Genomic DNA, 54,194 nt, shown 5'->3' with positions numbered 1-54,194 from the left:
TCCTCTTCGTCGTCGCCGGCACCGCGACCCCGACCCGCTTCGACGGGATCACGGTCACCGACTCGACGGTCAAGCACGTGGACCGCACCGGCATAGCCACCGCCTCCAGCTGGGGCAAGCGTCCGGAGCACCCCCTCAGCAGCGCACCCGGCTGGGCACCCAACACCGACCTCACGATCCGCAACAACAAGGTCGTCGACGTCGGCGGCGACGGCATCGTGCTCCAGCACGGCCACCACGCGCTCGTCGAGCACAACTACGTCGACGGGTTCAACATGCGCTCGGCCGGCTACAACGTCGGCATCTGGGCGTGGAACTTCGACGACGCCGTCTACCAGTACAACGAGGTCACCGGCGGCCACGGGACGCTCGACTCGCAAGCCTTCGACTTCGACGGCGGAAACAACCGGAACGTCTACCAGTACAACTACAGCCACGACAACGAGGGCGGCTTCCTCCTCGTCTGCAACGCCACCGGCATGAAGACGTCCGACAACGTCTTCCGCTACAACGTGAGCATCAACGACCGCAACACCTGGAGCCCGCCCTACGGCGTGATCTCCGTGGTCTGTCCGGCCCCCACCACCAACACCCAGGTCTACAACAACACCGTCGTGACCGACCAGACAGGCACGGCCATGGTCAGCGACAGCGGCAAGGGCGGGGTCACCTTCCGCAACAACATCTTCGTCAGCACCGCCGAAGGCGGATCCCCCATCAGCGACACGTTGAACACCTACGACCACAACCTCTACGTAGGCGTGGGCACCGTCCCGGCGAGCGACACCAGGGCCGTCACGGCGGACCCACGGCTCCTCGACGCGACCCCGGACACCCCGGGTGACCTACGGCTCCGCCCCGACTCCCCGGCCCTCGGCGCGGGCACCCCGATCGAGAACCCCGGCAGGCACGACTACTTCGGCAACCGCCTGCACGGCCCAACCGACATCGGCGCCCACCAGCGCCCGGACCTGAAGTAGCCGCCCACGGACGGGGCGAGCGGCGGACATCCAGCCTCGGTGCCCGGGCGGAGCTCGGCCGACGTCGGAGACGACCGGCCCCCCGCCCGGTGCCGCGGCTGGAGGATCCGGGTCCGGAGGCGGGCGGCCGCCCGCGGCCAGGCGCACGGGGGCACCGGGCCGCGGGCGAGCGGGTGGAACGGGCGGGCGCGGAGCGGCCCGGGCTGAGCAGGGTCCGTCGTGCTGCCAGACGGCCCACGAGATGGGGTCGCCGGGGGTGGGCACCGGTGGAGTAGAACGTGGCGGTGTACTGCTCGCCGGCGTATGTGACCGTCTCGCCGGGCTCGTACGACCGCCCCGCGTCCCAACCGGGCCCGACGGCGCAGCCGGAGTCGGCCGGCTCGACGAGCCAGGACTCCGACGGCGGCGCGGGCAGGGGAGCGACATCCACGGCCGGTTCGACCGGCGAGCGGTTCAGGAGCTGGCGATGACGGCGTCGAGGTCGCGGTCGATGCCCGCGGCGAGCGTGTGGAGGCTGGGCAGGTTGTCCAGTCTGACGGCGTCGAGCCAGTCCGGGAGTCGCTCGCCCCGGCGCTCGGTGTGCATGGTCGCGAAGGACCGGACGTGCCTGGTGAGTGCGTCGATCTCAGGGCAGTTGACCCGGACGTTCTTCAGGTGGAGGTGTTCGGTCTCGGAGAGGGTTTCCGGGCGGCGGAGGATCCATCCGGCGACGGCCCGGGGCGAGGGCGGTCGGGCTGTCACGGGCCGTGGTGAGGTGCGTTTCTGGCGGAGGTAGGCGCGAACGCGCTGGTAGCTGCCTTTGTAGCCGAGCGGGACGATCTCTTCTCACAGTTTCCAGGCGTTGGCGCAGCCCTCGTTCCAGCGGTCGTCGAGGTAGGTCTTGTACTCGTCGAGGACGGAGGTCCGGGCCTGCCACCGACCGGTGAAGAGGCCTTCCGGCTTGGCGGCGTCTGCGTACCGTTTGACGGTTCGGGTTCGTTCGGCGAACCGGTGACCGGTCGGGCGCGGCGAGCCGGACGACTCCTCCGCAGCGTCGGGCTCCGCTTCGGCCGTTTCAGGTGTCTCACGCACCAGGACGCGCAGGCACTGGCGGTGCTGGGCGATGCTTCGCTCGGCGGCCTCGCCGAGGTTGTGCCAGAGATGCCACCGGTCCGCGACCTGCACGGCCTGCGGGGCACCGGCGGTGGCGCCCTCGGCGAAGAATGGGGCGCGGTCCCGGCATACGACCGCGATTCCGGGCCGCTGGGCCAGCCACGCGGCCAGGCTCGATGACTCCCGGTCGGGCAGCAGGTCGACGGGCCGCCGGGTTTCGACGTCCACGAGGACGGTGCCGTAGTGGCGGCCCTTGCGGGTGGCGTATTCGTCGACGCCGACCACTCGCGGGGCGGGCACCTCAGGGTCGGGAAGTGCGTCGACCAGCCGAAGGAGGGTGCTGCGGCTGATCGGCACGCCGACGACGTGGGCCAGGCGGGCGCCGGCCCGGCCAGCGAGGGCGAGGCCGATCGCGGCCAGGGTCGAGCGCATCCGCTCGGTCCTCTGGCCGTTCCTTCGGGTCAGGCCGGGTATCTGCTTGACGGACGTGCGGCGTCCGCACTGGGCGTTCCGGCAGGTGAACCGGCGGACCCGCAGCTGGAGTACGACGCTTCGTCCCGCACTCGGAACATCAGCGGGAAACCGCAGGTAGGAGCCGTGGGCCCGGTTGGACCACGCTCCGCAACCCGGGCACCAGGCACCCGCGGCGGTGCACCGCGCATCAACACGCACTATCGCGATGTTCACGTCCACCGACAGCACCGCGACGTCGTCGATCGACGGGAACAGCAGCTCCTCCAGCCGGAGCATGACCTCTTTCACAGCTCCGAACTGTTGGGCCACTCACTCCTGCCACTGCTCGTTTTGAGACAACTCCCAATAAGTCAACGGGAGTTCATCGGTCACTCGCAGCGCACGGATCACAGAGCCTGAGCCAGAACCCGTTCTCGTGAACAGAGCCAGGCCCCAGCTGGCGGGGAGCGTCAATCCAGGTGCGCGATATTCGGAGCTGGGGGCCGCGCCCGGTCACCGACTGGCGGACGGCGCCGCCACAAAGCCGCAACCACCTCCGAGGCGCCTGATCGGCTGTCCGTAGGCTGGGATACCTTCGTGGCGCGGCACGTCGAGACTCTTCTCCGTGCCGCGTAAGGGAGGGAATCTATGCGCAACATTCTGCTTCAGCGCACGGCCGCGCTGGCCACGACGCTGGGGCTCACGTCGCTCGGGCTGCTCGGAGCCGGCGCGACGCCCGCGCAGGCGGCGACCAGTGACTGCCCCAAGGGCTACTTCTGTGCCTGGACAAACACCAACGGCACGGGCTCGATGTTCAAGACGAAGACGAGCGTGCCCACCCTGGGGAGCTGGGACAACAAGATCCAGCTGCGATACAACCGCACCGGCTCGAACGTCTGCATGTACGACCAGCAAAACTACGGACGCGCCGGCGGGTACTCATGGGACACCCCCGACCAAAATTATCCGACCACCGGCGGTAGCGCTGAGACCAGCTATCAAGATCGTGCCCACGCTGCGCGAGTGTGAGGCGGAGCCGTATCCCTCCTGGGAGACGGTGACGTCGCCGAAGGTCGGCGGGTTCGGCGACATGAACGGCGACCGGCGCGCGGACGCCGTGCTGCGTGACACAGCCGGGCGTCTGTGGTTCATGCCCGGCAACGGCAGCGGGCGCCTGGTCGGCTCCGGCGGCTGGAACGCCATGAACGCCCTCGTGCGCCATGGTGACTTCAGCCGCGACGGCCGCGAGGACGTGATCGCCCGCGAGAGCGCCACCGGCAAGCTCTGGCTCTACCCCGGAACCGGCAGCGGCGGCATCGGCGCGCGCAAGCTCATCGGCACCGGCGGCTGGAACGCCATGGGCCTGCTCGCCGCGTTCGGCGACCTGTCCGGCGACGGCCGCTCCGACCTTCTCGGCGTGGAGAAGGCCACAGGGAAGCTGTGGCTCTACCCAGGTACCAGCAGCGGGGGCGTCGGCGCGCGCAAGCTCATCGGCACCGGCGGCTGGAACACCATGAACGCCCTCGTCGGCGCTGGTGACATGACCGGCGACGGCCGGGACGACCTGGTTGCCCGGGAGAAGGCCACAGGGAAGCTGTGGCTCTACCCCGGCACTTCAACCCGGACCCTCGGCACCCGCAAGCTCATCGGCACCGGCGGCTGGAACTCCATGGACCACATCCTCGGCGTCGGCGACACCTCCGGCGACGGACGACCCGACCTGGAAGCGTCCGACGGCGCCTGGCTCTACCAGTACCAAGGACTCCCCGGCGGCGGCCTGCGCAGGGTCGACAACTCCAATGGATCCTGGTGGGCTCTGGAGGGCACCACCGCCTTCTGACCCACCCTTGAACGGCTTGGCCACCCCCTGCGACCTGCTTGGGACAGGCCTGGCTCTCATCGCATAAGTGCCCGGGCAGACCGCAGGTGAGGGTCTGCCCGGGCACAGCCGTCACGGTGCCGCGGTGTAGTGGACGACGGTGGTCTCGCAGGCTTCCGCGTAGACCTTCAAGGCGCAGGCCTCGGCTTGGTCGGCTGCGAGGCCCCGGCGGAGCTTCGTCGCCGTGAGACCCGGCGGCCGTACCTGCCCTCACCGACGCCGTCCAGGTCGCCGTCCGGCATCAGCAGTGGCGCACCGTGGAGCCCGTCCTGAAGGCACGCGCCTCGTTCGGCACCCGCGCCGCCTCCGCCCTCGACACCGTCCGGCCCCTCACCGAGGCGGACAACGCGGATGTCCGTACGGCCGCGGCAGCCGCCGTCTGGGAAATCGAGCACCGCCCCGAAGACGTCGTGCCGCTGTTGGAACGCCTCCTTGACCACCAGTGGAACTTCGCCGCCATCGGCCTCGCCAGCCGGATCGGACCTCCCGCCGCTCCCGTCCTGCCGCGCCTGCGACAGATACTGAACGAGCAGACGGAGATGAACGCACGGAACGAGCAAGACGATGCGGCCGTACTGAACGTGGGGAACGCGTGGACTCTCGTCCACACCGCATCAGCACTGTGGGACATAGCCGGAGACACCGAGGCCGACACCGTTGCGTCGGCGCTGCTGAATGCCTGGAAGGACAACGACTCCACCGCGCCCGATGTCCTCGCCTGCCTGAACCGCATGGGCCAGGCCGCACGCCCTGCCCTGTCCCGGATCCAGACGGAGCTCGCGCAACCACACCGAGGCAAGGACCCTTGGAGTGATGCAGTCGCTTCCGACCTGGAGCTCGAGCGCATCTGCCATTCCCTCGTGGCGCGTCTGCGAGACCTCCCGGAACCTGCGCCGGCCAGGGAGCAATAGGCACCGCCGCGTCGGTGTGCAGGGCGCGAGCCAAGCCCCGCACACCGACGAGGGCTAAGCGATGGGCGCCCCGCTCTGCCTGGCCCACGATCCGGATACGGCTCACGCTGCTGGCCTGCAACCACGCCACTCACCTACGTGCGCTCCTTCACCAAGACGCTGCGCGCCAAGTCCTACCGCTCCGGCTTCTACGGTTTCAGCAGCTCTAGCGCCAAGGCGATCGCCACCGCCAAGGACCGCAGGGACCTGCCCGGCAACCTCTGGTATGCCCTGTGGAACGGCCAGGAGACCACCACCAAGGACTGGCCCTGGGACCCGAAGCTGTACACCGACCACAGCCGCGGTCACCAATACAGGGCGAACAGCAAGGAGACCCGTGGCGGCCACACCATCACCGTCGACCGCAACGCCTGGGACGCCCCGGTCGCCATCATCGGCTGACCGACTTCCACTCCGACCAGCCGAGGTTGTAGTGAGTGCCGTCGTGTGGGCTGCTGCGGAACGTGTACGTCTTGCCGTTGGTCAGCACCCCGGCGGGTACCACGACGGGCGCGGGCTGGGCTGCACCGTGCGTCCGGCCTAAGACGTCGTTTCTCTTGGTGACCGGGTGCGGGGGCATCATGACCATCGGTAGAGGCCACGGTGCGAGAGGACGAGTACGGCAGATGTCTGGAGGTGCGACGGCGGCTTTGACAGAGTTGTGGCAGCAGCACTGGCCCAACAGAGGTTCCGCCATCCCTGCCAGCTGCTGGCTACTGGCAGAGCCTGCTGGTGGAGGACGATCCAGATCCGGAGTTCCGTACCTACTGCCACCTCTTCGCCGCCCGCCGGCCCTGGCGATACGGCTGCCTCGACGAACTGCTCCGTGACATCGCGGACGACAAGGTGGCGGGAGTCCTCATCACCGACACCCAGATGCGACGCATCTTCCACCCCTACGACGGAGGGGCCGATGTCTTCCTCGCCACGCCCGAGGAGCGGGATCAGACGCGCGATCGGCATGCCGACTGGCTTTCCAGCCACCCATCGGGACTCTGACAGGACTGGCTCACCACCCCGTCCATGTCTTGGGATTGAGGTAGTCAGCCCGACGGAAACAGATACGGAGGGCCGCCATGCCGACGAAGGCAAGGAAGTGTTCGGCCTGCGCTCGTAGCGACGGTGGAGCCGTCGGCATCCGGCCAGCCAGGACACGGTCCTCTCGACCACCCACCGGTGACGGCCGAGCCGTTGTGCAGGCTGGGCCCCCTTCAACCTCGCCGCACCAGGCGATCACGACAAGGACGGCCACGCCGACCTGATCGCACGCAACAGCACCACCGGCGAACTCCGCCTCTACAGCGGGGGCGAGGACGGCGACACCCTGGGGTCCGGCCCACACCACACCGTCATCGGCACCTCCTGGACACCCGCCAACCGCCCGCTGCTCATCGCCGTCCCCGACGCAAACAACGACGGCACACCGGACATCTGGGCCACCGGCGGCGACGACAAGCTGTACTTCTACCCGAACAGCCTCGGAGCCGGAACAGTCGTCGGAAGCGGCGGCTGGACCGCCTTCCAAGGCCTCGGCCAACCAAATCAGGTCCGCGAACTCACACGGACTGATCTACAACAGTCATGGCCACCGCGTGATCACACAGGAGCCGCACACCGGCCCCTACGAGACCACGCGGTGGCCGACCGGCCTTGGCGGCACCCCACTGACCTACATCTCGATATCGAGCCGCACCACGTCGGTGAACTCCACGCCCAGGCCGCGGGCCCGGGTGTCGTTGGCGCGGAAGTGCATCCGGACAAGGCCGTCGGCCGCAACCTGCCGGAGCGATGCCGCCCTTCGCGGTCGCCTTGATCGCGGTCTCCAGCAGCGCCATCGTCGGGTCGAACTGTTAGCGCCGCGCCATCGCGTCCAGGAACTCCTGATCCCCGATGTCGGTGGTGACCCGAGGTCGGCCATGGTCTCCACGTATGCGTCGCGCAGCCGCTTGTACCAGGCGTCAAGGTAGCGGCCGGTCTGCGTGCGCACGTGCGTCTCGATCGGCGCAACGTCGAAGCCGTGCTCCACCGCGTACTGCGCGGTGGGCGGACTCCGCCTACTCCCGCGACCTGCTGCCCAACTGGACCGCGGACCATCTGTGGTTGACTCTGCGGCCCGTCCTTCGACCCAAGGACGCCAAGGGGTTCGTCGTGCTGCCCCGGCGCTGGAAGATCGAACGATCGATCGGCTGGATCATGAACGCCCGCCGCAACTGCCGCGACCACGAGCGTCTCCCCCAGCACTCCGAAGCCCACCTGAACTGGGCATTCATCACGCTCATGACCCGGGGCCTGGCCCGGAAAGGCCCCCGCACCGACAGCTGGACGAAGCAGAACCGCCCGCCGACTGACTACTCCTCAGCCGACTCTGGCCCTCCCTCCCCGCCGAACCGCTGATGCCAGCGCAAGGCACCCAGGTTCTGCCACAGCACCCCGAGTCTGACCTGGTCGCTCATCACTCTGATGACCCGGCGCCTGACTCGAACTCTGGGAGTCCAGAAGGCTGCGGGATGGCGGTGACCTGTGCCAAGTGTGTCAACTCCTTGACACAGTTCAACCCTTGGGTAATTGTGTCAGGTAGTTAATACACCTTGTGGGAGGGAAGGGAATAGGCATGCCTGCTGCTGCAAGAACGGAAGGCACTTGGCGGACGGGGTTGAATACCCCTGTCCGATGGGCCGGCGCGGCAACCGGTCTGGCTGCCAACGCTCTGGTCACCTTCAGTCCTGAGCCTGTTGTGGACCTGCTCTACGCATTTCCCGTGTTCAGTCTGTGTGTCATGGCTGGCGTGTTTGCAGCAGACGTCATCGCACGACCCAGACCTCGCTGGCTACGAGCAGCCGAAGTGACTCCGCGCCGGATCCGGGACTACGCCCCCCGCTCCCTGACGGCTGCATTGGCCGCGCAGGCTGTCGCCTTGCTGGCCCTGCTGATCGTCGCCGCCACGACAGCCTCGGCGGACTCCGACGGTCGCCCAGGACGTGCTTTGTCCGTCACATGTCCGGCGGGCACCCACCTGCTCTCACCCTGGCCCGGCCCCTACTACGCCTGGCCGGCTCTCGGCGGTCTCGCCCTCGGTACCGTTGCCTGCGCACTGCTTCTGCGCCGTGTCACCGTACGCTCGGGGGATGACGATCAACGCCGCATCAACGCCCGGGCGGCTGTCGGTGCATGGGGAGTGCTGGTGAGCGCCCCTCTCTTCGCCGTTTCCTCGGCGATGGCCGTCGGGGTGCTGGGCGTGCCCTGCGGGGGCGCGATGAACGACGTGGCCCTCGCGGGGCTGGCGATCTCGGCCCTCATCTCTGCACCGACCGCGGGTCACTGTCTGGGCGTCCTGTTGCTGCCGCAGGCCTACCTCAAGGCTCGGCCATGACCACCAACGGCATCAGTATCAGCGTCAACCATGCGTCCCCAGTCCCTCCGTATGAGCAACTCCGCGCACAGCTGGCTGACCTCATCGCGGTCGGACGGCTCGGTCAGGGAGCCAGACTGCCGTCCGTGCGCCAGCTGGCCTCCGACCTCGGGCTGGCCAACAACACCGTGGTGCGGGCCTACCGCGAACTCGAGGCCGCAGGCCTTGTCAGGAGTCGCCGAGGCTCTGGTACTCAGGTCATTGCCCCCTCGGCCACCACCGACATCAAGGCGAAGCTGGCGGAGCACGCAAGCAACTACGCGGCTGCCGCCAGACAGCTCAATGCCACCGACGAGGAAGCCCTCGCCGCAATCCGGCACGCCCTCGCAAGTCTCGACAAGCCGTGACCCACACAGACCACCAGTCGGCGCCTCAGGTTGAGACACAGACAATGATGCGTTCATCCCGCGCTCAAGGTGATCGTTTCCCAGACGCCTGGGCCCTATTGCTCAGGAGTTGGCTGCGCCTTGCAGCTTCTTGTGCTGCTGGTTCACAACGGCGACAGGCACAGCGACGGTCTTACCTGCGTCTTGGTTCATGAGGTGGCGAAGGCCCCACCTGTGCGGATGACACTCATGACGTTTCCCTTGCCATCGGGAGCAAGGGTGTTGGTCAGTACGTAGCTGACGGAGTCGTCTCCGGCCTTCACTGAGGCAAGGGGCCGCACGCTGAACCGGTGAGTCCAGGCACGCTCGGGTGTGGCGGTGAACTCGGTGCAGTCGGACAGGGCTTGTTTGAGTTGAGCCATCCATGCTCGGGCAGCCTTGTCTTCGTGGCTGGTCAGGGTCAGGCTGCCAGGCGTCGCGTCGGCAGGCGCGTCCTGGGGCTTCAAGGTCGCCCAGACCATTCCGTTGCGCCGGTGCTGGGGACTCACGCTCATCATGTCGGCGATCGGACGGCACGCGGCCTTGTCCGCTGTGACGATGTCCTCGGCTTCCAGAAGGGCCAAGTCCTGCGGCACTGCTACGAAGCCTGGGAGTTCTCCGCCGTCAGGCAGGGCCTCCGTCAGGTCTGCCTCAGCCAATGGCCGCTGCGCGGATGCGGAGGGCTGGGTCCTGCTGGTTGGGCCGGCTGCTGGGCCGCAGGCCGTGGTGGCCGCAGAAGTAGCTGACAGGACGGCGAACGTCAGCGCGCGTCGTATGCCGTTGTGCACAGGCGCCCTTTCCTCGTCGCGAAAGCGCCTCGTTTAACGCCCGTTGCCGCATGGCCAGCAGATGATGCCAGAGCCGGGAAGCACGGGCAGGACTACTTCTTACTAATCTTTTCGTTAGTTCTGTGGGGTCGGTGGGTGGATGGTCAGGCCGGTGTGGGTGAGGAAGGACCAAGGCAGCTGCTGGCTCTGGCTCTGGTTGATGCGGTGAATGCCTTGTTCGGTGGCGTCGGCGACATCGGCGAGGTGGTTGCCGGCAAGGTTGGCGAGTTCGCGTTTCTTGAGCGATGACCGCAGCAGTTCCACCGGGTTGAGCTCGGGTGCGTAAGCGGGTTATCGCTCGAGGGTGAGCCAGTTCTGTTCGGCGACCCAGGCGCGCATGGCCCGGCTCCAGTGGGCGGACAGTCCGTCCCCGACCAGGACCACCCGCTCCCCGCGGTAGAACACCTTGAGCTGTTCCCGGACCTCGATGAGAGCGGTGGTGTCGTAGCTGCCGGGCTTGAGGTGGAAACACAGACGGGGCCCGCGGTCGGAGTCGGTGGGGTGATAGCCGAGAGCCGCTGCCATCGAGGCGCGCTTCCAGTTCAGTCGATGCCGCAGGAGCGGAGTGCGGCCCCGGGGTGCGTAGGTGCGGCGGACCTGAGGCAACAACGAGACGCCTGATTCGTCGAAAAACACGATACAGGCACGTGGGTTCACCGCCCTTTCTTGATGTGCGGCCACTCGTGGGCGATCTAGCGGGCGATCTCGGGTTCGTCCCGCTCCACCGCCCGACGTTCCGGGCGCTGCAGACTCCACCCCAGCCGACCGGTCAGCAGACGCCAGACCGATGCGCGTGACAGAACCACCCCCGTCACCCGCTCGACGACCAGGCCGACTCGCTACAGCGTCCACAGATCGGCCTCGAAGCCATGCGTCTGGGCGCCTTGCTCCAGCGCGGTCCGCACCTGCTCGACCTGGGCGTCGTCCAGCTTGGGCGGGCGATCGGTGGCCGGGCGTCGCCGCAAGGCGTGAGTGCCGTCCTTCTCCCAGAGGCGTTTCCACCGTCGCACGCTCTCGTCACCGACCCCAAGCATGGGTGCGATCTCGGCATTCGAGCGTCCCTGCCCGAACAACTCGGCCGCCCGCACACGCCGGGCCTCGGCCAACTGCGGTCGCGTCAAAGGGAGAACGACAGACCCGGAGACAACAGACGAAGGTTTGAAAGACACGACAACAGACTCCTACCAACGAGCCCGCCACACCCACAGAACTAACGAGAACCTCAGTAGGTCGGCCTCGACTTCGAACTCGGGCCCGGCTCGTTCAGGTCCTCGCCGGAGCGCTGCCCGCGAGCCGCGGAGGCCTCGGAGCCCCGCGGCGCAGCGCCGCGGCCGGGCTGCGGCCGCACAGACACGCGCCGCGGGGCAGCATCACCCAGCCCCCAACGGACATGGCAGAGGGCACATCGGCACCGAGGCAGAGCGCCGCGCCCGCCCCCGCCGGCTCTCTTCCCCGCTGGGGGCGCCGGGCCGGGCGAGGCTCCTGTCGGCCGCCGGCACAGCCGCCGAGGCTGTGGCCGGTGCCCTGGCACGGCTCGTCAGGGCGTCAGATCATCAGCAGGAGCCGCGTGTGGGGGACGAGCTTCCGGTTCACGCTGGTGCTCTGGATGAAGATGGTGAAGTCGTCGTTGTGGTCGGGCTTGACGCGTACTTCGACGTCCGGGAGGCCGAGCAGTGCTCGGGCTTCGGGCCCTGTGTACACCTTGTCTGTCTTCTTCTCCAGCACCGCGATCTGCTTGCGAGCCTGGACCTTCTCGGTCTTGCTCAGCTGATAGAACGCGCCACCGGTGCGGTACGTGTGGCCGCACTCGACGACCCAGTCGCGGATCGCCGCGTCACGTGCCACAGGGATCAGCTGGTACTGCGAGGGCTTCACCGGAGTGAGACCGGCTGCCTTGATGGTGTCCTTGTTGACGGCCTCCGCGCCGGTGGAGAACACCGCCCGTGACCCGCGGATGCCCTGGGCGCGGCCCACCATGAACTTCTCCGTGGCCTCGCGGATGACCTGCCCGGCCTCCTCCAGGCCCTGGGTGCTCGTGGCGTCCCAGATGGCGATGTTCTCCTTGGGGAAGCCGCACTGCATGGCCTCGCGCTTGCCCATCTGGTCCGGTACGAGAACGGCCAACGTCCAGTTGTCCTCCTGCGTCCCGATCATCTCGGACACGGCCTTCACCAGTTCACGCGGATCCCTGGCAGGGGCGTCCGGGCATCGGTGACTTGCGTTCTCCTGCCCGTCGGTCAGCACGAACGTCAGGAAACTGTGGTCGCCGTACAGCTGGGCCGTCTGTGCCAGCTCCCGCTGCGACTTCAACGCCGCCGCCAGCAGGGCGGTCATCCCACCGGCCCGGTACATCTGCTTGAGCGACGGCATCCGCAGCACGTCCTTGTCGTAGATGACGCACTCCACCTTGTCGGCGAAGACGTACACCGTGACGCGGGTTTCCTGCTCCAGCTCCCTCGACCGCCGCGCGAGATACGCGATCTGCTGGTCGGCGACTTCGACGACCTTGCGGCTCAGGTGCGACATGGACGAACTGGCGTCCAGCACAAGAGCGACGTGGTTGATGTAGTTCTGACTTCCCGACATGAAAGCTCCCCGTCCTGCGACTTGATGTTCCTACCGTCTCACCCACCACTGACAATCGACCTCGGCTCCCGGGACGGGGCGCCCCCGCGCCACCGCCACCCGCGCCTGGGGCGGGCACGCACGACCTGACCCGGGCTGGCCCGGCTTCCTGCCCTACGCTCGTGCGCTGCGCCCTCAGTCCCGGAGCCACGACCGTGACTGCCTGCGGTCGCCCTCACCAGCGTCCACACGGGCGGACAGCACGTCCCGCGGGGTCGCCGTCACGGACGAAGCCAAGGACCTGGCCCCCGGGCTCGGCGACGGTCGGAGGCCACCCACCCACGAGTCCTGGTGCGGGCTCGCCGAGACGGGAGGCGAGGGCAAGCCGACAAGGGCGTGCCGCCCGATCCGCCAACCCGCCGCCCGACCCACTGCCGTGCCGGCCGGCCAACCCACGCCAATGGCTGCTCATACCCGGAGGTAGGCGGTCCCTGAGCCGGATGGAGCATCGGGCAGGCAGGTCCCGACGGTGCGTCTGATGCTGGGTCGGACCCTCTCGCTCGCCGGGTGAGCGTTCTCCCGGCCCCCTGGCCGGGTGCACGTCCGCCCTGCCTCACCTCACCTGAAGGAGCCCTTGTGCCGGCACACCGTGGAGACCGTTCCCGCTCGCGCGTACGTCCGCGCCTGTCGGTCGCCGTCCTGGCCGCGTCCGCGGCAGTCGCCGCCCTGGTCCAGCCCGCGCAGGCCACGGGAACGCCGCCACCCCCGGACCGCGCCCTGCACAAGCTGCTGGACGACCTCGTCCGCACCCCCGGGGGGCCGCCGGGAGTGATCGCGCTGATGCGGCAGGGTGAGCGGACGGCGGTCTACCGGGCGGGCGTCGCCGACATCAGGACCGGCCGCCCGCCCCGTACGACCGACCACATGCGGATCGCGAGCGTCGCCAAGGCCTTCAGCGGCGCGGTCGCCCTGCGGCTGGTGGATCGCGACAAGCTGGAGCTCGACGACACGATCGGCGAGCTCCTGCCTTCACTGCCCGCTGCGTGGCATCAGGTGACGCTGCGCCAGTTGCTCAGCCACACCAGCGGGCTGCCCGACTTCTCGACGGCGCCGGCGTTCATCGAGATCCTGCAGGAGGACCCCAGGCACCACTTCGACTCCCGCCGACTGCTCGACTTCGTCGCCGGAAAGGACCTGGTGTTCCCGCCGGGATCGCGGTACGAGTACTCGAACTCCGACAACATCGCCGTCGCGCTGATGGCCGAGGCAGTCACGGGACAGCGCTACGAACACCTCCTCGAACAGCTCGTGTACCGGCCCCTCGGTCTGAGGCAGACCAGCCTTCCGCAGGGTTACCGGTTGCCCAGGCCGTACCTGCACGGCTACGACGTGACGCCGCCCGCCGAGCCGGAGGACATCAGCGAGGTTCTCAGCGCGTCGGGCGTCTGGGCCTCCGGCGGCATCGTCTCGACACCGAAGGACCTCAACGCCTTCGTCCGCGCCTGGGCCGGCGGACCGGGCTTCCTGTCGCGGGAGACCCGCAAGCAGCAGCGGACCTTCATCCCCGGCGCCGCCTCGGAGCCCGCCGGCCCCGGCGTCAACGCGGGCGGACTGGCCATCTTCCGCTACGAGACACGGTGCGGCACGGTCTACGGCCACACCGGCAACTTCCCCGGCTACACCCAGCTCGCGGTCGGCACGGCGGACGGCAAGCGGTCCCTCACCTTCTCGATCAACACTCAGACCAGCAAGAGCCTCAAGCCGGATCTACTGGCCAAGGTCCGCACCGTCCAGGAGGACTTCGTCTGCGCCCTGCTACAACACTGACAGACTCCCGCCCTGGGAGCACAGAGAAGGAAGCCGGCAAGAATATGCGCGGCTGCCGGCCGGCGTGGCGCGTGCCTGCCTTCAACCTCCGGCGTACGGTGCCCCGAGTTCGTTTCCGGGAACGAGGGTGACGCGGGCGGTCCACGACCAGAGCTCCAGGGGCGGATCCCAGTTCACTTCCACGTCGGTGCCGTGGAAGTCGCGCGCGAGCCCTGCCACCATTGCCGCCGCGCGCCGCGGCCCGCGCGTCGTGCGGGTCAGTGTCGACCGGCACGGCCAGGCGCCCGCAGAGCAGTCCGCCCTCCAGGGTGAGGACGCTGTGGCGTCAGCCGTCCGGCGTCGCCAACAGGACGATCCCCTTCGGAATGCCGAAGGGAGGCCACTTCCTCTTCTCCCTCTTACGTCTCGCCATGCCGCCATCCAACATCGCCGGTATCGCGACGACGAATTCGGGTGGCGCTCGTCGTGGCCCGTGCCTTGGCCCTCCCCGTGGACTCGGCCGGCTGGGTGTCGTCCCGCAGAATCCGATGAGGGCCTTGAACGCCTTGGCGGCGGTGGCGACGAAGTCGACTCGAGGCGCGATGGCGTTCGTCATGGTCACTAATCTGGGGAGCCCACAGACCCCCTGAGAGGTGCATTCAAGTGACCAGATCATGGGTCGATCTGGCCGAACGAGTCGGAGCCGACCTGCACCTCGAGCTGGCCGGGACGGGTTCGCGCCGGGCGGCTCTCGCCCGGGCTCTGCGTGAGGCGATCCAGGAAGGGCGGCTGGCCGCCGGGGCCCGGCTGCCGCCCTACCGGTCGCTCGCGGCCGACCTAGGCGTCACACGGAACACGGTCGCCGACGCGTACGCGGAACTGGTCGCCGAGGGCTGGCTGACCGCCCGACAGGGTTCAGGCACCCGCGTCGCCGAGCGCGCCGCACCCGCCAGGGCTGTACGCGTACCGAAGAGGCCACTGCCCGCAGGAGGCGCCGCGCCCACGCACAATCTGACGCAAGGTCAGCCGGATGCTTCGTCGTTCCCGAGGAACGCATGGTCGACCGCCACCCGCCGGGCGCTCGCCGCAGCCCCGCACGACGCCTTCGGGCCGGGCGACCCGCAGGGCCGTATCGAGCTGCGTGCCGCGCTCGCGGACTACCTCGCCCGCGTACGGGGTGTACGGACCGGCCCGGAGCGCATCGTGATCTGCTCGGGCTTCTCCGACGCGCTCAGGCTGCTGTTCGGCGGCGTTGTGCTGCGCGGAACGCTCGCTGTGGAGGCGTACGGCCTCGCCTTCCACCGGGCCCTGCTGACGGCCGACGGCGTACGGACGGTGCCGCTCGGCCTGGACGGGCACGGCACGCGGACGGAGGAACTGCACGAGCACCGGGGCGTGCGATCGGTGCTGCTCACCCCTGCCCACCAGTTTCCCGTCGGAGGGCCGCTCGATCCGGGGCGGCGCAACGCGGCGATCGACTGGGCGCGTGCGCGCGGCGGTGTGGTGATCGAGGACGACTACGACGGCGAGTTCCGCTACGACCGCGAACCGGTCGGCGCGGTCCAGGCGCTGGACCCCGATCACGTGCTGTACGTCGGTTCGGCCAGCAAGAGTGTGTCGCCCGCCCTGAGGCTGGGCTGGATGGTGCTGCCGGAGCATCTGCTCGGTCCGGTCCTGGCGGTGAAGGGGCAACGCGAGCGCTGGACCAGCGTGATGGACCAGCTCACCTTCGCGGACCTGATCACCTCCGGTGCTCACGACCGGCACATCCGCAAGATGCGCCAGCGCTACCGTGACCGCCGCAACCGTCTGGTCGCGGCGCTCGCCGAGCACGCGCCGCACGTCGAGGTCACTGGAATCGCCGCGGGGTTGCACGCGGTACTGCGGCTGCCTCCCGGCACCGAGAGGGTCACCGTGAACGCGGCGACCAAGCGCGGCCTGGCACTCGACGGCCTCGCCGGCTTCCGGCACCCCGCCTCCGAGGCCGTACCGTTCGACGGGCTGGTCGTCGGCTACGCGACCCCGCCCGACCACGCGTACGCCGCCGCCCTCGAAGCCCTCTGCCGGATCCTGCCGCCCCCACCGTGAACCCCGCCCTTCGGCGCGAGGACGACACGCCAGCCCCCTCACTCCTCCCCGGCTGGTGGGTTCAGCGCCGGGCGAGTTCCTGCTGCCAGATGGGGCTTTCGAAGTAGTGGTTGTCGAACTGCTCGGAGCTGTCGCGGATGTCCTGTACCGAGGCCTCACCCCGGTACACCCGCTCCAGCAGCCGGTAGTAGTCGAACCGGTCCATGCCCGGCGTGAAGACGACGAGCATCTCGGCCTCGCTGTCCGGAGCCGGTGCGAAGGCATGCGGGACAGTCGGAGGGACGGTGAGGAAGTCGCCCTGGCCGAGGGTGAGGACCTGGTCGTCGAGGAGGATCCGCATGGATCCGCTGAGTACGTAGAACATCTCGGTGGCCCGGGTGTGGAAGTGGGCGGGAGCACCGGGCGAGCCCTTGTGGAGCGTGGCGCGGTTGGCGGTCACCGCGCCGCCGGTGGCGTTCGCGTCGGCCAGCAGCGTGATGAGGCTGGTCGCTCCGTCCTGCAGCGTCTCGGCCTCCTCGGCGCGGACGAGGACGGGCGTCGCGGCACTGGTGAACGTCATGGTCACTCCTGGGTCTTGGTGGTTCCGCCGCCCGGCGTTCCCGGCGACACCACTGAATCTAGACCTGATAAAGACCCGGAGAAGGGTGCATTGAAGGCGCAGAATCCTGGGTCAATTCTGGCAGTGCGGGAGGGGACGGACCGCCGAGGAGCGGCTGTGCCAAGAGGAGGCCCCGAGCGGTGTCGCCCGGGGCCTGTCATCATGTTCCGTCGCGTCCGGCTGTTCCCGCCCACGTCGGTTCCCCGCGGGCCGCAGGCCACCGGACTCCGGCCGCCCCGCAACCTGAGCGCGGCGCCGTCGGGTACCGGTGCTGCCGGGCCCGTCGGGTACTGCTGGGGGAGCGGGCCCCGGGCTCGGAAGTGGGAGCCCGGGGCGCCATGGTGCGTCAGCTCATCTTGCGGGGCACTGCTTCCACGCGAGGTGGTAGATGGTGCTGATGTCGCCGTCGGTGGAGTCCATGGTCATGTAGCTGGTGGTGGCCGGGTTCGAGGTGCCGGCGTTCACCCGGAGTTCGGTGTTGATGTTGAAGTTCCGCTGCACACCGCAGGGCGCCCACACGAGCTGCGCCCAGTCGGTGTTGTCGGTGGCCTGCCAGTTGTCTTCGTACGGGCCTCGGAAGGTGTGTGTCCGCGACGCGGTGTTCGGCGATCCCTGGAAGTAGTACGAGGCCTTCTCGGTGCTGCTCGCGCCGGGCTTGAGCGAGGCGTAGCCGCGGTAGTCGGCGCTGGCGATCGCGTAGGTGAATCCCTGGGGTACGTGCACCAGGAGGTTGAGCTGACAGTTCCTGCGGGCCGCGGTGGGGGAGGAGTCGCCGCCCGCCTGCGCCAGGTACTCGCTGTAGGTGACGGTGAAGGCGGTGTTGTCCTCGGACACGGCGATGGCGGCGGTGCCCAGGGGGCAGCCGGAGCCGTTCACCGTGGCGACGTCGATGACGATCCTGTCCGGGGGCGGGTTGGTGATCGACGACGGGCCTGCCTGCGCGGGCAGGGCCGAGGCGAACAGAGCGGTGATCGCTCCGCTGACCAGCAGCGGGACTCGCATGGTTCTCCCATCCGGTGCTTCGGTGCCGGGCGAGCGCGGGCGCACGGGTGCGTCCGGCCGCGGGCTGGGGGGTGCGGCGCGCCACAGGAGCGGGCGGCCGTCACGGACCTGGTGCGGTGGATCGAGGCGCTGGCGGTACGGAATGGGGGTGGTGCGGCCGGCAACAGTTGAAGCATCATGTACATGCCGTGCACGGCCCCCGGGGCGCCCCACCGGTGTGGGCGGGGGTGGTCGAATGCTAGAAGCCCGCGCGCGGAAGGGCAGGGGAGAGCCCGGCCAACAAACACCCCCCGAACGCCCCCATCTTTGGCTCGGAACAGCGGGTCCCACCCCTGACACCCCACACGAACCGTCCGCCCCGCACGTCACACAGCCGCGCTAGAAGGCAAGAGGACGGCCGGGGTGCCGGCCGGCAGCGGTGACGGTGATCGGCGTCTCGATGACGAGTCCGCCTTCGAGACGGATACGGCCGTCCGTCGGGACCGTGATCAGTGAGCGTTTTCAGCTTCGCCGCTCCAGGGTGACGCTGTGGCCCTCGCTTGAGTCCTGGAAGCTCCTTGGCTGGGCACGCCGGGCGCAGTGGGTTGTCTGTGAAGAGTCGCGGGCGGTCACTTCGCTGAGGGGCCGGCCCTGCGCTTCGGGGCGGAAGATGATCGCGGGAAGGAACGGAACGCATGCTCGAAGTACCATCCCTGCAAGGTCCTCCGGCCTGTACTTCCCAACCTCCGCAGTGGCGTAGTCGGACGGAGACATCCCTGTAGAGAGGGCAGAGGGCGATGAGTGTGGCTGAGAGTTGGTCACGTGTGATGAGTCTTCTTCGGGAGCACGCGCCGGCCGATCACGCGGATCTGCCAGGGCCCGCTACGGAGCAGATACTCGCGGCAGCCGAGGAACGGATGGGGATCTCCCTGCATGGGGACCTGCGCACGTGGCTGTTGCAGAACAATCTGGATCTGCCGGAGGAAGACGTCGACGACGAAGTGGCATGTTGCGGCTTCGACGGGTTCCCCGACGAGGGAAGCTTCTTTCTGGGTATCCGGGCGATGGAGAGGCTCTACGCGAACCGCTCCACGTCCTGCGGATTCGACCCTCCGGACCAGCCGGACAATCCGTTCTGGCGTAACGAGTGGATCCCGTTCCTCTCGGACCAGGACGGTTGGATGGGAAAGTTCATCGATGTGAGGGACGGGCGCGTCGGCAGATGGTTCGTGGGTGACCCCACGGTCAAAGGCGAGTACGAATCGATGGCCCAGTATTTCGACTCCGTCGCGGAGACGCTGACGAGGATCGCCGATGGAAGCTCCTCGGTCTGTCGGTTCACCGAAGGTCGACTTGTCTGGTCGTGAGACGGTTCCCAACTGGATGACGGCCATTGCCAATCCCTCCTCACCCTGGAACGGCAATGATGTTCATCAGCGTTGACGTTCAGGGTGAGGAGGGCTGCGGCGATGACGGTCATCCGGTTGGGGCTGCAGCGGGCCCGACGGAAGATCTGCCAGGACTTGAGTCGCGCGATACTTCGTTCGACCGGCGCTCGTGCCGCTGACAGGGCTCGGTTGATTGCCTGCTGGGTTGTGGTGAGGTCCTGGCCGGGAAGCCGTCTGATGGGCGTGGTCACCCAGGGGCCGGCCCCGATGTAGGCGCGGTCGGCGAGCACGGGGACGCCCTGGCGTTCGCAGATCCGGATGATGCGGTGGGTGCGGGCCGCGGTCAGGTCGTGGGTGCGGCCGGGCAGCGTGGGTGAGATCCACAGCAGCTTGCCGGTGGGATCGGCCACGACCTGCACGTTCACGCCGTGACGGCGGTGCTTCTGGGAGAAGTCGGCCCGGCTGTCGCCGACCCGGGGTCGCACTCGGCGAGCGTCCCGTCGAGCAGGACGTGATCAGGATCCGTCTCGCGCAGGACACGCAGCAGACCGGGTGCCGGGCGGGACAGGTGATCGACGACGGCCGTGACGTAGGCGTGGGCGGTCCCGACGGATATGCCGAAGCCGGCGGCGAGCTGCGTGAGCGTGTCGTGCCGGCGCAGGTAGACCAAGCCGACGAGGGCACGCTGGTGGGGCGGGAGCTTGCAGCGTCGGTCACCCTCACGGGTGACCGTGAGCATCGATACCCACTCGACCAGAGCGTGAGGCAGATCGAGTGCGGCAGGACGGGGAACCAACGAGGCTCCTGCGCTGATGAGTTGAGACGTCGAGCACCTCGCTCAACGGCACGGGAGCCTCGTGAGTTGCGGGACGCTGGCCCGTCACCCCATCAGTGGCCACTCTGAAAGAGCTCAGAGATGCTGATCCGGACCTGTTAGTCGAAGGCGGCGTGTGTGACTCGAGCACCGACCAGCTCTGCGGGGGACTTTCACCACACCAACAGCGGCTCAGCGCGTCGTGAGCAGTGTGGACCGGCGGCCACGGCGGCAAGGCGCTCAGGGTTGCGAACCGAGAGCTCCATGCTCTTGGGAAAGTAATGCCGCAGCAGGCCGTTGGTGGGTTCCTTGGAACCGCGCTGCAAGGGGCTGGCCGGGTCACAGAATCCGACCGGGACGTCGGTGGCGACGGTGAACTTTACGAACTACACGCATGCGGCCCACCCGGACCGATGCCGGCGCCTCCCGATCGCGCCGCAAGGGACCACCTCCTCGGATCCACGACGAGCTCCGCGTCTTCCTCACCGGGTATAGGTGGCCGGCACGATCAGCCGCGCGAGCGGGCGGCGAGCCATGCCGCGTTCGAGGCCGGGGCGCATCCGTGCTCCTGACGAACTCCGCACGCAACGTGGGCAGGTGACCAGTTCCCAATTCACCCGTGCACAGCAAGTAGCCCCTCCACCGGCCAGCCCCGTGGCCAGCGGAGAGGGTGCCCCGCCGGGCCTCCGGCGGGGCGCCCCAGGCCGCTTCCTCCTGAACACAGCGCGGGCGTCGTCCCCGAGGCTGCTCGCGGGGCCGTCTATGAGTCGTGGTTCACCATGACGTCGAAGCCCTGAAGTCCGCCCTGCAGCAGGCCGTCCTTGTCGGACAGCTGCATCGGCTCCTGAAGCGTGTAGGTCTGGTTCACCGGAGGGAAGCTTCTGAGGTTGGTCCGCAGGTTCGCGGCGATGTCCTGCGGCAGGATTACCTCGCCTCCATCCACGCTGATGGCATCGGCGTCCATGCCTCGAGCCTCCGCGGCCTTCGCGAAGACCTCCGCGACCTCTTCGGCCGACTGGCCTCCCGCCGGGATGATGTGGATCTCGTCGCTCATGTGATTTCTCCTAGGGTGCCGGGTCCGGACGTGATCATGCTGACGCCTGGTATGGGTTCGCAGCATGTTGGCGTGCCGTGCGAGGCAAAGAATCACCTCTGGGCCATCGCACGAGTTCGCGGCATTGACGCTTCTGACCCGATGCGACGGAACGGGCGCAGCCCGACACGCCGACGTGCGTTCTCAAGACTCATCAACATGCCGGGAAGCGCTGTCGCCCGATCGTCCCCGGAGTCAACGACCAGCGTTTTCCGTTCTCAGTGCCTGATGCCGATCTCGGACCCAGTGAGAGGCGGGGCTCACCTGGTGGTGATGGTGCCAGCATGGCTGTCCCTGAGATCATCCCTATTGCCTATGAGCCGGACAATCGAACGAGCATCATCGGCCGGTTCAGTGACGGTCAGTTTCTGGCTTCAGTCACCTATGCATTCCCAGATGGGTTCGCGATGGGGGACGGCTGGGAGGAGCAGAAGCGGCTCTTCGTCGTGCTGCACAAGTTCGACCACGACGGGCACCACCAAGAGTCCGACATCTGGTGCGCAGGTACTTGGGCAGAGCAGATGAAGCGTCCGCATGACGAGCGTTCCGTGGTTGCCTGCGCGGAATCCCAGCTGGCCGACGTCCTCGCCGGCCTCGCAGAGCGTAAGTACTGCGACATCGCGATCCAGCCATTCCAACTCACCTTTGATGGTGTGGTCTTCGGCCTCATCACGGAGTGCCATGCAGAGGACGACTCCGCCGATATGGAGGGCTACTTCGAGGTCGGCGGCGGCCGGGAGGAGAACGCTCTGACCGGGGTGGTGCGAGAGCGCATGGCGATGGTCGGTCTTGGACGTCATCGCCGGGGTCGTCGGCGAAACCGCAGTAGCGTCGCTGCGAGTTCGGGTAGGCCTTGATGACGGCCTCCACCGCCCCGAGCGAAGTCTGCGCCTCCCCGTACCTCCCGGGGAGCGCTCTGGCTGCGTCGCTCGTACCGGGGCTGCCCAAGCGGGAGTCGCCAGGAACCCGTGGGACGAACCGTGGTGGATTCGGCAAGGCACTGTCATCGAACCGTGAAGGACAGGCGCGAACCTGGTGTCCACCACAGCGCAGTTCGAGCGCCACCATCGGGGGAGTACAGCCATGAGTACCGTTCGCAGAGCCGCAGTCGCCACCGCCCTCCTCGCTGTTTCCGTACTGACCCTGACCGCCTGCGGTCCCTCCGAGGACGGCGCCGCGGGCGGGACCGACGTGCCGACGACCGCGACTCCCACCTCCCAGCCGCAGCCCGCCAAGCCGTCTGGACCCGCAAAGCCGTCTGCGCCCGCCAAGCCGACGACGCCCGCCAAGCCGGTCTCGCCGACGGTCGATCCGGACTACGACGTCTTTCCCTGCAGCACCTACGACGTGACGTTCACCGCGAGCCGCGCAGAGCCCACGACCAGCAGCTACCTGTTGAAGATCACCAACAAGTCCGGCAAGCCGTGCCGGGTGCTCGGCCACCCCGTCGTGACCTTCGGTGACCTGGATGGGCAGGCGACGGAGCGCGGCACGGCCCCCGGTATCGAGGAGGCCATCCGGCTCGCACCGGGCCAGTCCGCCTACGCCGGTCTCATGGGAGGCCTGAAGGACGCCGAGAGCAAGACGGTCTCCTCGATCGCGATGACCATGAACACCGAGTCCGACCTGGAGCAGCTGCCGCTCAAGGCCTCCACGCCCGGACTGAACGTGTCCGACGACAACTCGGTCACCGCGTGGATGGACAACGCCGAGGACGCACTCAGCCTGTAGTCAGGCCTGTCAGGTCCCCTCTCAGGCGCCTCCGCCATGCGGGGGAGGCGAGCGCGGGTCGGTTCTCGCCGGCCTGCGCGGAGACGGTGCGGGTCGCTCTCGCCTGGGGATGCCGGGTCCCGGGTCCCGGCGGGCACAAGGGCACAGTGGCGGCCCGAACGGCCTGCTTCCCGCTCCTGCGGGGCGGTTTCGTCGGCCGTGGACTTCTCGCAACCTACGTCGGTGCCTCGGCGTCCCATTCCATGACGGACGGCTGCCGATCACCCGGGAGAGCCCATGGCGAAGAAAACCCAGACGCAGGACGCGGCGAGCGAGAAGGACCGCGAGAAGTGGATGGCGCGTTTCCAGGTACGGCTGGCCATGCAGCCGGGCGTGGACCGGGCAGTCGTGCTCCAGGCGGTCAAAGAGGTCACGGCGCACTGTGCGGAAACGGGAGAACACCCGCGGACCGCCTTCGGCGACCCCGACGCCCACGCTGTGCAGACCGCCGCGCGGCTGGTGCCGGCGGACCGGGCGGCGCGCGAGAGCCGGCGCAACACGGGGGTGGACACGCTCGATTCCGTGCTGAAGAGGGCCAGGGACATCGCCGGTCTGTGACCGGTCGATGCCCACCGCCGGTGCCCGACAGCGCGCTCAGGCACGGACACACCTCCTTCGGGTCTCATCGCCCAGGACGGAGGCCCGGTCGTGTTCGCCCACTACTCCGACATCACGGGCAACGGGAACCGGGAGCTGGTCGAGGGTGGGACGGTCACCTTCGACGTGACTCAGGGCCAGAAGGCCCCCCAGGTCGAGAACAGCGTCTGCGGCTGACCTGACGGGGAAATGCGTGCGACCCCGCGAGAGTCACTGTGTAGAGTGGACTTACCGACGCGGGGTGGAGCAGCTCGGTAGCTCGCTGGGCTCATAACCCAGAGGTCGCAGGTTCAAATCCTGTCCCCGCTACGAAAACAAGGGGCCCGGCACAGCCGGGCCCCTTGTCGCGTTCCCGGCACGGCTGCCGGAGCCAGGAGCTGCCTGGGAAGGGACGATCAGTAGGCGGAGTCGACGTTGTCGATGGAGCCGTACTTGTCGGCCGCGTAGTTGGCGGCCGCAGTGATGTTCGCGACCGGGTCGGTCAGGTCACGCGGGGTGCCGGCGACGTGGTAGGCGTCGAAGGTCGGCTGGATGACCTGGAGCAGGCCCTTCGACGGCGTGCCGTTCTGCGCGTTCACGTCCCAGTTGTTCTGGGCGTTCGGGTTGCCGGAGGACTCACGCATGATGTTGCGGTGCAGGCCCTCGTAGCTGCCGGGGATCCGCTCGGACTTCATGATGTCCAGCGCTTCCTTGATCCAGCCGTCGAGGTTGTCGGCGTACTGCTTCTTCTTCGCCTTCTTCGCCGCCGGAGCATCCGCCGCTGACACCTGGGACGCCGAGACATTCGCCGACACCGGGGCTGCCTGAGCGGGCGACGGGATCAGCGTGAGCGCCGCTGCTGCGGCACCCGCTGTGGCCATGCCTGCGACGGACAGCTTGCGGAATCGGGCGATGCGGCTGGTGGTGTTCTGCGTGGGGGCGGTCATACGCGAGTAACTCTCCATCTGGCGACGACGTGGGGATGCCGACCGCATGCGGTGGCGGCGGAAGCGGAGCAGTACTCCGCGAGGTGGCCGGGGCGGTCGAGCGAACCTGCTCTGCTGTCGGGCCCCGCACCGGGATCCCCGGAACGACAGCCATGGTTAGGGGCGCTCCGAGCCGAGCGCAAGGGTGTGACGTACTACCCCACCACATAGCAAATCCCTCAAAGCCCTGTCGCAATCCACCTGGGCACGGGATCGCGGGACCCCCGCGTACTACCTCCCTTAGGACGTGACGTGGCTCCTGTGCGGGGCATCACAGCCACGGCCCCTGCCCTGGCGATCTCGTCACTCACCGGTCGAACCGGCTCACGCTCCGGACGCAGCCAGGGCGTAGCGCTCGTCGAGGCCCGCTAGGGCCTGTTGCGGAAGTGGATCTTTCTTTACAGTGATCACGGTGTAGCGCGAGGGGATAGGGCAGACCGGCGATGACACAAGAGCCGAAGTCGTGGTACAGCGTCAGGACCTTCTATCGGTGGCTGACCTGGGAGAACCGCCCCTACGAGGAGCGCGTCGTCCTGTTCCGGGCGCGGTCCCTCGACGATGCCCTCGAACTGGCTGAGCGGGAGTCGGCCGAGTATGCGGGGGAGAACGACTTCGAAGTCCTCGACATGATGCAGACCTACCGGATCTCCGACGGCGACGAGGAGGTAGGCGCGGGTACGGAGGTGTTCTCCAAGCTCCATGCGCTCGACCTCCCGTCGAACGAGTTTCTCGACCGCTACGACTCAGGACCGGCACACACTGACGTGGGTGAGTGATGTCGTTCACGGCAGTTGGGCCGGCAACAGGCCGAGGTTCTCGGTCACCCTTACCTTTCACCATGAGGCCGTGTATCGAAAGCGCCGCGAGTGGGGGCTGTTCCATCCCGCCCGTGCTGGCCGCCAGGCGGTTACTTCGCGTTGATGGTGAACCGCGTCTGGATCATCGCCGCGCAGCCAGGTGCAGCTTGGTGGTGAACCCGCCGCGCGAGCGTCTCAGTCCCTGACCACCAGGCTCGGTGAACACACCGCCCGGTGGTTCCTCCGGCAGATCACCCTGCTCCGGGCCCCGGCCTCATGCTGGTGGGCACGGCACACCGTGGAGTCGGCGCTCTCCGTCGGCCAGGGCCTGGAGCCGGGTCAGGACCCGGTGTCAGGTGCCGTCCCGCTGCCATCGGCGGAACAGTCGTAGACCGGCCCCACGGCCACTAGCCGGCGTGCACGTCCCGCCACGGCACGTCGGTCCGGACCCGGAACCGTACGCCGTCGATCAGCTGCCGCCGAGGCCAGGCCGGCGGCCGCCCTCCCTCCGCGCCCTCCAGCAACAACGACTCCGGCACCGCCCACGGCTCGTCCGTGAGGTCTCCCCGCCCCATGACCAGAGATCATCCATCGCTCAAGATCCACTTTCGATACGCGGCCTAGCGGTCAGGTCTGCGGAAGAGGGCGAGCGACTTCGTGAGGGTTTTCAGCGGTGAGGTGCCCTGATCGGCCGTAGCCGGTGCGGGTGGGCGAGGTGTGTTGTTGCCGCTGGTGGCTTCGGCGAGCGCGGCGTGTGCCGACTCGGCCGCCTCACGGTAGAGGTCGCAGGATGCTGTCATGGCCTTGAGCGCTTCGGCGTACCGGGTGACCATGGCCCGTGCGTGGACGAGTTCCTCGTCGGGGGTGAGCAGGTGCCAGCCTTGGCGTAGTCGTCCCAGGGCTTGTTCGGCGTCGGCCGGCAGCGGTCGTGGCAGCGAGGCGAACTCCACGATCTTTTCCAGGAGTCCGGTCGGCTCGGTACCGTCGAGGAAGACGTTGCCTACAGTGAAGCGTTCCGCGTCGTAGCCCAGGGTCTGAGGTGCGGGGGGCAGGACGACGGCCCCGCCGCGCGGTAGCCCGACGCCCAGCTCACGCTTCATCGCGAAGTCGGCGATCAGCGCCTGCTCCGGCGTGGCCCGGTGCTCGATCACTTGGTGCTTGAGACTCGGTGGCAGGAATGCCGTGACCGGCCGCCGCCCCAGCGCGTCCGGCGTCATCGCCTCGTGCACCACGACATGGATGAACCAGCTCTGCCGGGCGCAGTCTCGCAGCAGGCGCCGCAACTCGCCATCGTCTTTGGGCAGGTAATTGGTCGTTCGTAGACGCCCGCCCGGCACCCTGTCGTGATCCCAGGCGACCTGGTCGCTGTCGGGCCAGAACACGGTGGCGGGTGAAGGCCAGCTCGCATCCCACGCCCGCTCCGCCTCGGCGGCCAGCACCCAGGCGACCTCACTCTCGTTGTCGGTGCGGCGGGACTCAGGCTCGTAGGTCGTCAGTTGAGCGCGCACCGTGACGTTGCCCGTGACGCGCCAGCGTGCTTCGAACAGGCGGCGGGCCGAGGGGCCAGGGTCGGCGGACTCGTCCCGGGGGAACAGATCGGTCGAGCGGGCCGCCTCGACGGGGTCGAGGTCGAGGAAGTCGTCGATCACTCTGGCCGCCTTGAGGGCGAGCAGATTGCGTCGGACGTCACGCTCGGCCTCGGGACCGAGGTGACGCCCACGTCCGAGCCATGTGTTACCGGGGACAGTGGTCGATGAAGAGCTGCTCTTGGCCATGGAACCGTCCAGTGGGTGATCGGGGCTCGACCAGTATGGTCCGCGGCCCGAGCGGCAGAGTCCACCAGCCCGCACCGGCCCGGCGGGGCACGCTTCCTGGTGTGAGCTCCCACGGGTGCTGGCCAGACCCCGTCATATGCCGTGTCTTGGAAGCCGTTGCCGTACCGATCATGGAGTCTGTCGATCGAACGGAAGTCTCGAACGGAAGTCTCGAACGGAAGTCTCGAACGGGAGTCTCGATCGGGTGATCGCGGGCATTGCCCGGCATGAGAGCCGGTCCTGGCGGTACGGGCAAGATCCAAAGAAGCGGAGTGCCGCGCGCTGATACGGTCGGGCGCTATGAGCTGGCTCCCCGACAACTTCGCCCATCCCGTCCTGGTACCGCTGCCGGGCAGTGGTCATCACCTGCGGCCGATCCGGGAGGCGGACACCCCGCTCGACTATCCGGCTGTGATGGGTTCGCGCGAGCGGCTGTGGACCATCTACGGCCCAGCCTGGGGCTGGCCTGCGGCCACCATGACCTACGAGGCCGACCAGGCCGACCTGTTGCGGCACGAGAAGGAGATCGCCGCACACCAGTCTTTCAACTATGCGCTGTTCGACGCGGCGGAGACAGCTCTGCTCGGCTGCGTCTACATCGACCCACCGGAGAAGGCCGGCGCGGACGGCGAGATCTCCTGGTGGGTGGTGGACGAGCTGGTGGACAGCAAGGTCGAGCAGGCCCTCGATGAGCTGGTGCCGCAGTGGATCGCCGCCGACTGGCCGTTCGAGCAGCCGCGATTCCTCGGCCGAGAGATCTCCTGGTCGGACTGGCTCACCCTGCCGGAGCACTCCGACGCGTAAGTAGCTTTTGTCGTACCGAGAGGCTCGGTTGCGGGGCGAACTTGGGTCCTCGGTTGGGTGATCGGCTCGTGGCCGTTGAATGAAAGCAGAGCCTCCCGCACAGCTCATGGGTGTTGAAGTCCTTCGAGCGTCAGGAGGCCCTGTGCCTCAGTGGCTGTTGTTGTTCCGAACTTGAGGAGTGCTGGTCGAACGGGAGTCACCTCAACTCCCGACCCGACCGCTCCTCCTCCGCCATCGTGACCTCCGCGTCCATCACACTGAGCGGCAGCATGACCGCGCGCACCGGGTGGATGTCACGTCGCCGAGGTGCCCGGCCACAAGGCGAGGGCAGAGCACCCACAGGCACGACGCCTGGCGTACCGCCACCACCAGCGTCCTCGCAGCAGTGCGCAGCTTGTCGCCCGAGCGGTGGGAGGCGAGGACGTCTGCATGGCCAACCGGCGGCGACTGTGAAAATCGCTGTCCGATCACCGGAGCACGGTGATAGACACCCGGCGTGGAAAAGAATCTTGAGTTCCCTGACCTGTTGCGACTGATCGATGAACGGTCGACCGCCTTCCGCGCCGTGGTCGCCGCCGCGCCCGGTCTCGACGCGCAGGTGCCGACCTGCCCCGGGTGGACGCTGTTCGATCTGGTGAAGCACCTGGGCGGGGGAGACCGCTTCTGGGCCGCCATCGTCGGCGCGGGGCCCGCCGACGCGCCCCCTGCCGAGGCCGTTGCCGCGCGCGCCGCGCTGGAAGTGCCGCAGGAGCGTGAGGCCCTGCTGGCCTGGCTGGACGCGTCGACGCAGCTTCTGCTGGGCGCCCTGCGCGCGGCGGGACCGGAGAGCGGTTGCTGGACGTGGTGGCCCGCGTCGCAGTCACCGCAGACCGCCGGCGGCACCGCCCGGCACCGGGTCCAGGAGACCGCGGTGCACACCTACGACGCCCAGCTCGCCGGGGGCTCCCCGCAGCCGCTGCCGGTCGAGCTGGCACTCGACGGTGTGGAGGAGTTCCTGTTCACCGTCTGCGCAACGCCGAGTGCCTGGCCGCACAAGCCCACGGCCTTCGACTTCCACGCCGCCGAGGGCCGCTCCTGGCGCCTCACCGTCGACGGCGACGGCGCACGCATCACCCGCATCCCCGCTCCCACCGCCGCGACCGGCGAGGACTCGGACGCAGCCGGCGCCTCCGTCCACGGCACGGCCAGCGAGCTGGTCCTCTACCTGTACGACCGGATCCAGGCCGACTCCTTGCACGTTGACGGCGACGCAGGGCTGCTCGACCTGCTCCGCGCCTGGGAGCCGGAGGAGAAGTAGGACGTAGCGGGGGCGGTTGGCCGCGCCTCGAGCCGGTAGGACACGACTCTTCGCCAGGTTCGTCATTCGCGGCACCGGGCTCAAACCCGCGAGGTGGCCTCGGGGCGTCACCAAGCCGACCGTCTACCTGGATGGCAGTGCGAATTTGTCCGTCCCAGCGATCACGAGAAGCGACGCGACTGCCGTCGTCCCGATCCTGGTCGGCGACTACGGCACCGACTACCTCCTCACCCATACAGGCAAGAGCTACGCCCAGCAGATCGCCAGCTGGGAAGGAGATTTCTCGGGAACTGGCCTGACATGGCACGAACTGATCCGCATCGCTGGACAGCCCTTAGCGGCCTGTTAGTTGTCACTGACGGGCCGGGACGGGTTGGTGCTGACAGCCGCGACGGACTGCCAGGTCGGTCTCGCGCCGACTCCCGCCGGCCGAGCGTGCGCTGGTAGAGGCCGAGCCGCGTACCGACGGAGGCCAAGGCCCCAGCGGCGATGCCTACGTCACGGGGCCGCAACCGTCCGGGGAAGCGCGGCTGCGGGTGTCAGCCGCGTGGCAGTTCGGGGAACCGGTCGTAGTCGGGATCACCTGGGGACCCGACGGACTCGATCCGCTCGGGCGGGATCGGGGATGGGTAGCGTGGTACTCGACGAACTTGCGAACTGTTGCCGACACCCAGGCCGGTAGGCCAGCTCAATGGGAGCGCCGGCGACGGTGATACGCGAACGTCAGGGCTAGCGGCAGGAGGCCCCACAAGGTGAACAGGCCGCTGACCGTTGTCGCCGGCACGTCCCAGCCCTCGGCGTACGGGAAGCCGTATCGTCTCGGCCTTCCTGAACACGAAGGTCACTTGGACGAGGCGGCGGCGCCGCTGATGCCGCGGCCCCCCAAGCCCGAGCACTGACCCCCGGCGGCGCCCCGAAAACCCGGGGATTCGCCGCTCACCAGCGCCCGGGCCTGCGGTAACTGCCCACGGACGGGGTGGGCGACTCTGCCTGGTCCGCCCCGTCCGGCTCCGCTCAGGCGGTGGTCGGCGTCGACAGGTACGCGACACGCAAGGGCCGCGTCCACGGCACGGCGCTGGTCGATGGCGAGCCCCGGTGGCTGGTTGACCTGCCGGCTGACCGGGAGGCGTCAAGCCTGGCCGAGCGGGCTGGCGCAATGTCCGGGGATCGAGGTGATCGGCCGAAACGTGCCGGGTCCTTGGCGGAGGGCACGCAGTCGGGGCAAGCCGGGCGGTCCAGGTCGCTGACCGGTGACATCTGTGGCACAACCTCAGCGAGGCCGCCGAACGGGCCGCTTGGCCAAGCGGGCTGGCGCAATGACCGGGTATCGAGGTGCCCGCCACCGCCAGCGGTTGCGCGTCCCGAACAGGTTGAGAAGGGATCCGACGAACGCGCACCGCCCGTGGGGACGAGCCTCGCCCTGGAAGAGCGACCGGTCCGCCCATCGCATCCGGGACAGCTACGCCACGGTCCACACCATGCTGGAGGCCGGCCACGGCCGCCATCGGCCACCAACTCCACTGGACGCACCGGACCGTCAAAGGTCACTTGGCATTGCCGGTGGACGGCCGTCGCCGGCGGCATCGTGCTGCGCACGGTCCTGGTTCGACAACCACACCCCGGACGCGGAACCGAGATCGAACGCCCGCGAGCCCGGAACCCCGCCCGGCCAGTTCCCGACCAGCAACCAGTCGCGATGCGCAGCTGAGTTGCCGAATCCTCTCGTCGGTCCGCCCTGGGCGCGTTACGATCACGACCATGTGTTCCGTCATCCACAACTGGCAGGCAACCCGTACCCGGTCGGCGCTCTGACCGTGGGGTCGGCCTTCGCCGACACCAGGTCCCACGTCCACCGTTCGCCTCAGGATGACGAGGATCTTCACCATGCGCGCAACCATGCGCCCAACGTTCGTATTCGTTCACGGCGGCTCCAGCAACGCCCGGGCCTGGGGCCCGTTGCAGAACGAACTGGCCCTGCTCGGACACCGTTCGCATGCCGTCGACCTGCCCGGTCACGGCGACGCCGCTGACGGCCCCGCCGCCTACTACCGCCTGCCGCAGGACATCACCGAGCTGGCCGCCGCCCCCTCGCCGATGCGGGGTGTCACGTTGCAGGACAACGTGCGCCACGTGCTGGGAGTCCTGCGTCGCCTGACCGTGACCGGACCCGTCGTCCTGGTCGGCAACAGTCTCGGCGGTCTGACCATCAGCGCCGTCGCCAACGCCGCGCCAGAACTCCTTCACCGCGTTGTCTACCTATCGGCGGTATGCCTCAGCGACCCGGCCATGCTCACCGAGCCGTGGGACGTGGTCGACGACAACCTGCTCGACGCCCTGGCCGCGCGGATCACCGTGCCCCACGCGGACGGCCAGGATCAGGGCGTGGTTCGGCTGAACTGGCGCAGTGCGCACGCCGACCCGCACCTGTTCGCCGAACTGAAGTACGCGGTCATGGCCGACTCCACCGACCACCAGTTCCGGGTGCTGCTGGACTCCATGGACCCGGACGAGAACTACGCGGTGCTGGAGCCAGGTGCGGTCGTCCGGGCGGACGGATGGGGACGCGTCCCGCACACCTTCGTCCGACTCACCGAGGACAGGAGCTTCCCTCCGGCCGTCCAGGACTACATGATCCGCAAAGCTGACGCCCTGACTCCGGACAACCCGTTCGACGTGTGCGCCCTGGCCACCTCGCACGTCGGCTACTTCAGCCGGCCGCAGGTCTTCGCGGAGCTGTTGGCCAGCCTCGTCTGAGGCGTTCCGGCGCCCCGGGCCTCCCCGCCGCCGGATTCGGCGACGGGGGTGCCCGGGGCGCTGCGTACGAGTGCCGCCCGGACAGGCTGTGCTCGTGCACCAGCTCAAGGAAGTGGGGCGACTTGTTCTCGTAGACCGCTGATGAGGGAGCACTGTCGCGGGACGTCACCTCGGTCTGCGGCCACCACAGAACGGTGAGGGGCCGGGGCCCGGGTGGTGAGTCGGTCAACGCCAGGCGCCCACCGGCTTCGACAGCGAGATCCGCACACGCTGCAACGTGGCCGAGCGCACGACCAACCGGCTCAAGAACTCCCGGTCCGTCGCACCCGCTACGACGGTGAGGACTGCAGTGCAGTGCCGTCTCGGTGGTCGCCCGACACCGACGCGCCTGGACCGCCGGCCAGGCACTGCTTGGCTGCGCGGTTCTGGAGTACGCCCAGGGCGGCAGCCTGGTGTAGGTCGCGTACGACGGTCCGGTCATGGCAGGTTCGTACGACGGGCCCTCCCAACCCGCCCGCTCGAACCGTCACCGGCTGCTGTGCCTGGCCTGCGCCCCCCGGGTCCGGGGTGAGACCCCAGCGACGGCTCGGCCGCCGCTGGGACCTCGTCGAGGCGAACTCGACCGGCGTGTACGTCAACGCCTCGCGGACGCGGTGCTTCGGTCGACGTCGGCCCGCGTCGTGCCCATCCTCGGGCCGTCGACCCAGGGGGCCGACTCGACGGCGAAGATGGTGGAGCCGGAGGAGCCCCAGCCCGCGGGACGTTGCCCCGGGGGTCCCACGTCCTCGCATTGCACTGTGCGGGAGGTGGCCCGTCGTCGCACGCTTCTCCCATCCAGTGCTTCAGCGCCGGGCGAGCGCGGGCGACCGGCCGCGGACCGCTGGGACCAGGCAGGGTCGCTCTGAGCGGGAAGTGCCCGTCAGGGCCGCAAGCCGGCCCGCCTGAGTGCGACCTTGCAGAGGTCGGCGATGACGAGCTGGTCCCCCCGGCGCCAGGCGTCGGCCAGTCCGCCTGGAGGGACCGGGAGCGCGGCCAGGTCGCCAGGCGGGCCGGTGAGAGCACGCAGGGCGAGCAGGTCAACGCCTCCGGGCGCGTCGACGAGTCGTCGGATGGCCGTACTGCGCCGGATCCAGCGCAGCCGCGGGGGGAGCCACAGCAGCAGTACGAAGGCCACCGGGACGACGATCAGAACCGTTGTGGTCAAGGTGGCCACCTGGCTGACAGCATGCTGCAGAGATTCACCGGCGTCGGCAAACCCGGTACTGGCGTCAGCGGCGGACTGGAGCGGTTTCGAGAGCAGGCCGCCGACGAGCGGCACGTCCGATGCCGCATCGCCGGCGTTGCCGAGTTCAGTGGCCAAGCTGTCGCCCGAGCTTTCGACCTTCCGCCCCGGCTCAGCCAGAAGCATGATCGCTTCGCGGACCGTGAGGGCGCACCACACCACCGCGGCGATCAGGAGTACGGCGATCAGATCCACGAGCACCTGACGGTTCCGACGAGCAGGTGTCTGAGCGTACAGGCGCATCGGCGGCCCCTTCGGTCAAAGGCGTCGAGGACGACCGGTCGCCGGGCGCGGCTCAGCCGAACACGTCGGATTCGACTCTTCCACCTCCTTGCGCGGACAAACCCCGTGACACGACGCGCGGCCGGGCCCCGGTGAGTGAGGATCAGGACGCCTGACGTGGTCGGCAGCCCACTCCGCCACGAACCTGAGCAGCGGCCCTACCTCGAGGGCTTCGACGACACCCCGCGCCTGCGGGGATCCCCTACGTGGTGTCGATCTCGTCCCAGAGATTCCGGGGCATGCGAGGATGGCGGCTCAGTTGAGTGCGGCCTGGCAGGCTGGGGCGAGCTTGTCCCTTCGCATGGTCGGCCCCGTCACTGCTCGATCCGGTTGACGCACAGCTCGACCGCTGCCCGTACTCGGTGCCTCGCGCCGGCGCTGGGATCTGCGGAGCTCCCCCGGGGGCTCGCAGGCCGCCCCGCTCGCCTGTCCCACGGGGCAAGAGGCCGACCTCGGCGCGCGAGGTACTCAGCCGCGGGCCCGATGAACGCATGGGTGATTGAGTAGCTGCGCCCAGGCCTTCGGGGGAGCGCGACCCCGACGATGGAGGTCGATTCCGCGACAGTCAGGAAGGCCCCGCATGCTCAGTCGTCTCGCCGCCGCGATCGTTCCCGTCCTGGGGCGGCTCGCCGTCACGGCCGACGTGCCTCGGGCGCCCGAAGGCGGCGCCGTGATCGTGGCCAACCACACCAGCCTCGCCGACCCCGTCGTCGTCCTGGCGGCCCTGCGCCGTATGAGCATCGAGCCCGTCGTCCTCTGCGCGGCCGGCCTGTGGCGAGTCCCGTTGCTCGGCGGCGCCCTGACCCGCGAGGGGTACGTGCCCGTGCGTCGCGGCACCGCCAGGGCCGCCGAGGCCCTCACCGAGGCGGAAGCCGCCCTGCGAGCCGGCCGATGTGTCCTTGTGTACGGCGAAGGCTGTATTCCGCCCCGCCGGGACGCGTCGGACGCCCCGCCGCAGACCTTCCGCAGCGGCCCGGCCCGACTGGCGATTCGCGCCGGAGTCCCGTTGCTCCCGCTCGGCCAGGCCGGCGCCCGGCGCATCACGTCCGGCAGCGTCGCCAAGCAGCTCGCCGGACTTCTCACCGCCCCGTTGCGCCGCCCCCGCCTGCACGTCCACCTCGGCGCTCCAGCACACCTGCCCGCAGACACCGCCTCCGCGACCGACCTGATTCGACAGTCCGTCACGTCCGCCTGGCGCACGGCCGCGGACCGTCGCGTGGCGACCGGCTCGCGCCCGACCAACTGAGCACCCGCTGCGCTCCGCCACCTCCTCCGGGTGGCCGACCGCGACCGGAGATCAGCGTCCGCGCCCAGGAGCCCGCGCTCCGAGGGCGTACCGAGCAGTGGACTTCCGCGGTGACGGCGCCCCGCAGTGGAAGTCCGGCGCCGGCAACGTCTACGCCGACGAGGGCAACCACTGGGACGTGACGTTCTACAACTGCGGCGGCTGTTGAGTGCCCGCTCGCCGGGTAGCAGGGGGCGGTCTGCCGGACGCCGGTTCCGGCGGACCGGCATCCAGTTCGTGTTCGTGCGGGGCCGCCCTCGTTTGGGTGGATCGCCCCGGACCATCCCGGCGGGTCCCCATTCGGTGGCGCGATCAGCCCGGTGGCGCGCTCACCGGTGATTCCTCGATGCCTGCGCCGCCTTCGGCTGTGCGGCGGTGGACGCGCCGCTGCTGACAGATGTCCTGGGACATGCCCCTCGCACGCCCGGAAGGCGCACTCGCCGCCCAAACCTACGCCCGATCCGAGGAATCCATCGCATTCTCACGTCGCCCCCGAAGCGAAGAGTGAGGACCGGGCGCGACGGATGCGTTCTCGAAGGTTCCGTGAGGGACAAGAGAGCAGGCTCGGGCGTCTGCGGGGCGGCCGCGACGCGATGCGCGAGAGCTCCGTCCGGTCATGCGCGCGGGTCCGCTGTCGGTGAAGAACCTGTAAACGCACCCGTGTTGTCGCCTGTGCGTCCGGCGGCACGCTCTTGTGTGCGACTGCGACGCATCGGAATAGTGCGGCGGGTCATCCTCCGTACCCGGACCCCCACTTCGTCCGGGCACGGCCCCCCACAGGAGGTCACTTTGAAGCACCGTCGCATCACCACGCGAAGGACTGCCGTCGCAGGCGGAGCGGCCGCCGCTCTGGTCATCGCGGGAATCACGTTCCAGAGTGCGAACGCCACCGACAGCACCGAGCAGTTCTCCGTCAAGGCGCTGACCGCGCCGGCCGCCGGCACACTGGCTCTCTCGCTCAAGACGGACCTGGGCGCGGCAGAGGCGGGCGCGTACTACGAGACCGGCACCAAGACGCTCGTTGTGAACGTGGTGTCGGAGGACGCCGCACAGACCGTACGGGCAGCGGGTGCCAAGCCGCGGGTGGTCGAGAACACACTCGCCGAACTGGGCGCCGCACGGAAGGCCCTGACCGAGAACGCGACCATACCGGGCACCTCCTGGGCCACGGACCCGGTCAGTAACAAAGTGATCGTCACGGCCGACCGCACGGTCTCGGGGGCGAAGCTCACCACACTGCAGCAGGTGGTGAGGAACCTCGGTGGCAAGGCCGAGCTCAAGCGCAGTGCGGGCGAGTTCAAGACCTTCGCCTCGGGCGGCGACGCGATCCACTCCGGCGGTGGGCGCTGCTCGCTCGGCTTCAACGTGGTGAAGGGCGGCGAGCCGCACTTCATCACCGCCGGGCACTGCGGTGATACCGGCAGCGAGTGGTCGGACTCGGCAGGCGGCGCGGCGATCGGCGCGATGGTCGAATCCCAGTTCCCGGGCAACGACTTCGCGCTGGTGAAGTACAGCGGCGACACCCCGCATCCGAGCGAGGTCAACCTCTACAACGGCAGCGCTCAGGCCATCACCAAGGCGGGCGATGCCACGGTCGGCATGCCGGTGCAGCGCAGCGGTTCGACCACCCAGGTCCACGACGGCGAGGTCACCGGGCTCGACGCGACCGTGAACTACGGCAACGGCGATGTCGTCGAAGGCCTCATCCAGACCTCTGTCTGTGCCGAGCCCGGCGACAGCGGCGGCTCGCTCTTCGCCGGTGACACGGCCATCGGTCTCACGTCGGGAGGCAGCGGCGACTGTTCGTCGGGTGGCGAGACGTTCTTCCAGCCCGTGACAGAGGCGCTCTCGACCTTCGGCGCCGAGATCGGCTGACGGCGGGATCGCCGACCACCGTGGGACCGTCCTCCCCGACCAGGGGGACGGTCCCACGTCACGTCCCAAGGTGACCCTGCCGTGCTGCGCACCTGACGCTCCATGCCCCCGACCTCCCGTACGGCGTCACGCGGGTACTCGAGCCGGTTGGTCGGCAGCGCCCAGCCCCGGGTACCGCCGACGGAGCTCGCGCGGTGAGCCGTACGCGAGCGTCGCGACGGCCTTCTCGGAACGGGCACCGGAGGCGCACTCCAGGTGAGCGCAGTCCAGCTGGCGTCCCCGAGCAGCACCTCGTCCGGGAACTCCGCGTTGTGGACGGCGAGGAGGTCGACGGACCTGCCGTTGGCATCGTTGTCATTGGTGGTGACCGGGGCGTCCTTCCACTTCTTCAGGATCTTCCCGACGCCGACGCCGACGCCGACGCCGACGCCCGCCGGCAGGTGAACGCGTTCTTCTCGGCCACCAGCCTGGACTCCTGGCCGACGCCGAGGCTGTACGCGTATCCCGACGCGGGCACCACGAGATGGTTGTCGTACGCGTGGACCTTGCCGAAGCGGACGCGCGGCGCCCGCTCGATGACGTTCTCGAAGAGGTTGTGGTGCAGGGTGACCCGCACCTTGTCGCGGTCCGCCGCGCCCGCACTGTCGCTGTTGCCGATCATCAGCGTCTTGTCGTGGGTCGGCGAAGGCGTTCCAGGAAAACGGTCACGAGGATGGCATCCAGCGTTCACGACGTCCTCAGCCCGGAACACGAGCTGATCGGCTTCGGCCCGCCTCGGCCCGCTGCTGCCGCCACGGGACTGAGGCCTGCGTTCCCGCCCACGGGCCGCGGGGCACCACGGCCTCCTCGCCACTTACTCAGGTTTTCCACCGGATGCCCCGGGCACGCGCGCTGTCGGAACCGATCAACGAGGAGGCAGGGTCATGCGCGCACTGACGTGGCAGGGGACCAGGGATGTCCGGGTGGAGTCGGTGGCCGATCCCGCGATCCAGGACCCCTCGGACGTCGTGGTCAGGGTGACCTCGACCGGTATCTGCGGCTCCGACCTGCACCTTTACAACTTGCTGGGTGCCTATCTGGAGCCCGGCGACATTCTCGGGCACGAGGCGATGGGCCTGGTCGAGGCGGTGGGACCAGAGGTGTCCATCCTGTCCACGGGCGACAGGGTCGTCGTCCCGTTCAACCTGTCCTGCGGACGGTGCTTCATGTGCGACCAGGGCCTCCACTCGCAATGCGAGACCACGCAGGTGCGCGAGTACGACAAGGGAGCCTCGCTGTTCGGCTACACGAAGTTGTACGGGCAGGTGCCGGGCGGCCAGGCCGAATACCTGCGCGTGCCCTTCGGCGACACGCTGCCCGTGAAGGTGCCGAAGGGGCCGCCCGACGAGCGGTTCGTCTACCTGTCCGACGTACTGCCGACAGCTTGGCAGGCTGTCGAGTACGCCGACGTGCCCCCGGGCGGTTCTCTCACGGTGCTCGGGCTGGGCCCCATCGGGCAGATGTCCGCCCGCATCGCCCTGCACCGAGGGGCCCGGCTCGTGGTGGGCGTCGATCTCGTCCCCGCCCGACTTGAGCGGGCGCGGGCAGCCGGCGTCCATACCCTGGACCTCACCGAGCACGGCAAGAAACTCGCCACCGCGGTGAGGGACCTGACGGACGGCCGGGGTACGGACTCGGTCATCGACGCGGTGGGGATGGAAGCCCACGGAGCGCCGCTGGCCGCGGCCGCGCAACGGATCACGGCATTGCTGCCGGACCCCCTCGCCCGCCCCCTCATGGAACGGGCCGGAGTCGACCGCCTGGCCGCTCTGCACACCGCGATCGAACTGGTCCGGCGCGGCGGAACGGTGTCCGTCTCCGGCGTCTACGGAGGAGCTGCGGATCCCATGCCTCTGCTGACCATGTTCGACAAGCAGATTCAGCTGAGGATGGGCCAGGCCAATGTCCGGGCGTGGGTGGACGAGATTCTGCCCCTGCTCGACGAAAGCGATCCCCTCGGAGTGGAGGGCTTCGCCACGCACGTCATGCCCCTCGAGGAAGGACCGCGCGCATACGCGATGTTCCAGGCGAAGGAGGACGGCATGATCAAGACGCTTCTCCGCCCTTGAACGACGCTGCCCTGCTTCTGATCGCCATCGCCCGGGATGTCCGGCGGCTGGACGGGAGGTCTGGGCCCCGCGCTGCCCAGCGCGGGGCCCAGACCAACCGTGGGCCTCAGCTCTCGGCCTCCGCCCCGGCTCCGGTGAGGGCGCGCACGATCGCCTCTGAGAAGGCGTCCACGTCGTCCGGCTTGCGGGACGTGATCAGGGGGTAGCCGCCGGAGGTGTCCACGACGACTTCCTGGTCCCGCCAGGTTCCGCCCGCGTTCGTGAGGTCGGTGCGCAGGGACGGGTACGAGGTCAGCTCGCGGTCCCGGGCCAGTCCGCTCTCCACCAGCAGCCACGGCCCGTGGCAGATGGCGGCCACCGGCTTCCCGGACGCGGCGAACCCGGACACGAGCCGTTGCGCGGCCTCGTCGGTCCGCAAGTGATCGGCGTTCACGGTGCCGCCCGGCACCACCACGGCGTCGAAACCCTCTTCCGTGGTCTCCGCGAAGCTCTGATCCGGGCGGACGGTCTCTCCCGGTCGTCGATCCGAGACGAGGGTCTGAACAGGCTCGCTCTTCTGGGCGGCGACGACGACATGGGCGCCTGCCCTTCGGAGTGCCGCGACGGGCTTCTGCAGCTCGACCTGCTCTGTCCCGTAGTTTGTCGTGAGGACGAGAACGCTCTTTCCGTCGAGGGACACGGTCCGCTCCTCTCCGCGGTGGGCAATGTGACCACCTTGCGTCTCACCGCCCAGCTGAGGCCCAAACGCGGCAGGGTCCCGGCGCGTACTGCTCGCCGTGACTCGCCCGCCCATTCGGCGGACAGTCGATATTCAGGGTCGAACCGTCGGGGAAGGCGTCATTCGTCAGTCGGCGTCAGAGACAGGGCAGGCTCAGCGCTGTGGTCGACGGGCTCGGCCGCATGCCGATCACGAGCGGGTCGGACGCGCATGGTCTCGCCCGGCCTGCACGCGGCGGTCGTCGAGCGCGGGCGTGGTCGTTCGAGGAGTGCCATACCCAGGCATTGCCCCCGACCCCGCCGACAGGGAGAACAGCGCGTTCATCGCCGTGGTGTCAGCCTTCGACGCCGGTGGCGGTGTGGGTGGCGCCGACGGGCTTGGATTCGGGTGAGCCGCGCTGGCGCAGGTAGACGGAGAGAATGGCCATGGCCGCCACGGCCAGCAGTTCGGACTGCCAGTTCTGCAGCGAGCGGTTCCAGAAGTCGGCCGAGGCAAGGTAGGAACCCCAGCTGACGGGCTCCTGCAGCTGCCGCAACCGCAGTTCGTTGAACGCGGACACACCTGAGATGGACTGGGCCAGCCACGAAAGGAAGAAGAAGCCGGCCATGATCAGACCGAGCGACCTGGAATAGACGGCTTGGCGCCAGTCCTTCGTCCCGGCCCACTGGGGCGAGTCCGATTGCGCGTGGTCGCCCATCCGCTGCTCGCGGTCGGTCTCCGTCCCGGCCTTGTGCAGCTGCTTGGACTCCGGAGAACCTCGCTGCAGAAGATAGACGGTGCCGAAGATGTAGAGGAAGAACTGAAGGAACTCCGACTGCCAGTTCTCGGTGACGTCGACGGCGAAATCCGAGGTCATCAGGTAGTCCCCGAACCCGATCTGCTGCAGCCCCTCGACGGCGAGCTGCTCGTTGAACTCTGCCCGCCCCGCGACCGCCTGGGCGGCCAGGACCACCAGGAACGCCGTACCGAAAGCGAGGGTGAGGCTGTTCTCGCGCCAGAAGCCGGCCGTCCGGCCGCGATCGGCGGTCACCGGTGCATCGCCCCGATCGCGATGAAGTAGCCGAGGCATCCCACGATGGTCAGGACACAGACGGCGAACAGAGCTCTCATCCTCAGCCTCCCTTCACCGCGCACCGGTACGGCATGTCGCCCGGCTCCTCGATGCATCCCGCAGCGGTGACCTTCCACCCATCGGCGAACTGCGACAGGAACAACGTCTCGTCACCGAGACTCACCAGGGCCTGTCTGCCGTAGACCTCTACGTTGCCCACGCTCCCTCCTCGCGTCAGGTCCTGCGATCTCAACGCCCGCTCGCACGGCTGCTTCTCGCCCTCCTCCAGTTGCTGACGGCTTTCGGGCGCCAGCAGCCCGCAGGCCTGGGTGTAGTCGCCTGCGGCAAGCGCACTTTCGAATTGCCGGCCGGCCGAGGCGGCACCATCGAGGCGGGCCGCAGGAGCACCACACCCGGACAACACGACCATGGCGGCCCCGGCGCCGAACAGCAGTGGCCCCGACCCGATCCACCGCGAGAACCACATCACTCGGCGCTCGGCACATGGAGGGGGTCGCGGGGCGCGTCACTCTTCGCAGCCTGCAGCTGCTCGCCGAGTTCGACCTCGCGAGCCGCCGGATGGATCCGCTCCTCGACCCAGGCATGCACCGTCAATTCCTCGATCACCATGTCAACGATGCCCCGGCGGTCCTTGTGATCGTCGTCCCCGGTCGTCTCGAACCGCTTGAACAGCTTCTCCACCGTCTTGTGGTCCTGACGCAACAGCACGATCGCATCCAAGGGGATTCCTCCGTCCCGGTACGGACAGGTGCCGAACCATGGAGGCACCGCGATCCACTCATACCCTTCGTCGACCGCCAGGGGACGGGGCCCAAGGCCGAATGGCTGCATTTCCTCGCCTCATCGAGTACCTCATCACAGCGTCGGCGGACCCGAGGCCCCGCTGATCAACGCCCCTGCCAGGACTCCCTGATCAGCACCACGAGCTTCCGGCTGGGCCTGAGGAGAGCGCTGAACGGCTGCAGCAGAGTGACAGCCTGGCTGCCACTTCGGGACTGGACCGAGGCAGCTCTGTGGGCCCAGCGTGCATTTGGTCCTTCTGGCAGAACTGCGGGCGGCGGGTCAGCTGGAGATGGATGACGCGGCGGGGCCGGCGGCGGTTCTCCCAATTCCCGACTCGGTTCGCACCAAGCCGGACTGCACGACCGATCGGCAACAGTCTCTCCACACTGTGCCAACCCGATGCACTCCCCGAGAGCCTGTCGGCTCAGTGGCGCTTCACTCCTCGGTGAAGAGCCGCGCCCTCTCGGTCTTCCAGTCGATCCGGTCCGCCTCGTAGCCGTCCGGGACGACGGCGTACGTCTCCCGCAACCAGCTCCGCAGGTCCGCGCGGTCGACGTCGACGAGGGCGCACGCCCCGTCCCGGCCGAGCCGCATCCGAACGTACTCGTGCCGGCCGCCCGACCTCAGTGGCCACAGTCGGACTTCGCCCTCACCGCTGAGCGCGTACGTTCCGGAACGCAGGAGTTCACGCGAGAGGTCCCACGCGACCAACCGCCCCAGCGGTTCACGGAAGCACGCCCGCACCGCCCAGGGATCGTACGGGTCGTAGCCGAATGTAGCCTCCACGAGCAGATCGATTCCCTCGTGGATCTGACGGACCGTCGTGCACCACAGGCGAACCTGGGGCCTGCCATCCCCGGCCTGCGCCTTCCGTCGTTCTGGCCCGGACATCGTCACCACTTCCCTCGAGCGACCGACCGAGGAGGACGCCGTGACCACGCCCGGGCCCTCCGGGAAATCTGCTCTGAACGGGTTTGACATAACAGAGGGGGAACAGACGAGAAGCATGAGTGCTTCCGAGAAGAGCAACAACGGCAATGCCCACAGCGGTGGCTCGCGTGTCGACTCGAACGGCTCCGGCACCCGAGAGCGAGTCGCCCGTGGATCCGGCGCCGCCGTGAAGGCCGTGTCGGACGCCACCGTCGAGACCACCGCCAGGCTGACCGCACTGCCCGCCCCGATGGCCGAGAAGGCACTGGCCGCCACCCAGGCGATACAGGGGGTCGTGGGCCCCGGAGGCTGGCTCTGGGCCACCCTGCGCGCCCGCAAGGGCATCGCGGGCGGGACGGTGGCGAGTACGGTCGCGCTCGCCACTGGGGCGTATGCCCTGGGGCGCCGCGCCGGCCTGCGCCGCCGTGGCCCGATCTCCCGGCTCACCGGGGGCAGGATCTGAGCAGCGGAACCCCATGGTCGCACGGGTTACGACACGGACAGAGACCTGATGGAGAGCCGGCGCAGTGTCGCGGCCTGCCGACTTGGTCGTCCGGTCCCGTGTGCCTGAGGCGATAGGGGGTAGTCGCAGCACATGATCACTTCCTTGCCGCTCGCGGCCGCCGGTTCGTCGTCGCTCCTCCTGATCGTGGTTGGCGTGGCCGTGGCCGCCCTCCTGGTGGCGGCCATCTGGTACGGCAGCAGGCGTGTGGCGGCCCGCAAAGACCCGGGCGCGCGCCCCGTGGACCAGAACCCCGCGGCGCGCGCCCGCCAGAATTCCTGGGAGACTCCCGACGACCCGGAGCATCGGGCCCCACGGTCCTGATCCCTGTCGGGCGGCCCCGCCGACGCGTCGCAAGGACGACGCAGGAGCCGCCCCTGCCTGCCGCCCGGCAGAGATCCCGTGGGTTGCTCCCCTCGCGTCAGCTCTCAGGCCCGATGACCGGGCGAGAAGCGGGTGACGTCGCTGAGACAGAGGATGTCCGTCGGGTCGGCTACCGGGGCGCGGAAGAATATTCGGCGACCGGGGCGAGCAGGAACCCCACGCTTCCGCGGCCCCTTCTTACCTGTCCGAGGAGAACCCGGTGGTGAGGTGGGCCGACAGCTGCCCCGGCGCGTCTTCCTGGAGGAGGTGGCCCGCCCCCTCGATCCAGTGCATTTCGGCGTGCGGAACGCGCGCGTGCAGCCAGCTGGCGTACTCCGGAGGGAGGATGCGGTCCTCTCGACCCCAGATCAGGCGTACCGGAAGCGACATCCCGCCCAGCAGTTCCTCGTACGCGGCGGTGTCCGCCTGCCTGATCTGGCTGTACTGACGGTAGAACGCGGCCTGCCCCGCAGCCCCCCGCCACGGTGCGAGCAAGGTGTCGAGGACTGCCGGCCGGAAGCCGACGTGCGTCGCGTGCCGCATATGGCTGGCGACCAGTGCTTCGTGAGCGTAGTCCGGGAGCTGCTGGAAGACATCCGCGTGCTCCAGGATGAGCTGGAACAGCCCTCGCTCCCACTCACCGCCGCTCACCGCGTCAAAGAGGGTCAGATCCCGGTAGCTTCTGCCCTCCAGCAGCAGCGTCCGGAGGACCACGGCTCCGCCGATGTCGTGGGCGACGACGCTGGGACAGGACAGCTCCCAGTGGTCGAGGAGCCGGGCGAAGTTCCTCGCATGAGCCGCCAGGCTGAGGTCCTGACCCTCGCGCTGGTCCGACTGGCCGAAGCCGAGGTGGTCGAAGACGAAGACCGTGCGGGTGCGAGCGAGCGCTGGAGCGATGTCCCGCCACAGAAAGGAGGAATACGGGGTGCCATGCACAAGCACGACCGGGTCCCCGCTGCCGAGGACCCGCCAACGCACCGTCCCCTCAGGCGTCTCGAATTCCTCGCCGAGTGTCCAGTTCACCCTTGGTCTCCGCTCTGCGGCACGCACGACCAGCTCTCTCACCAAGAGCATGGCCGATGCCGCCCTTGCAGCAGGTGTCCACTGCCTCCCGAACCCATCGACGTCACCCTTCCGTGGTTCTGGACGCCTCCCGAACTCGTCTGGATCCTCGGATCCGTCGGACACGCGGTCGGAGGCCGACGCCACTACTGGTGACCCGACCGGAGCAGGCCGGCGGTGCCGGGACGCGGGGCGGTCGGTGCGGCCGCCGGATTCGGGTCACCCGTGTTCACAGGAGGGTCCGGGGCCCACGCACAGTCATGGGCCGGCAAGGAACAGGGAGTGAACCCGCCCTCTCGTGGTCACCGGCCCGTGCCCTCGTCGGTGTCCGCCGCCCGCTCCCCGCTCGGGGGCACTTGTGAATCCGCCGTGTCCGTCACGCTCCCGGCGGGATGCGCGCGGAGGTACCCGACCACGGTGTTGCCCACGGCGACAAGCGGGACCGCGACGACGGCCCCGCCGATCCCCGCGACCGTGCCGCCGGTGGCGACGGCGAGGACAACGGCCAGCGGGTGGACCCGTACGGCCCGGCCCAGGATGAACGGCTGCAGTACATGTCCTTCGATCTGCTGCACCACGAGGACGACCATCAACGCCATCAGCGCGGTAAAGACGCCCTCGGTGACGAGCGCGACGACCACGGCCAGTGCTCCGGAGACGACGGCGCCGACGAGGGGCACGAAGGAGGACAGGAAGATCACCACACCGATGGGGACGGCAAGCGGTACACCGAGAAGGTGGATTCCCACGCCGATGAAGACCGCGTCGATCATCGCGACGATCATGGTGCCCCGTACGTAGGCAGTAAGGGTCCGCCAGGCGCGCGGTCCTGCGCCGGCGACCCCAGGCCGAGCCGCGGCGGGGACCAGCTTGAGTGACCACAGCCAGATGTGCTTGCCGTCGTAGAGCAGGAACAGGGTGGCGAACATGGCCAGCAACAGTCCTGTGATCACCTCGACCAGCACTGTCACACCTTGGAGGCCGGCGGACGTGATCTCACTCGCACTGTTGCCGATGCTGTCGCTCAGGCTTTCGGCGATGTCGTTGATCTGTTTCTCCGTGACGTGCAGCGGGCTGTCGATCAACCATTGCTTGAATTCGTCGATGCCCTCCTGAACGCGTTCGGAGAGGTTGCCCAGGTTGTCGAGCACCTGCCAGACAACGAACCATCCGACCAGCCCGAGCAGCACGAAGCCGCAGATCGCCGTCAGAGCAGTCGCCGCACCACGGGAGAGTCCGCTTCGGTGCAGGCGGGCAACGGTCGGCTGGAGCAGCGCCGTGACCAGAAGGGCCACCACGAAGGCGAGCACGACCAGCCGTACCGCCCCGATGACCCGCATCAGCACCCAGAGCGCGGCGGCGAGCACCAGGAAGCGCCAACCGGCCTCCGCCGCCACCCGAACTCCCCAGGGAACCGAAGACGCCGGGCCCCGCGCTCCGGGCCCCTCACCGCGTCGCAACTCCGGAGGAAGCGAGTTGTCCCACTCTCTGTCCTCCTCGACTTCCCGTTGGGCCCGGAGTCGAGCCCGACGCTCGCCGAAGGCGGCGGCACTCTGCTTCACATGTCCGAGCCATCCGTGCGGGCCGGGCTGTCGAGGTCGGTCCACGCGGAAGCCCTCCGAGTCGTCGATGCAGCAGAACTCCTCCCAGGCTGGCGCGTACTCCGCCCACCGGCATTTCGGGCGCCTGATCCCGGGGCAGCCGCCTCTGGTGGCATGACCGCTCATCTACTGTGCGCGGTTTGCGGGCGTTGTTCCCCGCCCGGAGACAGACGGGTTGACCTACCTGGCGACGAGGCCGCTCGTGGGCCGGGGACCGGAGGTCTGTACCGCAGCACCCGCGGCAGTGCACGCCGGTTCGCTAGTCGGTGGGCTCCTGGGGTGCGGGGGTACCCGGTCCGGCGGCCGGAGCCGCCCCCCTGTGCTGTTCCCTGGCGTTGGGTTCTCCATCGTTCTCGTCAGGGCCGTCGGCCCGGGGCCCGTCGGCTTCCGGGGCCGGGATGTCTGGAGCGCCGGGGCCGGCAGCAGGCAGGTCCGGTGTAACAGCATCGGAACTCTCCGGAACGCGGTCCGGAAGCTCCGGCTCGGGGTCGTTCTCCTTGCTGCTCTGCATCGATCGTCTCCTCGCTCGTTGCAGTCCGTTTCAGGCTGCGACTGCCCGGCTCTGCGGTCGTCACTCGTCACCTCGGGAGAGGAATCGTCGAGGAGCTGGCGTCAACATCACACCCACATCAGCGAGGCCGTGGGTCTGTGTTCCCACCGAGCACACCAGGAGTGGTTCGGGCTCTGCTGGGGCCCGACATGCCGCCCCAGCCCCGCCGCCGTCATCCGTGCCCGTGCGGCCGACCATGCCTCCGCTCGGACGCACGGCTCCAGCTCGTCGTGTCCTGCCCCGTCGCGGCGCCCTTCCCGCTGGGCCCTCCTACTCACTGCACCCGTACGGAACCTGCGCGCGTCCGGCTGCTCTCCGGCTTCGAAGACTTGGAGCACTGGCTGTCCTGTGGCGACCTCGCCAACGCGAGCGCCGTCATGACCGCCACCCTCACCCAGCTCCTGGACCAGCTCCCCGAGACCGGCGACCACGTCGCCATCGAGGAGGTCCTCGCCGACCAGGCGAGCGAGCTCGTCGAGCGTACGCGGGACTTCGCGGCCGGCCTCATCCGGCGCGAGCCCCTCGCCGCCGATGCGAAGCGGATCGCCTCGCTCGCCGCGCGGATGGTCCAGACCGCCGGGGAAGTCGACGAGCGCCGCAGCCACTGACCCCGTGAGAGCACTCCGTGCAGACCCGGCTCCGAACCCACCGGTCGGAGCCGGGTCGGTCGCGGTGGCCGCTCACGGCCAAGCCCGGCACCCCGGAAGGAGGCGCATCGCCCATGACCCCGCTGCCCAACTTCGAAGTCGACGTCCCGATACGGAACACCAGTTGCCCCGGCGAGCGGGGCTGGCACGTCTTCACCGGCCAGGCCGACTCCACGGCCACGGCCGTGCGGATTGCCCGCGAGATCGGGTGGCTCGCCGAGAGCGTCTCCCTGACTGGTCTACTGCCCATCGCTCGCAACGGCGGCAGCGACACCCTCTTCCTGGACCTGAACCCGGCCACTCATGGCCAGCTCCATGGATTCATCCACGCCATTCCCCACCCCGGATATCTGGGCAGCCATGTCTTCACGAAGGTGGCTGACGACTTCGACGCCTACCTCGACAGCCTGTTCATCGACCCCGACACGGCGGAGGACGCCTGGGCGGATGTCGCCGACAGCGATACCTCGGATCCCTGGCGGAGGACCGTCGAGGAGTGGCTGGACAAGGAACTGCCCGGCTGGCGTGCTGAAGCCTGGGCCACGACCTGATCTTCAGGCGCTCGCCTCAACCGTCTTCGGGTCCTCGGAGGCTTCGCAGGGTCGCGTAGCCCAGGTAATCCGTTCCGGCTCGTTCGGCGTAGCGCATCGCCGTCTGAGGGTTCACGCCAAGGGCGTCTGCCAGGACGGCCGGCGGAGCGTGGCGGACCATCTGGAACCAGGCTCTGGAGCGCGTGGCCATGGCCGCGGTCGTCGGACTGCGCGATCGCGGCGTCGTGGTGTCCGGCGACGACCAGGCCGCGGCCCGCAAGGCCATCGAGGGCCTGACCGTGAAGCTGCTGCAGGACGGCGAACGGCGCGGCCGCGGGAAGGCGGTCGGCGCCGACGTCGAGGGGCTGCGCGCCGTCGTCCGCTCCTGCCCCGACACCCTGGCCGGTCTGCGCGACAAGGCCCTGGTGCTCACCGGCTTCCACTACGCCGCCCGCGCCCAGGACCCGGCCGGACTGCTCGTCGGCGACGTCACCGTGCAGCCGCGCGGCCTGGTCATCGCCGTCCTCACGGCAAGACCAGCACTCGGTGCGCACCGCGAAGATCCGGTATGCAGAGGACCCTGACCTCTGTCCGGTCCTCGCGTACACCGCGTACCGGGACCGCCTGGTCGACGAGCACGGCGAGCGCTGGACCGAACCGTCCACGCCGGCCTTCGTCGGCATCGACCGCTGGGGCCACGTCACCGGCAGCATGACACCCGACAGCATCACCCGCGCCGTCACCCGGATCTCCAAGCGCGCCGACGTCCCGATCGCCTGGACCGGCCACGCGGCCACGGTTCTGGAGCTCCCTCCTGTGTCGGTCAACAGGCCTCTGCGGCCAGGTCGTCCGCCTGATGGCGGGGCAGCCGCCAGATCTGATCCTCACCGGTCTCGGCCGGGGCGAGGCGCTCGGCGGGGCGACGCAGGTGTTCGGTGAAGCCGAGGCGGGCTGGGACGGCGCCGCTGGCGCGGTTGGCCGTGTCATGGACGACCTCGACGTAGTCGACGCCGGGGAGGCGGAAGGCTTGCGCGACCAGAGCGCGGGTGGCCCGGGTGGCCAGTCCGCGACCGGTGGCGGCGGGGTGCAGCCAGTAGCCGATCTCGCGGCCGCTGTCCGGGGTTTCGTCGCGCCGGAGGAGCCAGCAGACGCCGACGATCGCGCCGTTCAGCACGATCACGTAGGTGAACTCCTCACCACTCGCCCAGCGCTCCGCGCGGCGGGCCAGGAAGCCGGCGGTCTTGGCCGGGCTGTGTTCAGCGACCCAGGCCATCCACGGGCGCAGGTGCTCCAACGACTCTTCAATGACCCGGAGGAGTTCCGGAAGGTCTGTCTCGCCGTTGAAGCGGCGCAGCGTCAGGTCGTCCAGTTCGATCGCCTGCTGTGGGAGGTCCATGCGATGAGGATCGTATGCGGCCGCTTCCGTCGGCAACGGGATTGCGGACTCCGCGGCCCCGCCAGTCGTGCCCGTCTCAAGAGTCGACTGAGTACAGGATGGCCTCGGTTCTTCGACGTACGGTTCTCTGGGCACGTAGCCGTGTACCGAGCTGGTACTTTCACGCGAACGCCGACACCTGGCCTCTTCCAGACGGATCCCCAGGTGGACGCCGTCGGCCCAGACATGAACTTAGTCGGTGCCGGACAGGTCGTGCTCCTGGAACGCGGCATGGTCGGCCTGCCACTGCTGGGTGAGCCGGGTGATGGTGGCGCCGGTGAGAGTCCCGCGGAGCTGCCGAGGAATTGATCCAGGGCCGGCGCGAAGTCGCCGGTGAACAGGCCGTGCAGGTAGAGCAGCGGCAACACCTCGGCGATCTTCGGGGACCTGCGGCACCACGGCGACAGGATTGGCGAGGAGAACCGCCGACTACGCGTGAGGTGCTGTCGGCCCTTCAGCGGGCTTCACCGCGTGGAGCACCCGCATGCCCCGGGGGCCCGCGGCGGCGTGCCGGACCTCAAGGCCGGCGCGCAGGGCTTCGTCGGTCAGCCAGCCCGAGGCCAGCCGCAGTTTGGGGTAGCTGCCGACCTGGAGGTGCCATTCCCCCTCCGTGCGGGTGTGGAGCAGGTCGTGGACCATGACGGTGTCGTCGTCTACGTATTCCAGGAAGCAGGTGAGCAGCCGGTCCTCGGTGGAGCGTACGGGGAGGAACCTGCCTTCACCGCGGAGCTCCCCGGTGAGGTCGCGGTAGGTCACGACGACGTGTCCGCCGGGGCGTAAGGCGTGCGTGATGCCTTCCAGCAGGGCGCGGACGTCCGCGCGGCCGGGCAGGTGGGTCAGGGTGTCGCCCATGCACACGATCGCGGCCGCTGTGGCGGGTCCAGCCACGCGGGGGAGGGCATCGAGGAGGTCAGCGTGCATGGTGCGTACGGCGTCCGCTACGCCCGCGGTCTTGGCGTGCCCGGCCAGTTCATCGAGCAGGGCCCGGCTGGTGTCCACGGCGGTGACGGAGGAGAAGCCGAGGTGCGCCAGGGCCAGGGTCTGCGGGCCCGGTCCGGACCCGAGGTCGATGGCCGCGTCCCCGTCGGCCTCGGGCTGTACTCCCAGTCCTCGGAGGAGTTCGGCTTGGCCCCGGGCGTTCGCGTGGATGTCGCTGCCGAGCATCCAGGTGTAGTGCGCGGCGAGCAGCCGGTCGTAGTGCTGAGGCGGTGTGGTCACGGGTGTCGTGTCCTTTGGTCGGTGGGTCGGTGGTGTGCGGCGAGTGCTGCGACTCGGTGAGGGGCTCTACAGGGAGTCCAGGTCCACGGCATCCGCCATCGCCCGGTACCCGGCGTCGTTGGGGTGGAGACCGTCCCCGCTGGCGTACGCAGGGAGAAGCTGCTCGGGGTTCAGGGGGTCGGCGAGGATGCGGTCGAAGTCGACGACGGCGTCGTACGCGCCGCTGGTGCGGATCCACTGGTTGAGCGCGGCGCGGGTCTCGGCGGGAGTCCCGCTCTCCAGGCCCTTGCCGGGCGGGAGCGTCGCGCCGATGACTGTGATCCCCCGGGCGCGCGCCGCGCGGATCAGTGCGCGGTGGCCCTCGATCAACTCGGCTGCGGTCACGCGCCGGTTCGGGGTGGTGCAGGGGTTCGCGGCGGTCTCGCCCATGAGGATGTCGTTGGTGCCTTCCAGCACGATGACGGTGCCCACTCGGATCTGGTCGAGGACATCGTGCCGGAACCGGGTGGTGGCCTTCTCGCCGAAGCACGCGGAGTCGCTCAGCACGCGGTTGCCGCCGATGCCCGCGTTGAGGACCGGGCGCTGGCGTCCCTCGGCCGACAGCCGCCGGGAGAGCTGGTCGGGATAGCGTTTGTCGGCTCCGGGGGTCGAGGCTGCCCCGTCGGTGAGGGAGTCGCCGAAGGCGACGACCGCGTCCCGCCGCCCTCCTGCCGGTTTCCCGGCCACGTCCACGCCTTCGAGGAAGTACCAGGACGAGCTCTCCTGCGTGAACGCGTCCGCGCTCACATCCGCGCGGTGGTCGCCATCGGCCCGGTACGCGGTCTCCATCGCCACGTTGTGGAAGGTGGCCGGACCCGAGGGAGCCTTGAAGAAGAGGGTGATGGCGAGCCGGTCACCTGCCTTCACCGGGAGCCTGACCGGATCGCTGGCCGGCCGGTCCCCGGGCCGGATGGAAGGGGAGACGGATCCGCCGAAGGTCAGCGCACGGACGCTTCCGGGACGGACGGCGGCGCCCCCGGCGGATATGCCGACGGTGGCGCCGGTCAGGTGGAGCGGGGTCGTGCCGAAGGCGTGGGACAGGCGTACGCGCAGGTGGGAGCCGTCCGCGCCGACACGTACGGTCTGCCGTACGGTCTGGTCGTCGAAGCCCGCCTCCGCCCAGGTCGCGTACCAGCTCTGGGAGGGGCGTTGTACGGCCGTGGCCCAGCCGGCGGTCCAGCGGTGCGGTCCAGAGGGGGCGGTGGCCGTGTGCGCGGGGGCTGTTGCGGCGATCAGGAGGGTCGCCAGGGCGGCGGCAGTCAGGGGCAGTCGGGGAAAGGCGCGCATCGTGGGCTCTTTCGGATGTGGATGACCGGCTAGGACGGCATGTGGCACAGCGGCGGGCTCGGTTTGAGCGGCGTCGCCCGGGGGGTCAGGCAGTGAGTCCCATGGCGAGGGTGGCCGCGACGGGAGCCAGGTAGAGCAGGGGGAACACGACGGTCTTGTACGAGCGGGCCCGCAGCACGGTGACGACCGCGCCGAGGAAGTAGAGCACCAGGCCGGCTGCGGCAAGCAGCCCGATCACCCTTACCGCCAGCCCGATCAGCAGGCCGGCCGCTCCGGCGATCTTCGCCATCCCGAGCGGGGTCCACCAGGATCGGGGCACCCCGTACTGGACGAGGGGTTCCACGACGAACTGGGCTCTGCGCAGCAGGGAAAGGCCGGAGAAGCCGACCCAGGCGGCGGTCAGGACGGTGACGACGACGGTAGCGGACATGCGGGTACTCCAAAGGTGTTCGGTGAGTGTGAGGGTTGCGAGGGGTGAGCGAGGCGTCAGGCCGAGACCGGCGTGTTCCACCGGTCGAGGGCCGCGTAGGCGGGCTGCCAGTACTGCTCGAAGGCGCGTCGTGCGGGCGTGGGCAGGGGTGTGACCAGCGCCGCGGTCGTCCACGGGTCGGCTCCGTCGAGGAGCCAGGGCAGGAGCTCGGCCGCGTCCGCTGCGATCCACTCGGCGTGCACCCGGTCGAAGCGGGCCCATTGGCCGGGTGTGAGGACCTCCTGGGCCAGGGGGAGGGCAGCAGTCTCTTCGTGGTGGAGGTGTCCACCCAGGCCTGTCACGAGGGAGTCGACGAGTTCGCCGGGCCCGAGCAGCTCCGCGCCCTTGCCGCAGCCGTTCCGGGCAGCGGCTGTCTCATCGTCGACAGCGCGGACAAGCGTGTCGAGGGCGGCGTGCTCGGCTTCCATCGCCTCAAGCAGGGCGAGGTCGCCGGACCGGCCCGCGAGAGCATCGCGCAGGACCGGCCACAACGCCTCGTCCTCGGCCGAGTGGTGGGCGTGCAGCCCCTTCTTCAGCAGGGCCCAGCCCTGTGACCGGATAGGGGCGTGGCAAGGATCGGGGCCGGGCCGACTGGAGGCTCGTGCGAGATGCTGCAGTTCGCGCCGGAGCGCGTCGTGCATCGCGGATATCGCCGTCAGGTCGAGAACAGCCGTGTCGTTCATCGCTTCTTTCCCTCCTGGAGCGTCCCGCCAGGGCGTCTTCCGGCGGTTTCCAGGCTCGCGTAGACCGGTCGTACCGATCAAGATCGGATCGCTTATAGTCCCGATCACCTCCGGGTTATGTCGCACGGACCAGGAGAGACGAACGGGGGGCGTGAGACACGGTGGAAATACGCGACATCGAGATCTTCCTGACCTTGACCGAGGAACTGCACTTCGGGCGCACCGCGGTCCGGCTGCACGTGTCCCAGGCCCGGGTCAGTCAGGCCATCAAGGAGCAGGAACGCCGAATCGGCGGCTCCCTGTTTGATCGCTCCACCCGCCGCAGGATCCGTCTGACCCCACTGGGGGAGCAACTGCGGGATGATCTGAGGCCGGTCTACGCCGGTCTGCTTCACAGTCTGCAGAGAGCCCGGATGGCCGCCCGGGGCGTGACCGCCGTGCTCCGCGTCGGCATGGTGAACACCAACGGCCACGACCTGAAGCCGTTCTGGTCGGCCTTCCGTTCCCGCCACCCCCACTGTGAACTGCGGCTGCGCCACAGCCCGTCCCAAGACCCCTTCGGACCACTACGCCGAGGGGATGTGGATGTGCTGATCGCCTGGCTGCCGGTCGACGAGGCCGACTTCACCACCGGCCCCGTGGTGTTTTCCGAACCGCAGGTGCTCGGCGTCGGTGTCCACCACCCTTTGGCCGGAAGGGAGTCGGCGTCTCTGGAGCACCTCGCCGACTTCGGGGTGCTGTCACCGGCGACGGTCGTGCCCGCTTCGTGGGAGAACGCCTTCCAGCCCTTCTTCACCCCGGCGGGCCGTGCGGTCCCACGCCTGGAGGTCGTGGCGAACTGGGAGGAGAACATCGCCATCGTGGCCGACGGCGGGATGGTCACCCTCACCGGGGCACACGCCACGCGCTACAACGCCCGCCCCGACATCGTCTACCTGCCTTTCGATGAGGAACGGTCCCTGCGGTGGGGCCTGGTGTGGCGCACCGAGACGGAGAACGACCTCCTCCGGGGCCTCGCCCAGACGGTGCGCGATGTGGGTACGGCGCGTCTGTGAGGGGCCTTCGTCCCCCGGGAAGTGCGTCCTGCGGCCGCTCTTGGTGCCGAGGCTGGCCTGCCACGTCACCGCTGGGCAGCGAGGTGACGCTCCACTGTTCACCGAGGTGACGAACGGCATCCGCGTGCCTCGGGCCCGGCGGGGGTCACCCGCGAAACGGCTGGTATTACTGGGGCATGCAGGAAGAGACCGCACGCTCCGCGATCGACACGTTCATCTCCGCGTTCAACGCCTCGGACGACAGCTATGTGACTGCCCTGCTCTCCCAGGCCCTGACCTCAGACGTGGTCTTCTGGGGACCGTTGGGTCGCAGCGAAGGAATCGCGGCGGTC

At 69.0% G+C, this 54,194-nt stretch carries 58 protein-coding genes, 1 tRNA gene and 7 pseudogenes (1 of these 66 running past the window's edge); 32 read left to right on the top strand and 34 right to left on the bottom strand.

Features of this window, described 5'->3' with window-relative positions:
* Positions 1 to 980 carry the 3' portion of a right-handed parallel beta-helix repeat-containing protein gene (locus ACGFYP_RS04115; protein WP_393486173.1) on the top strand. The gene continues 544 nt to the left of window position 1, outside the view, so 980 of the gene's 1,524 nt are visible here — the last part of the coding sequence; its start codon lies beyond the left edge, outside the window; its stop codon occupies positions 978 to 980.
* A 453-nt stretch (positions 981 to 1,433) separates the two neighbouring features.
* Here the strand turns inward: ACGFYP_RS04115 and ACGFYP_RS04110 are convergent, their stop codons facing one another.
* Positions 1,434 to 1,721: a hypothetical protein gene (locus ACGFYP_RS04110; protein ID WP_393486172.1), complete on the bottom strand. Its 288-nt coding sequence runs from the start codon at positions 1,719 to 1,721 to the stop codon at positions 1,434 to 1,436.
* Positions 1,722 to 1,805: 84 nt separating this feature from the next.
* The gene (locus ACGFYP_RS04105; protein ID WP_393486170.1) at positions 1,806 to 2,822 is read right to left on the bottom strand and encodes an ISL3 family transposase; all 1,017 of its coding nucleotides are present in this window, start codon (positions 2,820 to 2,822) and stop codon (positions 1,806 to 1,808) included.
* A 351-nt stretch (positions 2,823 to 3,173) separates the two neighbouring features.
* Between ACGFYP_RS04105 and ACGFYP_RS04100 the strand changes: the two genes are divergently transcribed.
* The 5 genes and pseudogenes from ACGFYP_RS04100 (at position 3,174) to ACGFYP_RS04080 (ending at position 6,353) form a co-directional block, all read left to right on the top strand.
* Positions 3,174 to 3,554, top strand: coding sequence for a peptidase inhibitor family I36 protein (locus ACGFYP_RS04100; RefSeq protein ID WP_393486168.1), 381 nt, complete (start codon positions 3,174 to 3,176; stop codon positions 3,552 to 3,554).
* Between the two features lie 28 nt (positions 3,555 to 3,582).
* The gene (locus ACGFYP_RS04095; RefSeq protein ID WP_393486166.1) at positions 3,583 to 4,365 is read left to right on the top strand and encodes an FG-GAP repeat domain-containing protein; all 783 of its coding nucleotides are present in this window, start codon (positions 3,583 to 3,585) and stop codon (positions 4,363 to 4,365) included.
* Positions 4,366 to 4,661: 296 nt separating this feature from the next.
* A complete protein-coding gene (locus ACGFYP_RS04090) occupies positions 4,662 to 5,315 on the top strand; it encodes a hypothetical protein (RefSeq protein ID WP_393486164.1) in 654 nt (217 codons plus the stop codon).
* Between the two features lie 129 nt (positions 5,316 to 5,444).
* A pseudogene (locus ACGFYP_RS04085) lies at positions 5,445 to 5,756 on the top strand (glycoside hydrolase domain-containing protein); the annotation flags it as partial.
* Positions 5,757 to 6,086: 330 nt separating this feature from the next.
* Positions 6,087 to 6,353 (top strand): hypothetical protein, encoded by a 267-nt coding sequence (locus tag ACGFYP_RS04080; protein WP_393486161.1) that lies wholly within the window; start codon positions 6,087 to 6,089, stop codon positions 6,351 to 6,353.
* 10 nt (positions 6,354 to 6,363) lie between these two features.
* Here ACGFYP_RS04080 and ACGFYP_RS04075 read toward each other — a convergent pair.
* Positions 6,364 to 6,548: pseudogene (locus ACGFYP_RS04075) on the bottom strand (transposase); the annotation flags it as partial.
* A gap of 49 nt (positions 6,549 to 6,597) precedes the next feature.
* Here ACGFYP_RS04075 and ACGFYP_RS04070 point away from each other — a divergent pair.
* Positions 6,598 to 6,777 (top strand): annotated as a pseudogene (locus ACGFYP_RS04070) (ATP/GTP-binding protein); the annotation flags it as partial.
* Between the two features lie 246 nt (positions 6,778 to 7,023).
* Here ACGFYP_RS04070 and ACGFYP_RS04065 read toward each other — a convergent pair.
* Complete coding sequence (locus ACGFYP_RS04065; RefSeq protein WP_393486159.1) at positions 7,024 to 7,380, bottom strand: hypothetical protein; 357 nt, start codon at positions 7,378 to 7,380, stop codon at positions 7,024 to 7,026.
* A gap of 74 nt (positions 7,381 to 7,454) precedes the next feature.
* Here ACGFYP_RS04065 and ACGFYP_RS04060 point away from each other — a divergent pair, with 74 nt between their 5' ends.
* From ACGFYP_RS04060 to ACGFYP_RS04050, 3 genes are all read left to right on the top strand, one after another.
* Entirely contained in the window at positions 7,455 to 7,748 is a 294-nt protein-coding gene (locus ACGFYP_RS04060) for a hypothetical protein (protein ID WP_393486156.1), read from the top strand.
* Positions 7,749 to 7,965: 217 nt separating this feature from the next.
* Positions 7,966 to 8,724: a hypothetical protein gene (locus ACGFYP_RS04055; protein WP_393486154.1), complete on the top strand. Its 759-nt coding sequence runs from the start codon at positions 7,966 to 7,968 to the stop codon at positions 8,722 to 8,724.
* Positions 8,721 to 9,110: a GntR family transcriptional regulator gene (locus ACGFYP_RS04050; protein WP_393486151.1), complete on the top strand. Its 390-nt coding sequence runs from the start codon at positions 8,721 to 8,723 to the stop codon at positions 9,108 to 9,110. The genes ACGFYP_RS04055 and ACGFYP_RS04050 overlap by 4 nt, the downstream gene beginning before the upstream one ends.
* Positions 9,111 to 9,298: 188 nt before the next feature.
* Here ACGFYP_RS04050 and ACGFYP_RS04045 read toward each other — a convergent pair whose 3' ends face one another.
* The 6 genes from ACGFYP_RS04045 to ACGFYP_RS04020 form a co-directional block, all read right to left on the bottom strand.
* Positions 9,299 to 9,724 (bottom strand): hypothetical protein, encoded by a 426-nt coding sequence (locus ACGFYP_RS04045; RefSeq protein ID WP_393486149.1) that lies wholly within the window; start codon positions 9,722 to 9,724, stop codon positions 9,299 to 9,301.
* Between the two features lie 306 nt (positions 9,725 to 10,030).
* Positions 10,031 to 10,219 carry a hypothetical protein gene (locus ACGFYP_RS04040; protein WP_393486147.1) on the bottom strand — a complete coding sequence of 63 codons (189 nt, stop codon included), beginning with the start codon at positions 10,217 to 10,219 and terminating at the stop codon, positions 10,031 to 10,033.
* 27 nt (positions 10,220 to 10,246) lie between these two features.
* Entirely contained in the window at positions 10,247 to 10,591 is a 345-nt protein-coding gene (locus ACGFYP_RS04035) for a transposase (protein WP_393486145.1), read from the bottom strand.
* Between the two features lie 56 nt (positions 10,592 to 10,647).
* Positions 10,648 to 10,785 carry a winged helix-turn-helix domain-containing protein gene (locus ACGFYP_RS04030; protein WP_393487434.1) on the bottom strand — a complete coding sequence of 46 codons (138 nt, stop codon included), beginning with the start codon at positions 10,783 to 10,785 and terminating at the stop codon, positions 10,648 to 10,650.
* 9 nt (positions 10,786 to 10,794) lie between these two features.
* On the bottom strand, positions 10,795 to 11,076 hold the full coding sequence (locus ACGFYP_RS04025; RefSeq protein WP_393486143.1) for a helix-turn-helix domain-containing protein: 282 nt from the start codon (positions 11,074 to 11,076) through the stop codon (positions 10,795 to 10,797).
* A 424-nt stretch (positions 11,077 to 11,500) separates the two neighbouring features.
* Positions 11,501 to 12,541: a vWA domain-containing protein gene (locus tag ACGFYP_RS04020; RefSeq protein WP_393486141.1), complete on the bottom strand. Its 1,041-nt coding sequence runs from the start codon at positions 12,539 to 12,541 to the stop codon at positions 11,501 to 11,503.
* A 615-nt stretch (positions 12,542 to 13,156) separates the two neighbouring features.
* On the opposite strand from ACGFYP_RS04020, the gene ACGFYP_RS04015 reads away from it, so the two are divergent.
* Positions 13,157 to 14,347: a serine hydrolase domain-containing protein gene (locus ACGFYP_RS04015; RefSeq protein ID WP_393486139.1), complete on the top strand. Its 1,191-nt coding sequence runs from the start codon at positions 13,157 to 13,159 to the stop codon at positions 14,345 to 14,347.
* Between the two features lie 325 nt (positions 14,348 to 14,672).
* Here the strand turns inward: ACGFYP_RS04015 and ACGFYP_RS04010 are convergent, their stop codons facing one another.
* Entirely contained in the window at positions 14,673 to 14,942 is a 270-nt protein-coding gene (locus ACGFYP_RS04010) for a hypothetical protein (RefSeq protein ID WP_393486137.1), read from the bottom strand.
* A 47-nt stretch (positions 14,943 to 14,989) separates the two neighbouring features.
* On the opposite strand from ACGFYP_RS04010, the gene ACGFYP_RS04005 reads away from it, so the two are divergent.
* A complete protein-coding gene (locus ACGFYP_RS04005) occupies positions 14,990 to 16,414 on the top strand; it encodes a PLP-dependent aminotransferase family protein (RefSeq protein WP_393486135.1) in 1,425 nt (474 codons plus the stop codon).
* A gap of 61 nt (positions 16,415 to 16,475) precedes the next feature.
* On the opposite strand, the gene ACGFYP_RS04000 is transcribed toward ACGFYP_RS04005, so the two are convergent.
* Positions 16,476 to 16,973 (bottom strand): cupin domain-containing protein, encoded by a 498-nt coding sequence (locus tag ACGFYP_RS04000; RefSeq protein WP_393486133.1) that lies wholly within the window; start codon positions 16,971 to 16,973, stop codon positions 16,476 to 16,478.
* Between the two features lie 390 nt (positions 16,974 to 17,363).
* Positions 17,364 to 18,014 carry a DUF4360 domain-containing protein gene (locus ACGFYP_RS03995; RefSeq protein ID WP_393486131.1) on the bottom strand — a complete coding sequence of 217 codons (651 nt, stop codon included), beginning with the start codon at positions 18,012 to 18,014 and terminating at the stop codon, positions 17,364 to 17,366.
* A gap of 776 nt (positions 18,015 to 18,790) precedes the next feature.
* Between ACGFYP_RS03995 and ACGFYP_RS03990 the strand changes: the two genes are divergently transcribed.
* Positions 18,791 to 19,360 (top strand): SMI1/KNR4 family protein, encoded by a 570-nt coding sequence (locus tag ACGFYP_RS03990; RefSeq protein ID WP_393486129.1) that lies wholly within the window; start codon positions 18,791 to 18,793, stop codon positions 19,358 to 19,360.
* A gap of 80 nt (positions 19,361 to 19,440) precedes the next feature.
* Here ACGFYP_RS03990 and ACGFYP_RS03985 read toward each other — a convergent pair.
* The 3 genes and pseudogenes from ACGFYP_RS03985 to ACGFYP_RS03975 form a co-directional block, all read right to left on the bottom strand.
* Positions 19,441 to 20,177 (bottom strand): annotated as a pseudogene (locus tag ACGFYP_RS03985) (transposase family protein); the annotation flags it as partial.
* Between the two features lie 191 nt (positions 20,178 to 20,368).
* Positions 20,369 to 20,572: pseudogene (locus tag ACGFYP_RS03980) on the bottom strand (IS30 family transposase); the annotation flags it as partial.
* A 383-nt stretch (positions 20,573 to 20,955) separates the two neighbouring features.
* Entirely contained in the window at positions 20,956 to 21,249 is a 294-nt protein-coding gene (locus ACGFYP_RS03975; protein WP_393486127.1) for a hypothetical protein, read from the bottom strand.
* 323 nt (positions 21,250 to 21,572) lie between these two features.
* Between ACGFYP_RS03975 and ACGFYP_RS03970 the strand changes: the two genes are divergently transcribed.
* The 5 genes from ACGFYP_RS03970 (at position 21,573) to ACGFYP_RS03950 (ending at position 23,964) form a co-directional block, all read left to right on the top strand.
* Complete coding sequence (locus ACGFYP_RS03970; protein ID WP_393486125.1) at positions 21,573 to 22,145, top strand: hypothetical protein; 573 nt, start codon at positions 21,573 to 21,575, stop codon at positions 22,143 to 22,145.
* Between the two features lie 226 nt (positions 22,146 to 22,371).
* Positions 22,372 to 23,019: a DUF4232 domain-containing protein gene (locus tag ACGFYP_RS03965; RefSeq protein ID WP_393486122.1), complete on the top strand. Its 648-nt coding sequence runs from the start codon at positions 22,372 to 22,374 to the stop codon at positions 23,017 to 23,019.
* 276 nt (positions 23,020 to 23,295) lie between these two features.
* A complete protein-coding gene (locus ACGFYP_RS03960; protein ID WP_393486120.1) occupies positions 23,296 to 23,616 on the top strand; it encodes a hypothetical protein in 321 nt (106 codons plus the stop codon).
* Between the two features lie 66 nt (positions 23,617 to 23,682).
* Complete coding sequence (locus ACGFYP_RS03955) at positions 23,683 to 23,832, top strand: cold shock domain-containing protein (RefSeq protein WP_393487432.1); 150 nt, start codon at positions 23,683 to 23,685, stop codon at positions 23,830 to 23,832.
* A 58-nt stretch (positions 23,833 to 23,890) separates the two neighbouring features.
* Positions 23,891 to 23,964 (top strand) — tRNA-Met (locus ACGFYP_RS03950).
* An 86-nt stretch (positions 23,965 to 24,050) separates the two neighbouring features.
* Here ACGFYP_RS03950 and ACGFYP_RS03945 read toward each other — a convergent pair.
* On the bottom strand, positions 24,051 to 24,581 hold the full coding sequence (locus ACGFYP_RS03945; protein WP_393486118.1) for a transglycosylase SLT domain-containing protein: 531 nt from the start codon (positions 24,579 to 24,581) through the stop codon (positions 24,051 to 24,053).
* 482 nt (positions 24,582 to 25,063) lie between these two features.
* Here ACGFYP_RS03945 and ACGFYP_RS03940 point away from each other — a divergent pair, with 482 nt between their 5' ends.
* On the top strand, positions 25,064 to 25,396 hold the full coding sequence (locus ACGFYP_RS03940; RefSeq protein ID WP_393486115.1) for a DUF4288 domain-containing protein: 333 nt from the start codon (positions 25,064 to 25,066) through the stop codon (positions 25,394 to 25,396).
* A gap of 428 nt (positions 25,397 to 25,824) precedes the next feature.
* Here the strand turns inward: ACGFYP_RS03940 and ACGFYP_RS03935 are convergent, their stop codons facing one another.
* Both ACGFYP_RS03935 and ACGFYP_RS03930 read right to left on the bottom strand, forming a co-directional pair.
* Complete coding sequence (locus tag ACGFYP_RS03935) at positions 25,825 to 25,992, bottom strand: transposase (protein WP_393486112.1); 168 nt, start codon at positions 25,990 to 25,992, stop codon at positions 25,825 to 25,827.
* A gap of 45 nt (positions 25,993 to 26,037) precedes the next feature.
* Positions 26,038 to 27,192, bottom strand: coding sequence for a hypothetical protein (locus ACGFYP_RS03930; RefSeq protein WP_393486110.1), 1,155 nt, complete (start codon positions 27,190 to 27,192; stop codon positions 26,038 to 26,040).
* A gap of 339 nt (positions 27,193 to 27,531) precedes the next feature.
* Between ACGFYP_RS03930 and ACGFYP_RS03925 the strand changes: the two genes are divergently transcribed.
* The 3 genes from ACGFYP_RS03925 (at position 27,532) to ACGFYP_RS03915 (ending at position 32,086) form a co-directional block, all read left to right on the top strand.
* The gene (locus tag ACGFYP_RS03925; RefSeq protein WP_393486108.1) at positions 27,532 to 28,035 is read left to right on the top strand and encodes an N-acetyltransferase; all 504 of its coding nucleotides are present in this window, start codon (positions 27,532 to 27,534) and stop codon (positions 28,033 to 28,035) included.
* A 496-nt stretch (positions 28,036 to 28,531) separates the two neighbouring features.
* On the top strand, positions 28,532 to 29,332 hold the full coding sequence (locus ACGFYP_RS03920) for a maleylpyruvate isomerase family mycothiol-dependent enzyme (RefSeq protein WP_393486106.1): 801 nt from the start codon (positions 28,532 to 28,534) through the stop codon (positions 29,330 to 29,332).
* Positions 29,333 to 31,216: 1,884 nt separating this feature from the next.
* Complete coding sequence (locus ACGFYP_RS03915) at positions 31,217 to 32,086, top strand: alpha/beta fold hydrolase (protein ID WP_393486104.1); 870 nt, start codon at positions 31,217 to 31,219, stop codon at positions 32,084 to 32,086.
* Positions 32,087 to 33,005: 919 nt separating this feature from the next.
* Here ACGFYP_RS03915 and ACGFYP_RS03910 read toward each other — a convergent pair.
* Complete coding sequence (locus tag ACGFYP_RS03910; RefSeq protein WP_393486102.1) at positions 33,006 to 33,611, bottom strand: hypothetical protein; 606 nt, start codon at positions 33,609 to 33,611, stop codon at positions 33,006 to 33,008.
* Positions 33,612 to 34,230: 619 nt separating this feature from the next.
* Here ACGFYP_RS03910 and ACGFYP_RS03905 point away from each other — a divergent pair.
* Both ACGFYP_RS03905 and ACGFYP_RS03900 read left to right on the top strand, forming a co-directional pair.
* The gene (locus ACGFYP_RS03905; RefSeq protein WP_393486100.1) at positions 34,231 to 34,896 is read left to right on the top strand and encodes a lysophospholipid acyltransferase family protein; all 666 of its coding nucleotides are present in this window, start codon (positions 34,231 to 34,233) and stop codon (positions 34,894 to 34,896) included.
* Positions 34,897 to 35,724: 828 nt separating this feature from the next.
* A complete protein-coding gene (locus ACGFYP_RS03900; protein WP_393486098.1) occupies positions 35,725 to 36,810 on the top strand; it encodes a S1 family peptidase in 1,086 nt (361 codons plus the stop codon).
* Positions 36,811 to 37,198: 388 nt separating this feature from the next.
* Here ACGFYP_RS03900 and ACGFYP_RS03895 read toward each other — a convergent pair whose 3' ends face one another.
* A complete protein-coding gene (locus ACGFYP_RS03895; RefSeq protein WP_393486096.1) occupies positions 37,199 to 37,471 on the bottom strand; it encodes a hypothetical protein in 273 nt (90 codons plus the stop codon).
* Between the two features lie 262 nt (positions 37,472 to 37,733).
* Between ACGFYP_RS03895 and ACGFYP_RS03890 the strand changes: the two genes are divergently transcribed.
* The gene (locus ACGFYP_RS03890; protein ID WP_393486094.1) at positions 37,734 to 38,918 is read left to right on the top strand and encodes an alcohol dehydrogenase catalytic domain-containing protein; all 1,185 of its coding nucleotides are present in this window, start codon (positions 37,734 to 37,736) and stop codon (positions 38,916 to 38,918) included.
* Between the two features lie 106 nt (positions 38,919 to 39,024).
* Here ACGFYP_RS03890 and ACGFYP_RS03885 read toward each other — a convergent pair whose 3' ends face one another.
* The 5 genes from ACGFYP_RS03885 to ACGFYP_RS03865 form a co-directional block, all read right to left on the bottom strand.
* Complete coding sequence (locus tag ACGFYP_RS03885; protein WP_393486092.1) at positions 39,025 to 39,597, bottom strand: type 1 glutamine amidotransferase domain-containing protein; 573 nt, start codon at positions 39,595 to 39,597, stop codon at positions 39,025 to 39,027.
* Between the two features lie 373 nt (positions 39,598 to 39,970).
* Positions 39,971 to 40,666 (bottom strand): DUF6766 family protein, encoded by a 696-nt coding sequence (locus ACGFYP_RS03880; protein WP_393486090.1) that lies wholly within the window; start codon positions 40,664 to 40,666, stop codon positions 39,971 to 39,973.
* 82 nt (positions 40,667 to 40,748) lie between these two features.
* On the bottom strand, positions 40,749 to 41,117 hold the full coding sequence (locus tag ACGFYP_RS03875; protein WP_393486088.1) for a hypothetical protein: 369 nt from the start codon (positions 41,115 to 41,117) through the stop codon (positions 40,749 to 40,751).
* A 56-nt stretch (positions 41,118 to 41,173) separates the two neighbouring features.
* Positions 41,174 to 41,428 carry a hypothetical protein gene (locus tag ACGFYP_RS03870; protein ID WP_393486086.1) on the bottom strand — a complete coding sequence of 85 codons (255 nt, stop codon included), beginning with the start codon at positions 41,426 to 41,428 and terminating at the stop codon, positions 41,174 to 41,176.
* Between the two features lie 498 nt (positions 41,429 to 41,926).
* A complete protein-coding gene (locus tag ACGFYP_RS03865; RefSeq protein ID WP_393486084.1) occupies positions 41,927 to 42,277 on the bottom strand; it encodes an SsgA family sporulation/cell division regulator in 351 nt (116 codons plus the stop codon).
* 220 nt (positions 42,278 to 42,497) lie between these two features.
* Here ACGFYP_RS03865 and ACGFYP_RS03860 point away from each other — a divergent pair, with 220 nt between their 5' ends.
* Both ACGFYP_RS03860 and ACGFYP_RS03855 read left to right on the top strand, forming a co-directional pair.
* Positions 42,498 to 42,884: a hypothetical protein gene (locus ACGFYP_RS03860; RefSeq protein WP_393486082.1), complete on the top strand. Its 387-nt coding sequence runs from the start codon at positions 42,498 to 42,500 to the stop codon at positions 42,882 to 42,884.
* A 132-nt stretch (positions 42,885 to 43,016) separates the two neighbouring features.
* Entirely contained in the window at positions 43,017 to 43,247 is a 231-nt protein-coding gene (locus tag ACGFYP_RS03855; protein ID WP_393486080.1) for a DUF6479 family protein, read from the top strand.
* 237 nt (positions 43,248 to 43,484) lie between these two features.
* Here ACGFYP_RS03855 and ACGFYP_RS03850 read toward each other — a convergent pair whose 3' ends face one another.
* Both ACGFYP_RS03850 and ACGFYP_RS03845 read right to left on the bottom strand, forming a co-directional pair.
* The gene (locus tag ACGFYP_RS03850; protein WP_393486078.1) at positions 43,485 to 44,309 is read right to left on the bottom strand and encodes an alpha/beta fold hydrolase; all 825 of its coding nucleotides are present in this window, start codon (positions 44,307 to 44,309) and stop codon (positions 43,485 to 43,487) included.
* Positions 44,310 to 44,650: 341 nt separating this feature from the next.
* A complete protein-coding gene (locus ACGFYP_RS03845) occupies positions 44,651 to 45,955 on the bottom strand; it encodes an AI-2E family transporter (protein ID WP_393486076.1) in 1,305 nt (434 codons plus the stop codon).
* A gap of 774 nt (positions 45,956 to 46,729) precedes the next feature.
* Here ACGFYP_RS03845 and ACGFYP_RS03840 point away from each other — a divergent pair.
* The 3 genes from ACGFYP_RS03840 to ACGFYP_RS03830 all read left to right on the top strand — a co-directional run bounded on the left by ACGFYP_RS03840 (position 46,730) and on the right by ACGFYP_RS03830 (position 48,260).
* Complete coding sequence (locus tag ACGFYP_RS03840; RefSeq protein ID WP_393486074.1) at positions 46,730 to 47,107, top strand: hypothetical protein; 378 nt, start codon at positions 46,730 to 46,732, stop codon at positions 47,105 to 47,107.
* Between the two features lie 113 nt (positions 47,108 to 47,220).
* Positions 47,221 to 47,697: a hypothetical protein gene (locus tag ACGFYP_RS03835; protein WP_393486072.1), complete on the top strand. Its 477-nt coding sequence runs from the start codon at positions 47,221 to 47,223 to the stop codon at positions 47,695 to 47,697.
* A gap of 188 nt (positions 47,698 to 47,885) precedes the next feature.
* Positions 47,886 to 48,260 (top strand): hypothetical protein, encoded by a 375-nt coding sequence (locus ACGFYP_RS03830; protein ID WP_393486070.1) that lies wholly within the window; start codon positions 47,886 to 47,888, stop codon positions 48,258 to 48,260.
* A gap of 239 nt (positions 48,261 to 48,499) precedes the next feature.
* Here the strand turns inward: ACGFYP_RS03830 and ACGFYP_RS03825 are convergent, their stop codons facing one another.
* From ACGFYP_RS03825 to ACGFYP_RS03800, 6 genes and pseudogenes are all read right to left on the bottom strand, one after another.
* On the bottom strand, positions 48,500 to 49,072 hold the full coding sequence (locus tag ACGFYP_RS03825; RefSeq protein ID WP_393486068.1) for a GNAT family N-acetyltransferase: 573 nt from the start codon (positions 49,070 to 49,072) through the stop codon (positions 48,500 to 48,502).
* Positions 49,073 to 49,306: 234 nt separating this feature from the next.
* Positions 49,307 to 49,539: pseudogene (locus tag ACGFYP_RS03820) on the bottom strand (IS256 family transposase); the annotation flags it as partial.
* A 1-nt stretch (position 49,540) separates the two neighbouring features.
* Complete coding sequence (locus ACGFYP_RS03815; protein ID WP_393486066.1) at positions 49,541 to 50,329, bottom strand: SAM-dependent methyltransferase; 789 nt, start codon at positions 50,327 to 50,329, stop codon at positions 49,541 to 49,543.
* Positions 50,330 to 50,395: 66 nt separating this feature from the next.
* Positions 50,396 to 51,655, bottom strand: coding sequence for an SGNH/GDSL hydrolase family protein (locus ACGFYP_RS03810; protein ID WP_393486064.1), 1,260 nt, complete (start codon positions 51,653 to 51,655; stop codon positions 50,396 to 50,398).
* An 85-nt stretch (positions 51,656 to 51,740) separates the two neighbouring features.
* Entirely contained in the window at positions 51,741 to 52,085 is a 345-nt protein-coding gene (locus ACGFYP_RS03805; protein WP_393486062.1) for a DoxX family protein, read from the bottom strand.
* A 56-nt stretch (positions 52,086 to 52,141) separates the two neighbouring features.
* Positions 52,142 to 52,807: a hemerythrin domain-containing protein gene (locus ACGFYP_RS03800; RefSeq protein WP_393486060.1), complete on the bottom strand. Its 666-nt coding sequence runs from the start codon at positions 52,805 to 52,807 to the stop codon at positions 52,142 to 52,144.
* 161 nt (positions 52,808 to 52,968) lie between these two features.
* On the opposite strand from ACGFYP_RS03800, the gene ACGFYP_RS03795 reads away from it, so the two are divergent.
* Both ACGFYP_RS03795 and ACGFYP_RS03790 read left to right on the top strand, forming a co-directional pair.
* Entirely contained in the window at positions 52,969 to 53,862 is an 894-nt protein-coding gene (locus ACGFYP_RS03795) for a LysR family transcriptional regulator (protein WP_393486058.1), read from the top strand.
* A gap of 176 nt (positions 53,863 to 54,038) precedes the next feature.
* A pseudogene (locus tag ACGFYP_RS03790) lies at positions 54,039 to 54,194 on the top strand (nuclear transport factor 2 family protein); the annotation flags it as partial.

Origin of the sequence: Streptomyces sp. NPDC048370 (genome assembly GCF_043200825.1) — a bacterium.
Taxonomy (GTDB): domain Bacteria; phylum Actinomycetota; class Actinomycetes; order Streptomycetales; family Streptomycetaceae; genus Streptomyces.
Note: the sequence above shows the minus strand (reverse complement) of the source record. Positions and strands in the feature narration are given on the sequence as shown.

What these genes read in the sequence shown, in the direction of transcription:
- ACGFYP_RS04105 (WP_393486170.1), bottom strand. Translation starts at nt 2,822, where the DNA reads ATGCTCCGGCTGGAGGAGCTGCTGTTCCCGTCGATCGACGACGTCGCG.
- ACGFYP_RS04100 (WP_393486168.1), top strand. Translation starts at nt 3,174, where the DNA reads ATGCGCAACATTCTGCTTCAGCGCACGGCCGCGCTGGCCACGACGCTG.
- ACGFYP_RS04055 (WP_393486154.1), top strand. Translation starts at nt 7,966, where the DNA reads ATGCCTGCTGCTGCAAGAACGGAAGGCACTTGGCGGACGGGGTTGAAT.
- ACGFYP_RS04050 (WP_393486151.1), top strand. Translation starts at nt 8,721, where the DNA reads ATGACCACCAACGGCATCAGTATCAGCGTCAACCATGCGTCCCCAGTC.
- ACGFYP_RS04020 (WP_393486141.1), bottom strand. Translation starts at nt 12,541, where the DNA reads ATGTCGGGAAGTCAGAACTACATCAACCACGTCGCTCTTGTGCTGGAC.
- ACGFYP_RS04010 (WP_393486137.1), bottom strand. Translation starts at nt 14,942, where the DNA reads ATGACGAACGCCATCGCGCCTCGAGTCGACTTCGTCGCCACCGCCGCC.
- ACGFYP_RS04000 (WP_393486133.1), bottom strand. Translation starts at nt 16,973, where the DNA reads ATGACGTTCACCAGTGCCGCGACGCCCGTCCTCGTCCGCGCCGAGGAG.
- ACGFYP_RS03995 (WP_393486131.1), bottom strand. Translation starts at nt 18,014, where the DNA reads ATGCGAGTCCCGCTGCTGGTCAGCGGAGCGATCACCGCTCTGTTCGCC.
- ACGFYP_RS03990 (WP_393486129.1), top strand. Translation starts at nt 18,791, where the DNA reads ATGAGTGTGGCTGAGAGTTGGTCACGTGTGATGAGTCTTCTTCGGGAG.
- ACGFYP_RS03975 (WP_393486127.1), bottom strand. Translation starts at nt 21,249, where the DNA reads ATGAGCGACGAGATCCACATCATCCCGGCGGGAGGCCAGTCGGCCGAA.
- ACGFYP_RS03970 (WP_393486125.1), top strand. Translation starts at nt 21,573, where the DNA reads ATGGCTGTCCCTGAGATCATCCCTATTGCCTATGAGCCGGACAATCGA.
- ACGFYP_RS03965 (WP_393486122.1), top strand. Translation starts at nt 22,372, where the DNA reads ATGAGTACCGTTCGCAGAGCCGCAGTCGCCACCGCCCTCCTCGCTGTT.
- ACGFYP_RS03960 (WP_393486120.1), top strand. Translation starts at nt 23,296, where the DNA reads ATGGCGAAGAAAACCCAGACGCAGGACGCGGCGAGCGAGAAGGACCGC.
- ACGFYP_RS03945 (WP_393486118.1), bottom strand. Translation starts at nt 24,581, where the DNA reads ATGACCGCCCCCACGCAGAACACCACCAGCCGCATCGCCCGATTCCGC.
- ACGFYP_RS03940 (WP_393486115.1), top strand. Translation starts at nt 25,064, where the DNA reads ATGACACAAGAGCCGAAGTCGTGGTACAGCGTCAGGACCTTCTATCGG.
- ACGFYP_RS03935 (WP_393486112.1), bottom strand. Translation starts at nt 25,992, where the DNA reads ATGGGGCGGGGAGACCTCACGGACGAGCCGTGGGCGGTGCCGGAGTCG.
- ACGFYP_RS03930 (WP_393486110.1), bottom strand. Translation starts at nt 27,192, where the DNA reads ATGGCCAAGAGCAGCTCTTCATCGACCACTGTCCCCGGTAACACATGG.
- ACGFYP_RS03925 (WP_393486108.1), top strand. Translation starts at nt 27,532, where the DNA reads ATGAGCTGGCTCCCCGACAACTTCGCCCATCCCGTCCTGGTACCGCTG.
- ACGFYP_RS03915 (WP_393486104.1), top strand. Translation starts at nt 31,217, where the DNA reads ATGCGCGCAACCATGCGCCCAACGTTCGTATTCGTTCACGGCGGCTCC.
- ACGFYP_RS03910 (WP_393486102.1), bottom strand. Translation starts at nt 33,611, where the DNA reads ATGCGCCTGTACGCTCAGACACCTGCTCGTCGGAACCGTCAGGTGCTC.
- ACGFYP_RS03905 (WP_393486100.1), top strand. Translation starts at nt 34,231, where the DNA reads ATGCTCAGTCGTCTCGCCGCCGCGATCGTTCCCGTCCTGGGGCGGCTC.
- ACGFYP_RS03895 (WP_393486096.1), bottom strand. Translation starts at nt 37,471, where the DNA reads ATGATCGGCAACAGCGACAGTGCGGGCGCGGCGGACCGCGACAAGGTG.
- ACGFYP_RS03890 (WP_393486094.1), top strand. Translation starts at nt 37,734, where the DNA reads ATGCGCGCACTGACGTGGCAGGGGACCAGGGATGTCCGGGTGGAGTCG.
- ACGFYP_RS03875 (WP_393486088.1), bottom strand. Translation starts at nt 41,117, where the DNA reads ATGGTCGTGTTGTCCGGGTGTGGTGCTCCTGCGGCCCGCCTCGATGGT.
- ACGFYP_RS03860 (WP_393486082.1), top strand. Translation starts at nt 42,498, where the DNA reads ATGAGTGCTTCCGAGAAGAGCAACAACGGCAATGCCCACAGCGGTGGC.
- ACGFYP_RS03855 (WP_393486080.1), top strand. Translation starts at nt 43,017, where the DNA reads ATGATCACTTCCTTGCCGCTCGCGGCCGCCGGTTCGTCGTCGCTCCTC.
- ACGFYP_RS03835 (WP_393486072.1), top strand. Translation starts at nt 47,221, where the DNA reads ATGACCCCGCTGCCCAACTTCGAAGTCGACGTCCCGATACGGAACACC.
- ACGFYP_RS03830 (WP_393486070.1), top strand. Translation starts at nt 47,886, where the DNA reads ATGGCCGCGGTCGTCGGACTGCGCGATCGCGGCGTCGTGGTGTCCGGC.
- ACGFYP_RS03825 (WP_393486068.1), bottom strand. Translation starts at nt 49,072, where the DNA reads ATGGACCTCCCACAGCAGGCGATCGAACTGGACGACCTGACGCTGCGC.
- ACGFYP_RS03810 (WP_393486064.1), bottom strand. Translation starts at nt 51,655, where the DNA reads ATGCGCGCCTTTCCCCGACTGCCCCTGACTGCCGCCGCCCTGGCGACC.
- ACGFYP_RS03805 (WP_393486062.1), bottom strand. Translation starts at nt 52,085, where the DNA reads ATGTCCGCTACCGTCGTCGTCACCGTCCTGACCGCCGCCTGGGTCGGC.
- ACGFYP_RS03800 (WP_393486060.1), bottom strand. Translation starts at nt 52,807, where the DNA reads ATGAACGACACGGCTGTTCTCGACCTGACGGCGATATCCGCGATGCAC.